Below are 55,237 nucleotides of genomic sequence, written 5' to 3'. Positions count from 1 at the left end.
GCTCGCCGAGCCCGACCTGCTCCACGGGCTGGTCGACGCGCTCGGCTCGCCGCTGAACGTGGTCCTCCCCGAGGTGGTGGCGTCGAACGTGGAGGCGTTCCGCGCGGTCTACCGGCGCCACCGGCTCCAGGGCCGGATCTGCTTCGCGCACAAGGCCAACGCCTCCAGCGCGCTGGTCCGCCGGCTCGCCGACACCGAGGCCGGCCTGGACGCCGCCTCCGTGGCGGAGCTGTCGCACGCGCTGGGTGCCGGCTTCGCCCCCGACCGCGTGGTGGCCACCGGCCCCAAGGACCCCGACTTCCTGTGGCTGGCCGCCCGCACGGGCGCGACCGTGCACGTGGACGCGCCCGCCGAGCTGGCCGACCTGGTGCGCCTGGTGCGGGAGCGGGGCCTGCCCCGGGCCCGGGTCCTGCTCCGGCTCTCCGGCTTCGCCTCCGAGGGGGTGCGGCTGCTGAGCCGCCGCACCCGCTTCGGCACCCCGGCCGGCGCCGTCGGCGAGCTGCTCGACCTCTGCGTGCGGGAACGCGACGCCGTGGAGCTGCTGGGCGTCGCCTACCACCTGGACACCACGAGCCTGGAGGAGAAGGCGCTGGCGCTGGAGAGCTGCGTGCTCGCGCTGGACGAGGCCAGGGCGCGCGGCCTGGACCCGCGCGTCGTCGACGTCGGCGGCGGCTTCGGCGCGAGCTACCTCGCCGACGGCCGCCAGTGGGAGCGCTACACCACCGCGCTGACCGACGCGGTGCTCGGCCGCCGTCCGCCGCTGACCTGGGGCGGCCACGGCTACGGGCTGCGGAACGAGGGCGGCACGGTGCGCGGCAGGCTCACCCTCTACCCCGCGCACCGGCCGGTCGCCGGGCCCGGCTATCTCGACGAGCTGCTGTCCACGCCGGCGCCCGGCCTCGGCCGGCCCCTCGCCGAGCTGCTGCTGGAGCACCTGTACGACCTGTGGGTGGAGCCGGGGCGCTCCCTGGTCGACCAGTGCGGGCTCTCGCTGGCCCGGGTCGTGGACGTGCGGACCACCGGCGACGGCAGATGGCTGGTGCGGCTGGCGATGACGGCCGGCGACGTCAGCCTGGAGGAGCACGGCGTGCTGACCGACCCGGTCCTCCTGCCGCGCGCCGGCGCCGCGGAGCCGTCGGGGGGCGACGACGGCGGGCCGGTCGGCGTCCATCTCGTCGGCGACCTCTGTCTGGAGTCCGACCTGGTGACCCGCCGGACGGTCTTCCTGCCGCGCCTGCCCGACCGGGGCGACCTGCTCGCCTTCGCCAACACCGCCGGCTACTGCATGGACTTCCGCGCCCACCACGCGCAGATGCGGCCCGGCGCCCGCAAGGTCGCCGCCGGCCGGCGACCGGACGGGGGCTGGTGGTGGTCCCTGGACGAGCGGTACTGGCCCACCACCACGCGCAGGAGCGGAGAGTCATGAGATACGACGACATCACCGAGGCCATCGGCAACACGCCGCTGGTGCGCATCGACCCCGCCGTGCACGGGCTGCGCACCATCGACCTCTACGCCAAGCTGGAGATGCTCAACCCGTTCGGCTCCGTCAAGGACCGCGCCGCCTGGAACATGCTGCGCCCCGAACTGGCGGGCGCGGTGGAGCGGGACGCGCAGGTGGTGGAGCTGTCCAGCGGCAACACGGCCAAGGCGCTCGCCGTCCTCGCCGGCCTCCACGGGCTGCGCTTCCGCAGCGTCACCAACCGGATGCGGGTGCCCGAGCTGCGCGAGCTGCTGCTGCTGCTCGGCGCGGAGATCGAGGAACTGCCGGGGCGCGGCGAGTGCCTGGACCCGACGGACACCGACGACCCGCTCACCCAGTTCCACCGGGCGCTGACCGAGGACGGCGCCAGCCATCTCCACACCGACCAGTACTTCAACCCCCGCAACACCGAGGCGCACGCCACCGGCACCGGGCCCGAGATCGTCAAGGACCTCGGGGGCCGGGCGCCCGACTGGTTCGTCGCGTGCGTCGGCACGGCAGGCTCCTCCTCGGGCGTCGCCCGGGTGCTGCGCGAACACGACCCGGACGTCGGCGTGTTGGGGCTGGTCGCCGCGAAGTCCGACTTCATACCCGGCATCCGCACCCTCGACGAGGTCGCCGAGGTCGGCCTCTTCGACCCGGAGACCTACGACGCCATCGAGGCCGTCACCGCCGACGAGGCCATCGACGGCATGGTCGACCTCAACCGCCGCTGCGGGCTGCTCGCCGGACCCACCAGCGGCGCCGCCTACCGGGGCGCGGTCCACCATCTGCGCCCCCTGGACGAGGAACGCGCCCGGCGCGCGGGCGGGGAGCCCGTCGAACGCGCGACCGCCGTCTTCATCGCCTGCGACCGGGTGGAGAGCTATCTCGGCTATGTCCGCCGCCGGCGCCCCGAACTCCTCGGCCGCGCCCCCCACCGCAACGCCCTGGCCACGGTCACCGAGGCCGAGCTGGCCGCCGTGCGGGACGAGGGGGTGGCCGAGGCGCGCCGCTGGATCGAGGAGGAACGGCCGCTGGTCGTCGACCTGCGCGGCTCCCACGCCTACGCCGCGCTCCACATCGAGGGGGCGATCAACATCGTCGACGAGCTGTTTGAGCAACAGGTGCACGGCGGGCTGCCGTTCGGCCGCGGACGGCCCGTGCTGCTGGTCTGCCCGGTCGGCGAGAAGTCCGCCAGGTTCGCCGCCCTGCTGACCCGGATGGGGCACACCAACGTGCGCAGCCTGGCCGGCGGCGTCGTCGCCTGGCGCGACGCCGGCGCGCCGCTGGTGCGGGAGTGAGCGGCGTGCGCGCCGCCGACCCGGCCGACCCCGCCGCCGAGCTGGCCCGACTCGCCGGCTGGCAGCGGGAGTTGCGCGAACAGTTCCCCATCGTCACCGCCCACCCCGAGCTGGCCTATCTGGACAGCGCCTCCACGGCGCAGAAGCCGCGGGCCGTGCTGGACGCGGTGCAGGAGTACCTGGTCACCCGGAACGCCAACGCCGGGCGCGGCACCTACCCCTGGGCCAACGCGACCACCGCCGCGCTGGAACGGGTCAGGGAGCGCGTCGGTGCGTTCCTCGGCGACCCCGCCCCCGAACGTTCCTCCGTGCACTTCGTCAGCGGCACCACCGAGGGGCTGCGCGCGGTCGCCCTCGACTGGCTGGCGCCGCAACTCGCCGACGGCGACGAGATCCTGGTGCCGTTCGCCGACCACGAGGCCAACCTGGTCCCCTGGCGGGAGGCGGCCGAGCGGCTGGCAGGGGCGGGCGTGGAGATCGCCGTGCGCCCGCTGCCCTACCAGCCGGGCTCGGGCGACTACGACCACCGGGCGCTGCCCGCACTGGTCGGCCCCCGGACCCGGTTCGTGGCAGCCACCCACGTGCACCACGTGCTCGGCGGCGACATGAACGTCCACCGGCTGCGCGAGGCCGTCGGCCCCGACGTGCCGATCTGTCTCGACGCCGCGCAGAGTGTGGGGCATCTGCCGGTGGACCTGGCCGCGCTCGACGTGGACTTCGTGGTCTTCTCTGGACACAAGGCCCTGGCGCTGCCCGGCACCGGTGCCGTCTGGGCCCGCCAGTCGCGCGGCCCGGCCTTCCGCCCGGGGGGCTGGAGCGGCACCCCCAACACGGTCGGCCTGGTCAGCCTGGGCGTCGCCCTCGACTGGCTGGCGGCGGCCGATGTGGGCCGGATCGAACGGTGGACGGTCGCCCTGGCCGCCCGCCTCACCGACCGGCTGCGCCGGCTGCCGCAGTACGAGGTGCTGGGCTGCCAACTCAGCCTGGCCGCCGACGCGACGGCCCCACTCCGGCGCGGCATCGTCTCGTTCCGCCACCGCGACCTCAGCTCCAACGACCTCGGCTTCGTCCTGCACAGCCACGGCTTCCTGGTCCGCGCCGACAGCCTCTGCCGGGCCGGCGCCCGCGCGGACGACGAACGGGACGGGGCCGTGCGGGTGAGCCTCCATGTCCACAACACCCCGGAGGAGATCGACGGACTGCTGGAGGTGCTCGACACCCTCGACTGAGACCGCCCCATGGAGACGCAACTGAAAACCATCACCAGGTAGGGTGTCGCCCACAGGCACCGACGACGGCTGGAGGTGGCGCGTTCCCATGGGCGTGAGCATGGCGACGGCCGAGTACTGGGTCGAGCGCTGGGAGCGCCAGCAGCGGCGGTACGCGATCCATCGCGAGGAGCGCTTCACCGTGCTCGCCGACGTGGCCGAGTACGCCACCCGCGACCGGGCCCGCCCGCTGCTCGTCGACCTCGGCTGCGGTCCCGGGTCGCTGGCCGCCCGGCTCGCCGGCCGGCTGCCGGCGGCCGAGATCGTCGCCGTCGACCGCGACCCGCTGCTGCTGGAGCTGGCGCGCACCCACCGCCCGGACGCCGCCCGCTACGTGGAGGCGGTCCTCGGCGCCGAGGGCTGGACGGACGCGCTGCGCCTGGGCCGCGCCCCCGACGCCGTGCTGACGGCCACCGCCCTGCACTGCCTCGGCGCACGCACCCTGGAGCTGACCTACCGGCAGCTGCGGCGACTGCTGCGCCCCGGCGGCATGGTGGTCAACGCCGACCACTTCCCCGCGGACGCCGCCGAGGTCTCCGGCCTCGCCGCCCACCTCGGCGACCGCCGGATGGCGGCGGCCATCGAGGGCGACACCCCCGACTGGGCCGCCTGGTGGCGCGAGGCCGCCCTGGACCCGGAGCTGGCCCACGCCTTCGAGGAGCGCGCCCGCCGGCAGCCGCCGACGGACGAGGGCGGCAACACGCTCACCTTCGCCGACCACGCCCGCCTGCTGCGCGCCGCCGGCTTCCGCTCGGTCTCCTGCGTCTGGCAGTACGGCGTCAGCCGCGTCCTGGTCGCCTTCGCCTGACGCCCGCCCCCTCGCGCGCGACCCCCGGCTCCGGGAGTGCGCGGAGCCGGGGGCGCGTGGAGCCGGCTGTGAGTGTCGGCCTCCCGCAAGGGGTCGGTAATCATTTTCATCTAGGATGCGTGCCGGCGGCTCCCGTTGACGGGGTCGGCCGCCGCGACGTGCCGCACGCCGACCCGGCGGCGCCGAAGGGAGTCCCCGCCCGTGTCCGTTGCCGAACCTCCCCCCGTCGACCCGCTCGGCGCCCACTGCGGAGTGCTCCCGACGCGTGTCCCGCTCGCCCGGGGCGCGGAGGCGGCCCGCGCGCTCGCCCGTGACGGCGCCGTGGTGCTGACCGGCGCCGAGGTGACGGCCGACGCCCTGGTGGTGGCCGCCGCCACGGTGCTCGGCGCGCGCCTGCGCGAGCTGTATCCGCCGCGCGAGCGCACCTCGCGGGACGGCGGGCCCGTCCATCTCCACGCGGACGGCATGGACTTCCTGGTGGACGTCGGGGGCGTGCCGACACGGAGGCGCCACCCGGACGAGGACCACGTGCTGGTGCAGAGCGTCCGGCCCGCGCCCTCGGGCGGCGCCTCCCTCGTGCTCGACGCCTACCGGCTGGTCGACCGGCTGGCCGAGGAGGACCCGGAGTTGCACGCCTTTCTGACCACGGCCGACGTCGATCTCTACGGCGCCTGGGCGGGGCTGCGGGGGCTGCCGGCGCTGCCGCGCGTCGCCCGCCATGTGGAGTTCACCCGCGCCGGGCGGCGCGTGGTGCGCCGCACCGACGGCGCTGTCCCCCTGCGCCGCGATCCGCGCGAGGGGTATGTGCGGGAGATGCTGACGCGCTTCGAGGTCAGGGTCCACGGTCTGGAGCCGGCCCTGCCCCGCCTCTCGCTCGCCCGGGGGGAGATCCTGCTGCTCGACAACTACCGCTGCTGGCACGGCCGGGACCCGCACGAGGGGGAGCGCTCGGTGCGCATTCTGACCCTGCGGGGCGAGGGAGCGTGCTGAGCGCGTGTTGAAAATGATTACCAATGTGCTTATCGTTCGTCGACATGGCCACACCTCCCGACCGTCTGCCCCGCGAGGGGGCGCCCTCCCCGGGGCGGCACGCTCCCGAGCCCGCTCCCGCTCCCGCCCCCGCCGTCGCGGCTGAGGCCGAGGCCGAGGCGGGGCCCCGGCGGCTCGCCGGGCGGGGGCTGGCGCTGACGGTGGCCGGGCTGCTCGTCCTGCTGGCGGTCTCGGTCCTGCTGGCGATCGGGTGGGGAACGGCCGTCATCTCCCCACCGGACGTGGCCCGTTACCTCTGGGCGGCGCTCAGCGGCGGCACGATCACCGCCGAGGAGGTGACCCGCTACCAGATCGTCTGGCAGGTGCGCACGCCCCGCGTGCTGCTGGCCGTGGTGGTCGGCGCCGGGCTCGGCGGGGTCGGGGTGGCCGTGCAGGCGCTGGTGCGCAACGCGCTGGCCGACCCGTTCGTCCTGGGCATCTCCTCGGGCGCCTCGGTCGGCGCCGTCGCCGTGCTGACCGTGGGGCTCTTCGGCTCCCTGGGCGTCTACGCGCTCTCGGCCGGGGCGTTCGCGGGCGCGCTGGCGGCCTCGGTGCTGGTCTATCTCGCCTCCTACAGCCGCACGGGGCTGACGCCGCTGCGGCTGGTGCTCACCGGGATCGCGCTGGCCTACGGGTTCCAGGCGCTGATGAGCGTGCTGGTCTATCTCGCGCCCGACGGCGAGGCCACCCACACCGTGCTGTTCTGGACGATGGGCGGCCTGGGCGCCGCCACCTGGGGCTCGCTGCCGGCGGTGGCCCTGGTGGTGCTCGTCGGCCTGGGTGTCCTGCACCGCCACAGCCGGTCGCTCGACGCGCTGGCGCTCGGCGACGAGACGGCCGCCAGCCTGGGCGTCGACGTCACCGCCCTGCGCCGGGGGCTGTTCGTGCTCACCTCGCTGATGACCGGCGCGATCGTCGCGGTGAGCGGGGCGATCGGCTTCGTCGGCCTGATCGTGCCGCATCTGGTGCGCATCGTGGTGGGCGCCCGCCATGTGCGGGTGCTGCTGGTCGCGCCGCTGGTCGGAGCGGTCTTCATGGTCTGGGCCGACCTGCTGGCCAGAACCCTCGCCGCCCCGCGCGAGCTGCCGCTCGGCGTGATCACCGCGCTGGTCGGGGTCCCGGTCTTCGTCGCGCTGATGCGCCGGCGTGGCTATCTCTTCGGAGGTCGTTGAATGACACGCGTAACGCTCGGACTTGAGGAGATCTCGGTCGAGGCGGGCGGCCGGGCCCTGGTGCGGGCCCTGTCCCTGACGGTCGGCGCGGGCGAGGTCGTCGGCCTGGTCGGCCCCAACGGCAGCGGCAAGTCCACGGCCCTGCGCTGCGTCTACCGCGCGCTGCGCCCCACCGGGGGCACCGTGTGGCTGGACGGGCGCGACCTCGCCGGCATGTCGCCGCGGGAGAGCGCGCGGGGCGTCGCGGCGCTGAGCCAGGAGAGCGGCACCGAGCTGGACTTCACCGTCGAGGAGCTCGTCGCCCTCGGCCGCACCCCCCATCTGTGGGGCAACCAGTCCCTGAACGAGCGGGAGCGGGCGCTGTGCGCGGAGGCGATGCGCCGTCTCGACGTGTCGCACCTGGCCGACCGCGGGGTGCTCACCCTCTCCGGCGGGGAGCGTCAACGGGTGCTGGCCGCGCGGGCGTTGGTGCAGGAGGCCGGGCTGCTGGTGCTCGACGAGCCCACCAACCACCTCGACATCCGCCACCAGGTCGCGCTGCTGGGGCTGCTGCGCGACCCCGGGCTGACCGTGCTGGTGGTCCTGCACGACCTGAACCTCGCGGCGGCCGTCTGCGACCGGATCGCCGTGCTGGAGGCCGGCGCGCTGGTCGCCGTCGGAACCCCGCGCGAGGTGCTCACCGAGGAGCTGGTCGCCGGGGTCTTCGGCGTCGAGGCCACGGTGGTGCCCCACCCGCTCACGGGCGACCCGCAGCTGCTCTACACCCTGAACTCCTCGGCCGCCCCGGCGGAAAGCACCGTCGAGGCGGCACGAGGCACACCGGAAAGCCGAGGAAGTCGCCCATGACCGCACCCCGTTCCCGAACCGTCCTGCTCCCGGCCGTGGCCGGCGCGCTGCTGCTGACCGGCTGCGGCGCCGACGTCGCCGACGACTCCGGTGGCGAGGCGGAGACCACCACGGTCGCCCGCTGCGGCGAGGAGGTGGAGTACCGCAGGCCGGAGCGGGCCGTGGTCTACGAGGCGGGCAGCGCCGACAAGCTCTTCGTGCTCGGTCTGACCGACGCCGTGCACGGCTATGTCATGCCCCCGGCCAACCCGCCGGTGGAGGAGTCCCCCTGGGCCGAGGAGTACGCCCGGGTGGAGATGCTCAGCGACGACCTGCTCAACCGCGAGCTGGTGGTGGACGCGCGCGCCGACCTCGTGGTGGCCGGCTGGCAATCCGGCTTCAGCGACGAGCGCGGCATCACCCCCGAGATCCTGGACGACCTGGGTATCCAGAGCTTCCCGCACAGCGAGACCTGCTACAACTATCCGGGCTATCCGCTGGAGTTGACCCCGTTCGAGGGGCTCTACACCGACCTGGAGCGGCTGGGGGAGATCTTCGACGTGCGGGAGCGCGCCGACGAGGTCGTCGCCGGGCTGCGGGAGCGGGTCGACGCGGTGCGGGAACGGGCGCCCGAGGGCAGGCCGCCCCGGGTCTTCCTCTACGACTCGGGCGTCGACGCGCCGTTCACCTCGGGCAACCAGGCGCCGCCCCACGAGATCATCGAGATCGCCGGCGGCGAGAACATCTTCGCCGACCTCACCGAGCGCTGGACCTCGGTGGGATGGGAGCCGGTCATCGAGGCCGACCCCGAGGTGATCATCATCCTGGACTACGGTGACCTGCCGGCCGAGGAGAAGATCGACTTCCTGACCTCCTCGCCCGCGCTGTCCGAGGTGACGGCGGTCCGCGAGCGGAACTTCCACATCCTCGACTACAACGAGGCGATCAGCGGGCCGCGCATCGTCGACGGCGCCGAGGGGTTCGGGGAGTACCTGAGGGAGCTGGAGCGCTGAGCCGGCGCCCGCCCGCCCGCGCGCACGCCGGCGCGGGAGGGCGGGCGCCGCGTTCACCAGCTGGACTTGGTCACGCCGGGCAGCTCACCGGCGTGTGCCATGGTGCGCAGGTTGATCCGGGAGAGCCCGAAGGCGCGCAGATGGCCGCGCGGGCGGCCGTCCACGCTGTCCCGGTTGCGCACCCGGGTGGCGCTGGCGTCGCGCGGCTGGCGGCGCAACTCGCGCTGCGCGGCCTCCCGTTCGGCCTGGGTGCTGTGCGGGGTGCGGATGGTCGCCTTCAGCTCGGCGCGCCGCGCCGCGTAGCGGGCGACGATCTCCTTGCGCCGCTCGTTCTTGGCGATCTTGCTGGCCTTGGCCATGGTGGTGCGTTCCTCCTCGAAGCCGGACGGGGGGCGTTCAGACCCGCTCGCCACGGGCGCGGACACGGGCCACGGCCCGTTCGATCCCGATGGCGTCGACGGTCTTGATGCCCTTGGCGCTCAGCCGCAGCCGGACGAACCGGTTCTCGCTGGGCAGCCAGTACCGCTTGGTCTGGATGTTGGGGTCGAACCGGCGCCGGGTGCGCCGGTGGGAGTGGGAGATCTGGTTGCCGAAGCCGGGCTTGCGGCCGGTGAGTTGGCAGTGGGCGGACACGGGCGCCTCACCTTTCGCTCGAAGGGGCTGGTCAGGGGGTCAACAGCCCGCGCTGGTAGGCGCGCACCAGGTTGCGCGGCACCAGGTGCCGCCGGCCGTCGACGGTGATCGGCACCAGGTCGGGCGGGCTCGCCTTCCACTGGGCCCTGCGGTGCCGGGTGTTGGCGCGCGACATCTTGCGTTTGGGAACGGCCACGGGGCCACCTCCTCGTTATTGAACATGATTGCCGTTTGCGTATAGTAGCGCCATGTCCCACGACGCGCCCCACCCGGCCACCCGCCCGTCCCTGGGCGCCGTGCAGGAGACCCTGCTGATCCCCCTCTACGGGCGGGCCGTCGAGCACCGCCGCCCCGACGCCGCGCTCACCGATCCGCGCGCCGCCGAACTGGTCGACGCGCTCGACTACGACTTCGCCCGCTTCGCGGAACTGCCCAGCCTCACCGGCTCGGTGCTGCGCACCCTGCTCTTCGACCACTGGACCCGCGACTTCCTCGACGCCCACCCCGACGGCACGGTGGTGGAGATCGGCACGGGGCTCAACACCCGCTTCGAGCGGACCGACAACGGTCGCGCCCGCTGGTTCGAGCTGGACCTGCCCGATGTCGCCGCCCTACGCGGCACGTTCTTCGCCGATACCCCGCGCCGCACGACGCTGGCCACCTCCGTCACCGAGCCCGGCTGGCCGGAGGAGGTGGCACAGGCGGCCGGCGGGGCACGACTGCTGACCGCCGAGGCCGTGCTGCCCTTCCTCGAAGAGGCGGACGTCCGCGCGCTGGTCGGACGGATCGCCCGCCGACTGCCCGGCGCCCTGCTGGCCCTGGACACCCACAGCCCGGCCCTGGTCGCCGCCCAGGACGGGCACGACGCCCTCAGCAGGACCGAGGCGCGGCTGCGCTGGGGCTGCCAGGACATCGCGGTCGTCGCCGACTGGGCACCCGGCGCCCGGGTGCTCGCCTCGCACACCCTGACCTCACTGCCGCGCGCCGTCCACGACGCCCTGCCCGCACGTCTCCGCGCGCTGCTGGAGGACCTCACCCGTCGCCGTCTGCCCCAGGTCGAGGAGTACCGGACGCACCTGATCCGGCTGCCCTGACGGCCGCGCGACCGGACCCGCCACGCCCCGGAGCGCGCCGTCCGGCAAACGGTCGTTGCCCGCCCCGCCGCTGGCGCGCCGGAGGCCGGGCGACGGCCGGCTCGGTCAGGATGGCCCGCGGGCCGGCTGCCCCACCCGGCCCGCCCGCCGTCGGCCACCGGTCAGGAGCCCGCCCATGCCGCCGTTCCCCGCGCCCCGCGCGACGCCCACGCCCGGACACGCGGAGCGGCCGTGAGCACCCCGCACTGGCTCTTCGGCGACCAGTTGGGGCCCCACTTCCTGCGCGCGGGCCCACGGGGCCCGGCCGGCGACGCGCCGGTGGTGATGATCGAGGCGCGCTCCGTGCTGCGCCGCCGCCGCTTCCACCGCGCCAAGGCCCACCTCGTGCTCTCCGCGATGCGCCACCGCGCCGCCGAACTCGGCGACCGCGTCACCTACGTGCGCGCCGACACCTACCGGCAGGGGCTCCGCGAGGCGGTCGGGGACGGGCCGGTGACCGTCTGCCACCCCACCTCGCGCGCCGCCCTCGGCCTGGTCTCCTCCCTCGACCAGGTCACCGTGCTGCCCCCGCGCGGCTATCTGGTGCCCCTCGACGACTTCCGCGCCTGGGCAGCGGACAAGGGCGACGCCGCGCTGCGCCAGGAGGACTTCTACCGCTGGGTGCGCCGCGAGCACGACCTGCTGATGGCAGGGGACCGGCCCGCCGGCGACCACTGGAACCTCGACCACGACAACCGCGAACCCCCGCCGGGCGACGCCGAGACGCTGAGGCTCCCCGCCCCCTACCGCCCGCGCGAGGACGCCATCGACCAGGAGGTCCGCGAGGACCTCGACCGCTGGGAACGCGAGGGCGAGGTCTCCTTCGTCGGCGCGGACGGCCCCCGCCGCTTCCCCGCCACCCGCCGGGAGGCCCTGTCGGCGCTGCGCCGCTTCGTCAGCCGCCGACTGGCGGAGTTCGGTCCGCACGAGGACGCCATGCTGGCGGACGACCCCGTGATGAGCCACAGCCTGCTCTCCTCCTCGCTCAACCTCGGCCTGCTCGACCCGGCCGAGTGCGTCTCACGCGCGGAGGACGCCTGGCGCGCCGGCGACGCGCCGCTCAACAGCGTGGAGGGCTACGTCCGCCAGGTCGCCGGCTGGCGGGAGTACGTCTGGCAGCTCTACTGGCACTTCGGCGAGGAGTACCGGGGGCGCAACGCGCTCGACCACCACGACCCGCTGCCGGACTGGTTCCTGGAACTCGACGCGGACGCCGTCACCGCCCGCTGCCTGCGCACCGTGCTGGCGCAGGTCAGGGACACCGGCTGGACCCACCACATCCCCCGGCTGATGATCCTGGGCAGTCACGCACTCCAGCGGGGCTGGGACCCCGCGGCGGTCACCGACTGGTTCCACCGCTGCTTCGTCGACGGCTACGACTGGGTGATGCTGCCCAACGTCGTCGGGATGTCCCAGTACGCCGACGGGGGGCTGATGACCACCAAGCCCTACACCTCGGGCGGCGCCTACGTGCACCGCATGAGCGACCTGTGCGGGCCCTGCGCCTACCGGCCGGGTGACCGGGTGGGGGAGCGGGCCTGCCCCTACACGGCCGGGTACTGGGCGTTCCTCGCCCGCCACCGCGAACGGCTGGCGGACAACGGGCGGATGGCCAGGGCACTCAACGGGCTCGACCGGCTGAAGGACCTGGACGCGCTCCTCGACCAGGAGGGGAACCGCCCCCGCACCGCGCCCCCGTGAGCGGCGCGGCGCGGGAGGCTCAGTGCGCCGGGCTCTGCTGGCCGGAGCGCTGCGGGTCCACGCCGGCCGCCGTCATGTAGGTGGAGAGGACCAGCTTGCCGATGGCCGGGTAGGCGCCCAGCGGCTCGGCGGCCGGGCAGCCCGCCTCCTTGGACGCCGACTCCAGCAGCCCCTCGGGAATCTCGGGGCCGATCAGGCAGGGCGCCAGCGCCAGCTGCCGGGAGCCGGCCTCCAGCAGCCGCTCGGCCGTGGCGGCCACCGCGCCGTCCTCGTCGAGCGCCGCCGCCAGCACCGGCACCGCCAGCCGCGCGGAGAGCAACATGCCGGTGATGCCCGCCGTCTGCACGGCCTCCTCGCCGCCGACCGTGGTCAGCACGATGCCGTCGGCGGCGGTCGCCACCGTGAACAGCCGGGCCCGGTCGGCGCGCGCGAGACCCGCCTCCGAGAGCCGCACGTGCACCGCCTCGGCCAGCAGCGGGTGCGGGCCGAGCACGTCGGTCAACTCGGCGCCCGAACCGCTGCTGAGCACCGTCTGCCGGATGCCGCGCAGCTGGGCGCTGTCCGGGCCCGCCAGCAGCGGCACCACGATCGCGCTGGGCGCGCCCGACTCCTCGGACGCCGCCGCGTCCGCGCCGGCGAGCACCGTCTCCAGCGCGGGCAGCTCCTCCTCGGCCTTCTCGGCGAAGCCGATCCGCGCGTCCAGGCCGGGAAGCTCGGAACGCGCGATACTCAACACCTCCTCGGCCACCGAGAGGCTCGCCGCCGAGGGCACGCCGGGAACGGCGAGCACCAGCGGGGGAGCGCCCTCGGGGGCGGAAACAGGCTCCGGCCTGCGGTGTCGGCCGGACTGGCGGGGGCGCGGCATACGTACGGGAAGGCCGGAGGCCGGTCCAGTGGAGGAGCTCATGTCGCCGCATGTTAATGCCTTGATGTGCTTGGCTGTTCGCCCGGGGGCTCGCCAAGCGCTTGTGTCCCGATATATCCCGCACGTCAGTGTGACGCGCCGCGCACTCCGCCTTTACTCTCGGTCCCCGACCAGGTGCAACAGCGCCGGGTCGGCCGGCAGCCGGCAGACCCCGAACGCCAGCCGCCCCGCGATCAGCAGCGCCCCCTCCAGCGGCCCGCCCGCCGCCTCGACCACCTCCGCCCCGGGCAGCCGCCGCGCCAACTCCCCGGCCAGCGGCTCGGTCAACGGCGCGCCCATCCGGAACAGCCCGCCCGTCAGCGCCACCCGGCCGCCCCCGCCCGGCGGGGAGACCGCGGCCACCGTCCCGGCGATCTGCGCCGCCGCCTCGGCGAGGATGCCCACCGCCACCGGGTCCGCCTCGGGGCCGCTCGCGCAACGCGCCACCTCCGGCGCGAACGACGCCAGCACCGCGGGACGGTCCGAGCGCGGGTAGAGCTGTCCCGGCAACCCGGTGACCGGCCCGAACGCGGCCTCCGCCCTGGCCAGCAGCGCCGTCGAACCGCCCAACCTGCCGTCGTGTGCCCGCAGCGCCGACTCCAGGCCGCGCTGCCCGATCCAGGCGCCGCCGCCGCAGTCGCCCAGCAGATGGCCCCAGCCGTCGGCCCGCCGCCAGGACCGCAGCTCGGTGCCGAGCGCGATCATCCCCGTGCCGGCGGCGGCCACCGCGCCCGGCGTCTCGCCCAACGCGCCCGCGTACCCCGTCACGGCGTCGGCGGCCAGCGCCAGCCGCCGCGCGCCGAGCCCGGCGGCCAGCGCCTGCGGCAGCTCGGCGCGCAGTCGGCCGCCGAGCGTCGCCATCCCGGCCGCGCCCACGCACACCGCGTCGATCCGCGCCGAAGGCGCCGACTCGTCGAGCAGCGCCCGTGCGGCGGGCAGCAGTTGGGCCAGCAGATGACCGGCGTCGATCCCGCCGGGCCCGGTGCGCACCGGCTCGTCGGTCCGCCGCTGCCCGGCCGGCGGCTCGACGCCGTCGGCGCCGGCCCGCGCCAGCGCGATCCGCAGCCCCGAGCCGCCGGAGTCGACGCCCAGCACCCACGCCGTCACGGCAGCCGCCAGTCGACGGGCGCGGCGCCCCGCTCGGCGAGGAGTGCGTTGGCGCGGCTGAACGGGCGGGAGCCGAAGAAGCCCCGGTCGGCCGACATCGGCGAGGGATGCGCCGACTCCACCGAGGGCACCGGGCCCAGCATCGGCCGCAGCCCCCGCGCGTCCCGGCCCCACAGGATCGCCACCAGCGGGCGCTCGCGCGCCACCAGCGCCCGGATCGCCTGCTCGGTGACCTCCTCCCAGCCCTTGCCCCGGTGTGCGGCGGGCCAGCGGGGCGCGGTGGTCAGCGCGCGGTTGAGCAGCAGCACGCCCTGCTCGGTCCAGGGCGTCAGGTCGCCGTTGGACGGTCTCGGCAGGCCGAGGTCGGTGCCCAGCTCGCGGTAGATGTTCTCCAGGCTGCCGGGGAGCGGGCGCACCTCGGGCGCCACGGAGAACGAGAGCCCGACGGCGTGCCCCGGCGTGGGGTAGGGGTCCTGGCCGACGATCAGCACCCGCACCTCGTCGAACGGCTGCTGGAACGCGCGCAGGACGTGCCCTCCTGCGGGCAGATAGGTGCGGCCGGCCGCGATCTCCGCTCTGAGGAAGTCCCCCATGGCCGCGATCCGTTCGGCCGCGGGCTCCAGCGCCTTCGCCCAGCCCGCCTCGACAATCTCATGCAATGCTCGTGCTGCCACGGTCGGTCACCCTACTGGCAAGCACTGACAGCCCGTTGACCGGTCGCGGCCCTCGCTCGTTCCCCGGCGCGCGGGGGAGCCCGCGCGCCGGGGCAACGGTATTCCGTTCTCCGTGCCCGCTCAGTGGGCCCGGAGGTACTGCGGCGGCAGCGGCGTCCCGGTCGTGCCCAGCTCCCTCGCGGCGCGCCGCGGCCAGTAGGGCTCGCGCAGCAGCGCCCGGCCCAGCAGGACGGCGTCCGCCTCGCCGGCCTCCAGGATCTTGGCGGCCTGCTCCGGTTCGGTGATCAACCCGACGGCGGCCACCGGGAGTTCGGTCTCCGCCTTGACGCGGGCGGCGAACGGCACCTGGTAGCCGGGCTCGGTCGGGATGCGCACCCCGGGGGCGTTGCCGCCGGAGGAGACGTCCAGCAGGTCCACCCCGTGCGCCAGCAGTTCGCCGGCCAGCCGCACGGTGTCGTCCGGGGTCCATCCGTGCTCCGGCAGCCAGTCGGTGGCCGAGATCCGGAAGAACACCGGGAGTTCCTCGGGCCACACCGCACGCACCGCGTCGACGACCTCCAGCGCCAGCCGGGCCCGGCCGTCGAAGTCGCCGCCGTAGCCGTCGGTGCGGTGGTTGCTGTGCGGGGAGAGGAACTCCCCGAGCAGATAGCCGTGCGCGCCGTGCACCTCGACCACCTGGAAGCCGGCGGCCAGCGCGCGGCGGGCGGAGGCCGCGAACTGCTCGACGACCTCGCCGATCTCCGCGACGCTCAGCTCGTGCGGCGCGGGATGCCGCTCGTCGAACGGCACCGGGCTCGGGCCCAGGGTCGTCCACGCCCCCTCGTCCTCGGCCAGCGGCCCGCCGCCCTCCCAGGGCGTGTGCGTCGACGCCTTGCGCCCGGCGTGCGCGAGCTGCACGCCGGCGACCGCGCCATGGGCGCGCAACTGCCCGGTCAGCCGGGTCAGCTCCTCCTGCTGCCGGTCGTTCCACAGCCCCAGGTCCCGGGGGCTGATCCGGCCCTCGGGGGAGACGGCGGTCGCCTCCAGCAGCACCAGCCCGGCGCCGCCGACCGCGCGGCTGACGTAGTGGGTGAAGTGCCAGTCGTTGACCGCTCCGACGTCCGGGCCCGAGGCGTCCGCCGAGTACTGACACATGGGGGCCATCCAGACCCGGTTGGGCACCGTCAGCGAACGCGACGACCAGGGCTCGAAGAGCGAACTCACGTGATCTCCTCCCAAGGGCCCGCCCGCGACCGGCCTCGGAGGGCGGCGGAAGCGGCGGGACGTTAAGTACGAGAGACATCGTACAAGGCTGGTCCGGCGGCGGGCGAGGGCGCCCCGGGGTGCCCGGGGGCAGGGGCGCGTTCCGTACGATGGGGCCATGACGTCAGGAGTCGGCACCGCGGCCCCGGGCCGTGCCCTGGCCCATCCCGACCGCGACCGCCTCGCGCTGGAGCGGGTGCTGCACGCCCTGGCCGACCCGGTGCGGCTCTCCGTGGTCGGCGTCCTCGCGGAGACGGGGGAGGAGCTGCCCTGCTCCGCGTTCGCGCTGCCGGTCTCCAAGTCGACCTGCACGCACCACTTCCGGGTGCTGCGCGAGGCGGGCGTCATCCGCCAGGTGTACCGGGGCACCGCCAAGCTCAACGCCCTGCGCCGCGCCGACCTCGACGCGCGCTTCCCCGGGCTCCTCGACGTGGTGCTGACCGCCCGCCGCCGGGCCGACGGGGCCTGAACCGGGCCGAGTTGGTCTGTACATGCCTCCCTCGGCGGGGAAGACTCTCGGGCGAGAGTTCCCCCACCACCGAGGAGCCCCCGTCCCCATGTCCCCCCGCGCCCCACGCCGCCGCCCCGTCGCCGCGACCGGCCTGCTCGCCGCCCTCGCCCTCGCCGCCGGGCTCGCCGCGGCGCCGCCCGTCGCGGCCAGTGCCACCCCCGCCGCCGACCCCGCGCCCACCGCCGACGCCTGGAACGAGGTCGGCTCCGACCGCGCCGACCCGCTGACCGAGAGCCAGGGGCTCGCCTCCGTCGAGGTCCCCGCGAACAGCGCCAACCGCTACACCGGCATCGGCACCATCCCGTTCGACGTGCTCACCCGCGGCTGGACCCACGTCGGCGACCCCGACGCCTCCTACGACGGCCACTACATCGAGCCCTACCAGCGCGACGACGGCGACACCAAGATGTACCGGGTCCAGAACCCGTCGGGCGACTGGGCCGAGTACGTCCACCGGCTCGGCCCGGACGAGGCGTCCAACAACTCCTGGGTCGCCCTCACCCCTGACGGCCAGTGGATGCTCTCCGGCGAGTGGGGCACCATGGACCGCTTCCTCGTCTTCCCGGCGCCGGGCATCCACCCCGACACCTCGCCCTCCGAGGACCTGCCGCAGGCCGCGACCGTCCACCTCGACCGCCCCGTCCGCGACGTGCAGGGCTGCGACTTCCAGGACGCCACCACGCTGCTGTGCTCGTCCGACGACCCCGAGGGCAGCCTCTTCGGCACGACCAAGCCGCTGCTCCAGGTCGACCTCGCCGAAGCCGTCGACGGCGCGGACGTCGACGGCGCGGTCACGGCCCTGCGCCAACTCCCGTTGCGCAGCGCCTGCTCCGGCGAGTACGAGGCGCAGGGCGTCGACTACGACCGCCGCACGGAAACGCTGCGGGTGATCGTCATGTCCCCCGGCGCCTGTGTCGTCGTGGACAGCATGACCTACCGCCTCACCCGCGACTGACCCCCGGCCGGGCGGCGCGCGGGACCGAGCGCGCCGCCCGGCCGGTCAGGCCAGTCGGCCCATCCGGTCGATCTCCGTGCTCTGCGTGGCGATCACGTCCGTGGCCAGCTGCTCGACGGACGGGTCCGTCGTGGTGCCCAGCACCTCGCCCGCCATCGCCACCGCGCCCTCGTGGTGGCGGACCATCAACTCCAGGAAGAGCGCGTCGAACTCCGCACCCCTGGCCTCCGACAGCTGGGCCAGCTCCTCGGGCGAGGCCATCCCCGGCGTCTCCCCGTCCCCGCCGTGCTCCCCGTGCTCCCCGTGTTCTCCGTGCTCCCCGTGGTGCCCGCCGTCGTCCTCGCCCCGCTCGGTCAACCAGGCGCGCATCACCTCGATCTCGGGCGCCTGCGAGACCCTGATGCGTTCGGCGATGCCCCGCACCCCGTTCTCCTCGGCGTGGGCGAGCGCCAGGTCGCTCATCTCCAGGGCCTGGCCGTGGTGCGTGATCATCATGTGCATGTAGGCGATGTCGGCCGCGTCCGGCTCCCCGGCCTCCGGCAGCCGCTCGGCCGCCTCCTCGGGACTCAGCGTCTCGGCGTCGTCCCCGGGCGCGCCCGGCGCGATGACCTGCGGACCCTCCTCGTTCGCCGAGGCGGAACCGCCCCCGCCGCACGCGGTCGCCCCCGCGCAGAGCGCGAGCGCCAGGGCGGCCGTCGGGGCGAGGGAACGGATGCGGCGGAGCGCGGTGCGCGGACGGTCCGTCAACGGGAGCCTCCTGTTACGGGAGATGACAGTTTTGTTGCCAATATTGATATGTACATGTAGCTATCCATACTGAAGGGTACGCACTCGGGCGCCAACACCGCGGTCACCCCTGCGGAAACCGGAGGAAAGACGTGACACCGTTCCATCGAGCACGCCGACGCCGGAGGAGGATCGGCCTGTCGGCCGCGCTCACCGGGCTGCTGGCCACCCTGGTCCTGGCGGGGCCCGCCGCCGCCACCCCCGACCCGGACCGGGACCCCACCACCGAGGTGGAGAGCACGGAGGGGGCCGGCGAGCGCTCCGGAGCCGCCGGCGACGACGGGATACCCGGCGTCGACGAGATCGTGCACAGCGACAACATCACGCAGCTCGCCAACATCCCGAGGGAGGAGGGACTCTCGGGCACCAACAGCGACATCGCCTTCCAGGGCGACTACGCCTTCGCCGGCAACTACGACGGCTTCGTCGTCTACGACATCAGCCGCCCCAGCTCACCCCGGCTGGTCACCCAGGTCCTGTGCCCCGGAGCGCAGAACGACATCTCCGTGACCGGCGACCTGCTCTTCCTGTCCGTGGACTCCTCGCGCAGCGACGACTCCTGCTCCAGCGAGAGCCAGCCGGCGACCGAGGCCGACTCCTGGGAGGGCATCCGCGTCTTCGACATCAGCGACGTCCGCGCGCCGCGCTACGTCTCCGCCGTCGAGACCGCCTGCGGCTCCCACACCCACACCCTGGTGCCGGAGCGGCGCGACGTCTACGTCTACGTCTCGTCCTACGCGCCGGACGCGTCGTTCCCCGACTGCCAGCCGCCGCACGACGGGATCTCCATCGTGAAGGTGCCCCGGCACGCCCCCGAGCGCGCCGCGCTCTCCCGCTTCGAGGTGCTCTTCCCCGACGGCGGGTTCCCCGGCGACGAGGACGGCTCGGCCACCACCGGCTGCCACGACATCACCGTCTACCAGGCCCTCGACCTGGCCGCCGGCGCCTGCATGGGCGACGGCATCCTGATGGACATCTCCCGGCCCGACCGGCCCCGCGTGCTGGACCGGGTGCAGGACGCCGAGCACTTCGCCTTCTGGCACTCGGCCACCTTCAGCCAGGACGGAAGCAAGATCGTCTTCACCGACGAGCTCGGCGGCGGCGGCGCGCCCACCTGCGACGCCACCGTGGGCGACGAGTTCGGCGCCAACGGCATCTACCACGTCACCGGCCGGGGCCACAACCGCGCCCTCTCCTTCCAGAGCTACTACAAGATCCCGCGCCACCAGTCCCAGACCGAGAACTGCGTCGCCCACAACGGTTCGCTGATCCCCGTGCCGGGACGGGACATCATGGTCCAGTCCTGGTACCAGGGCGGCGTCTCCGTCTGGGAGTTCACCGACTCGGACAACCCGCGCGAGATCGGCTACTTCGAGCGCGGCCCGGTCAACGGGGACGAACTCGCCTTCGGCGGCAGCTGGTCGGCCTACTACTACAACGGCCACGTCTACTCCAACGACCAGAAGGGCCTCGACGTGCTGCGGATCGACGACCGCCGCACCGACCCGGCCCGCCGCGTCCACCTCGACGAGCTGAACGCGCAGACCCAGCCCACCTACCGCTGAGCCGACCCCGGGCCCAGGGGGCCGCCGGGCGGCAGCTCGCCCGGCGGCACCCCCCGCTCCCACGCCAGCCCGTAGCGGGCGAACAGCTCCGCGCGCAGCCGCGCCGGGGGCATCGGTGCCCCCGGCAGCAGCTGTGCCACCACCGAGCCCATCAGCTGCGCGCGCAGCACCCGGTAGTCGGTGTCCGGGTCGGTCGAGCCGAACGCGACGACCGTCTCACGCAGCAGGAACGCCAGCCGCTGCTGCTCCGCGCACTGGATGAACCCCTCGTACTGCAACAGCCCCGCCATGTGCGCCCGCATCAGCACCGGCTGGTCGGCCGCCAGCCCGAGGATCGCGTCGATCGCCCGCGCCAGCCGCTCCGCGCCCGCCTCGGGCCCCGAGGGCGCCGGCTCCCGCTCCAGCGCGGCGTCCAGCGTCCTGTGCATCAGGCGGTGGACGGCCGACTGGAGAAGCTGACGTTTCCCCGGAAAGTAGTAGGAGATCAGCCCGCGGGCCGCGCCCGCCAGGTCGGCGATATCCCCCAAGGTCGTGGCCTCGTAGCCGCGCTCGGCGACCAGCTCGACGGTCGCCTGGAGGAGCCGCTCGCGGGAACGTCGACGCATCTCCTCATTGACCGATGAGCTTCGAGGCGACATGCTGGGCTCCCGTTGACTGGCTGGCAGCCAATATACTCAGCCGGACAGCCAGACCTTCGCCCGGCCATGGGCGAAGCCAGGCCGGTGGCGGTATCGGGCGGCGCGGGGGACCGTCCGATACCGCCAGCGAGCCGCCCCTCGGCGAGACCCGGCCGGAGCCCGGGCCCGGCTCAGCCCACCAGGTCGAGCACCGGCAGCAGATCCCCGGGACGTTGGTCCGCCGGCAGATGCCGCACCAGGTGCACGGCGCAGCCCAGCGCGGCGGCCCCGCCGTCGGCCGAGGCGTTGTCGCCCACCATCAGCGCCTGCTGCGGCGCCACGCCCAGTTCCCCGCAGGCCCGGGCGAACAGCGGCGGGTCCGGCTTCTTCACCCCGTGCTCGAAGCTCAGCGCGAAGGCGTCCACCCACTCCGACAGCCCGTGCGCCGCGAAGACCGGCCGCAGGTCCCAGCCGATGTTGCTCACCACCGCCACCGGCACCCCGCGCTCGCGCAACCGCGCCAGCACAGGACCGGTGTCCGGGTAGGGCCGCCAGGCGTCCGGCTCCATGTGCCGGTCGTACAGCACCTCGTGCAACTCCGGCGGCCCCGGCAACTCCACCCGCCGGGACAACGTCACATACAGCCGCCGGTGGCCCGCCGCGTCGATGTCCCGCGCGTCCCACAGCCCGTGCAGCTCCGGCGGGATCTCCTCCGGCTCCGAGCCTCCCGGCAGCGCCCCGGCCCGCTCCAGCTCCGCCGCGAGCCGCCGCAGCTCCGCCGGGGCGACCTCGACGCCGACGCGCTCCAGCCCGACACGCAGCCAGTTCGGCGCCGGCTCGATCCGCAGCAGGGTCCCTGAGAAGTCGAAGAGCACACCCCTGATCGTCATGCCCCGATTCTTTCCCCTCGGGGTGGCTCGCACCAGCGGCACGCGCCCCGCGGCACCGGCGTCAGGCCAGGGCGTTGAGGCCGGGGGCGAAGGCCACCAGCAGCGGTACGAGCGGCACCAGCGTGACCGCCGCCGTCAGCCGCAGCCGCCGCGCCGGGGTCAGGCGCCGCTCCGGCTCCAGCAGCCGGTTGACGCGGCGCGGGACGTCCCCGTGCTCGTGGCAGCCGAAGACGCCGCGCTCCTCGTTCAGCCCCACCAGCGCCAGCGCCGTCGTCAGCCTGCCGAAGCGACGGGAGGCCATGTCGTCGGCGCTCAGCTCCACCAGCCGGTGCACCTGTGCCCGGAACGCCTCGAAGACCGGAACGCCGGGGAAGCCGCTGGCCAACGCGCCGGCGCAGTGCTGGAGCCAGTGGTGACGCGCCCGCGCGTGGCCGCGCTCGTGCGCCAGCACGGCGTCCAGCTGCCGGCGGTTCAGCCTGCGGAGCGCCGCCGTGGTGATCACCAGCCGGGGCGGGGAGCCCGGCAGCAGCCAGGCGTCGGGGCGCTCGTCCTCCAGCACCACCAGCGGCTCGGCCGACCGCGCGGCCTCGCCGGGCAGCGACGGGGAACGGGTCAGCAACTCGGCGCGCCTGCGCCGCCGTTGGGTCCGGGCCCGGCGCACCTCGCGGGTCAGCGCCACCGCCGTCCACAGCCCGCCGCAGGCCAGCAGCAACGCCGTCGCCGCCGCCAGCCGGTCCCCGTCGGGGTGCAGCGCGTAGGCGTCCACCACCTGCGCCGGCGCGGGGGCGAAGAGCCCGCCGCGCACCGCGCCCCACCCGGCGGCGCCGGAGAGCGCCATGGCCAGCACGCAGCACAGCAGCACGGCGGCCACCACGCACTGCCACATCCACAGGGCCAACACCGGCTCCCGGTCGGCCCACGCGCCCCGCGCCAGCACCCGGGGGGCCACCGCGGCGGTCAGGCCGCCCAGCACCAGCAGCGTGATGGTGATCACCATGGCACCAGCCTAGAGCCCCGCCGGGCCGCCCTCGCACCGGTGGACACCGGCGTGAGCAACGCCTCACCCGACCCCGGCCGCTCACATGGCCAGCAGCATGGCCGCCATCCCCACCGTGAGGGCCAGCCGACAGGCCACCGCCACCTCGTCCTCGTCGCCGCGCCCACCGCCGCGCCCACCGCCGGGATCGCCACCCGGCGCGGCCGGCTCCGCGCCCGGGCCGGCCGGAACGAGTCGGGGCGCGGTGCGCAGCACGTGGAGCGCGCAGTACAGCAGAAGCGCCCCCGTGAGTGCGGGCACGCCGGCGCCCGCGCCGTGGGCCGCGTGCGCGCCGTGCGCCCCGCCGGCCATTGCCCACGCCATGTAGAGCATCCCCGCGCCCTCCACCGCGTGGTGCGCCCGGTGCCGCGCCCGCAGCCCCAGCGGCGGCAGCGCGCCCGCCACCGTCGCCGCGCTCACCGCGACCAGCACCCAGTCCGGCGCCGCGGGGCCGCCGGCCATCCCGGCCGCCATCAGCGCCATGGCCAGCCCCATCGCGGCCTCCAGCGCCGGCCCCTGACGGCCGCCGGGCGCCGCCCGGCGCAGCCGGGCCAGGCACCAGGCGCCGGCGCCCCCGCAGACCGCGACCAGGAGCCAGCACACCAGCTCGGGCCCGTCCATCCCGCCTCCCCGACGCGTCCGGTCCCCCCGGCGGATGCTGCCCGCGCACGCCGTGCCCCACGGCGGCGCACGGGGGCGCGGGGGGCGCGGCCCGGTCGTTAGGATGCGGGGCGTGACGACGACGGCGGAGCTGATGTTCGGTATCGCGGGCGAGGCGGACGTGCCCGAGGTGGTGGCGCTGGTGGAGTCCGCCTACCGGGGGGAGGCCAGCCGGGCCGGCTGGACCACCGAGGCCGACTACCTGGACGGCCAGCGCACCGATCCCGAGGCCGTGCGCGAGGTCGTCGCCGACCCCGACAGCGTGCTGCTGACCGTGCGCCACGAGGGCCGGCTGGTCTCCTGCTGCCACCTCAGGCGCAGCCCCGAGCCGGACGGCACCCTCGCCGCGTACTTCGGGATGTTCGCCGTCAGCCCCGGCCTCCAGGGCGCGGGCGTCGGGCGCCGGGTGCTGGCCGAGGCCGAGGCCAGGGCGGTGCGCCGGTGGGGCGCCGCGCGCATGGTCATGCAGGTGGTCTCGGTGCGTCCCGAGCTGATCGCCTGGTACGAGCGGCGCGGCTTCCGGCTCACCGGCGAGCGGCTGCCGTTCCCCTACGGCGACCAGCGGTTCGGCGTGCCGCGCCGCCCCGACCTGGAGTTCGTCGTCCTGGTCAAGCCGCTGCCCTGACCTCCCGCACGATCTCGGGCCGGTCGGTCACCACCCCGTCCAGGCCCAGCTGGCGCGCCCGCGCCAGCTCCCGGTCGGTGTTGACCGTCCAGCCGAGCACCTCAAGACCCGCCGCCCGGCAGCGTTCCACCACCTCGGGCGTGAGCCACGCCAGCTCGCAGGAGACCAGGCCGCAGCCGAGCGCCGCCGCCCGCTCCGGGGCCGTGGCCGTCGAGGTCCCGGTGACCAGACCGCGCGGCACCCCGGGCAGCTCCTCGGCGAACGCGGCCAGCGCGGTGTCGTGGAACGAGATGACGGTGACGCGTCCGCCCAGGTCGCACGCGGCGACCAGCGCGGCCAACTCCCTGGCGGCGGCCACGTCCTTGATCTCCAGCTGAAGGTGCCCCCCGATCTCGGTCACCACCTCCCGCACGGTGGGCACCCGCTCGCCCAGGCCCGCGTCCAGCCGGCGCAGCTCGCCCAGCGAGAGCTCGGCGATCGCGCCGCGCCCGTCGGTGGTGCGGTCCACCCGCGCGTCGTGCATCACCACCAGCGTGCCGTCCCGGCTCAGGTGGAGGTCCAGCTCCACCGCGTCCAGTCCCTCACGCCGCGCGCGGCGGAAGGAACGCAGGGTGTTCTCCGGCTCGACACCCATCAGCCCACGGTGTCCCACGGTCAGCAGCGGCCCCATGGCCGTCACCCTACCCAGGGTTCCTCCCGACCGGTTGATCGGCCAATCTTCAGCGGATACCGTTATCTCAACGGATAATCTTCTGTGGAGGGTGGGACATGACGGAAAGTCTTGCGTCGATCGCGGCGGAGGGCGAGGGATCGACGGCGGACCGCGTGATCGCACATCCCGCGTGGCCCGTGCTGCGTGACGCGGTCGCCGCGATCCGGCCGGCCCAGGCGAAGGACGGCTCCATCGACCTGGACGCCGAAGACGCCCCGGAACGCGCCGAGTTGACCCGGAGGATCGAGTCGATCGCCGACGCGGTGGAGCGACTGACCCCGCTGCTGCCGCACGACGCGGACTACCACCGCGCGCTCGTCTCCGACCTGCGCCGCTGGGCCGAGACGGGCTTCGGCGTGCCGGACTTCCTGGACTCCCTGCTCGCCTTCCGCCCCACGGCCGAGCGCGTCGACGGCCGTCAGCACCTGGTCGTCTTCCCCATGTACACGCAGAACGGCAACCCCGACCGCAACCTGGAGGCGGTCGTCCTGCGCGTCGTCTGGCCGGACTGGCTCGCCGAGCTGGAGCGCACCCGCTACGACAACCCGCTCTTCCTCGGCATCACCTTCGAGGACTTCACCGACGGCTACGACACCAACTCGGCCGTCCTCTTCCCCGAGACCATCGCCGTGCGCGAGGCCCCCGCGCGCTTCTCCTGGGGCGGCATCTTCTGCGACCGCGAGGCCGCCCGCTTCCGCCGCGTGGTCGGCGCCGCCTGCGAGGTCACCAGCCTCGCCCTGCCCGAGGACGCCGAGGGGCTGGTCGCCGACCAGCAGCGCTGCCAGCAGACGTTCGTGCTCTGGGACATGGTCCACGACCGCACCCACAGCCACGGCGACCTGCCGTTCGACCCGTTCATGATCAAGCAGCGGCAGCCGTTCTGGATGTACGGCCTGGAGGAGCTGCGCTGCGACCTCACCGCCTTCCACGAGGCCGGCAAACTCGCCGACGACGGCTACCCGCAGGGCCGCGACGTGCAGTACGCGGTGCTGCTCGACCGCCTCTTCCGCTTCCCCGTCACCGGCGCCCGGGTGCGCAACTACGACGGTCTCGGCGGCCAGTTGCTCTTCGCCTACCTGCACCAGCACGACGCGCTGCGCTGGCGGGACAACCGGCTCACCGTCGACTGGGACCGCGCCCGCGAGGTTACCGCCGCGCTGCGCGAGGAGATCGAGACGCTCTACCGGCGCGGCATCGACCGCCCCAAGATCGTCCACTGGCTCAAGGCATACGACCTGGTCGCCGCCTACCTCTCCCCGCACCCCGGCTCCGTCTGGGCCAAGGGCCCCGACGCCCTCGACCTCACCCAGCCGCCCCGCAGGCTCGTCGACGAGGTGCTGCCCGACGAGTTCCCGCTGAGCCTCTTCTACGAGGCGCTGAGCCGCAAGCTCCGTAAGGTGATCGAGTCCACCCGGGGCATCACCGCCGAACGGGCCGGCGAACAGGCCGCCTGACCGGCGCGGAACGCCGCCGGGCACGAGGGAATCGACGAGGAGACGAGGATGAACACCCCCATCACCGGTGAGACCCCCAGGGCCGGTGGCGCGCTGGAGGGCGCCGTGGTCGCCGTCGCCGGCGCCGGCGGCCCCGCCGGGCACGCCACCCTGCTGCGGCTCGCCCAGGCCGGCGCGACCGTCGTCGCCGCCGACGCCGACCCGGCGCGGCTGGCGCAGGGCGTCGACGCCGCCCGCTTCGCGCACGGCGGCGCCACCGTCGTCGGCGACACCGTCGACCTGCTGAGCCCGGAGTCCGCCCGCGCCTGGGCGGAGAAGACCGAGCGCGAGTTCGGCCGCGTCGACGGCCTGGTCCACCTGGTCGGCGGCTGGCGCGGCTCGGCCGGCTTCGCCGAGACCGACCTGGCCGACTGGGACGCGCTGCACGACCTGCTGGTGCGCACCGTCCAGCACACCTCGCTCGCCTTCCACGGCCCGCTGGAACGCTCGGGCAACGGTCGCTTCGCCCTGGTCAGCGCCGCCGGAGCCAGCAAGCCGACCGCGGGCAACGCCGCCTACGCCGCCGCCAAGGCCGCCGCCGAGGCGTGGACCCTGGCCCTGGCCGACGCCTTCCGCAAGGCCGCGGACGGCGACGCCCCGCCACCGGCCGCCGCCACCGTGCTGGTGGTCAAGGCCCTGGTCACCGAGGCGATGCGCGCCGAGAAGCCGAAGGCGAGGTTCGCCGGCTTCACCGACGTCACCGAGCTCGCCGACGCCGTCAGCCGGCTGTGGACCACCCCGACCCAGGAAGTGAACGGAACCCGCCTGTGGCTCACCCCGAAGCCGTGACCGCCCCGCACACCGACGCCACCCGCCACCACGACCCCGCGCTGCGGGGCTTCGCGTCGGACAACTACTCCGGCGCCCACCCCGAGGTGCTCGCCGCGCTCGCCCTGGCCAACGGCGGCCACCAGTCCGCCTACGGCGCCGACGCCTACACCGCCCACCTCGGCGAGATCATGCGCGGCCACTTCGGCCCCCGCGCCGAGGTCTACCCCGTCTTCAACGGCACCGGCGCCAACGTCGTCGGCCTCCAGGCCCTCACCGACCGCTGGGGCGCGGTCGTCTGCACCGCCCACGCCCACATCCACACCGACGAGTGCGGCGCCCCCGAACGCGTCGGCGGCCTCAAGCTGCTGCCCGTCGAGGCGCCGGGCGCCAAACTCACCCCGGAGCTGGTGGCGCGCGAGGCGTTCGGCTTCGACGACGAGCACCGCGCCACCCCGCAGGTCGTCTCGCTGACCCAGAGCACGGAGCTGGGCACCGTCTACACCCCCGAGGAGATCGCGGCCGTCGCCGAGTTCGCCCACGCGCGCGGCATGGCCGTCCACCTCGACGGGGCCCGGCTCGCCAACGCCGCCGCCGCCCTGGACCTGCCGCTGTCCGCGTTCACCACCGATGTCGGCGTGGACGTGCTGTCGTTCGGCGGCACCAAGAACGGGCTGCTCTTCGGCGAGGCCGTGGTCGTGCTCGCCCCCGAGCGGGTCCGCGCGATGCTCCACGTCCGCAAGCTGTCCATGCAGCTGCCGTCGAAGACCCGCTTCGTCGCCGCCCAGCTGGAGGCGCTGCTCGCCGGCGACCTGTGGCTGCGCGGCGCCCGGCACGCCAACGCCATGGCCCGCCGGCTCGCCGACGGCGCCGCGGGCGTCGACGGCGTGGAGATCAGCCACCCCGTCCAGGCCAACGCCGTCTTCGCCCGGCTGCCGCGGGAGGTCAGCCTCCGGCTGATGAAGCGCTACCCGTTCTACTTCTGGAACGAGGCGGACGGCGAGGTCCGCTGGATGTGCTCCTTCGACACCACGGAGGAGGACGTGGACGGCTTCCTCGCCACGCTCCGCGCCGAGACCGGCGGCTGACCCCCGCACACGCGGGAAGCGGGACGCGAGAGGGGGAGGGCGCCCGCGCGGGCGCCCTCCCCCTCGTCGCTCAGGCCAGCCCGGCGGCCGGCGGCGGCGCCGTCCCGCCGAGGTGCGCCGGCAGCCACCAGGCGTCCTCGGGCTTCTCCGGCTTGTCCGGGTAGGCGGTCTGCGCGGCGTCCAACAGGTGCTGCACCCGCTCCCGCAGCCGCTCCGTGACGCCCGCCGCCGACTCGTCGGGGCCGGCCTCCATCGGCGCGCCGATCCTGATGGTGATCGGGATGTGGTTGCGCCGCAGATCGCGCTTGCGCCCCTTGGTCCACAGCCGCTGCGTCCCCCACAGCGCGACCGGCAGCAGCGGCACCCCCGCCTGCTGCGCCATGCGCGCCGCACCCGACTTGAACTTCTTCAACGTGAACGAGGGCGAGATGGTCGCCTCGGGGAACACCCCGACGATCTCCCCCGACCGCAACGCGTCGAGCGCCGGTGCGAACGCCTGGTCGCCGCGCGCCCGGTCCACCGGGATGTGCTTCATCGCCCGCATCAGGGGACCCGACACCCGGTGCCGGAAGATCGAGTCCTTGGCCATGAACCGGACGAGTCTCTTCGCCGGCCGGGCGGCGAAGCCGGCGAAGATGAAGTCCAGATAGCCGATGTGGTTGCTGACCAGCACCGCGCCACCCCGACGCGGCACATGCTCCTCGCCGGTGATGTCAAAGCGCAGGTCGAGCACCTTGAACATGGTCCGCGCGGTAGCGACGACCGGCGGGTACACGAACTCTGCCATACGAGGAACCTCTTTCGAAGTGGCAACCTACGCCACCGTAACTTCCAGGGACGCCCGATCGTGCCCGAAAGCGGAGGGGAACGCCACCCCGCGCCACCCCTGCCTTCCGCGCCCGGCCGGCGATCGGCCCCGGGCGCGGGGGAGTTGGGGAACGGCACGCCGCGGGGTGCGCCGGCTCTGGCAGGCTGTCCACGCCGGGACCTCGGAGAACGGCGCGCCGGTCGACCGGGACCGACGGCGCCCGGGGCGCGGCGGAGGGGAGCGCGATGAGCGACGCACGCGGGCCGGCGCCCGACCGTCTCGACGCGGCGACACTCGGGGTCGCGGCGCTGGGGGAGCGGGCCACGTTGGTGCAGTTCTCCACGGCCTTCTGCCAACCCTGCCGCGCCACCCGCGCCGTGCTGGCCGACGTCGCCGCCCTGGTGCCGGGCGTCCTCCACGTGGAGGTCGACGCCGAGTCCCGTCTCGCCCTGGTGCGGGCCCTGGACGTGCGGGCCACCCCCACCACGCTGGTGCTGGACGCCTCGGGGGGCGTCGTCGTCCGGGCGGCGGGGGCGCCCCGGCGCCCGGAGGTGATCGCCGCCCTGGGCGCGGCGATCGGCGGCTGACCTCGAAGGGAGGGCCCGCCCGCCCTCCGGCGGCACGAGGGGGGTGCCGGCGTATCCCATGTCACAGTGAGACATGCTTGCCCGAGGGGGATACCTTTAGTGTACTGGCGAGTAACTACCGGGTTGATCTTGCCAGTGCCCGTTGCGGACCGACTAGCTGTAGGAGAGCCGTCGTGAGCTTGAAGATCGTTGTCTGTGTGAAGTACGTACCCGACGCGACGGGCGACCGCGGCTTCACCGAGGACCTGACCACCGACCGCGAGTCCGAGGGGCTGCTGTCGGAGCTGGACGAGTACGCGGTCGAGCAGGCCCTGCGGATCGCCGAGGACGCCGACGACGCCGAGGTCACCGTCGTGACCGCCGGCCCCGAGGACGCCAACGACGCGCTGCGCAAGGCGCTGTCCATGGGCGCCGACAAGGCCGTCCACATCGAGGACGAGGACATCGTCGGCAGCGACGTCTTCGCCACCTCCCTGGTGCTGGCCAAGGCCGTCGAGCACGTCGGCTACGACCTGGTCGTCTGCGGCATGGCCTCCACCGACGGCGCCATGGGCGTGCTGCCCGCGCTGCTCGCCGAGCGCCTCCAGGTGCCCCAGGTGACCCTCCTGTCGGAGGTCTCCGTGGCCGAGGGCAAGGTCACCGGGCGCCGCGACGGGGACGCCGCCACCGAGCGGCTCCAGGCCGCGCTGCCCGCGGTCGTCTCGGTCACCGACCAGTCGGGCGAGGCCCGCTACCCCTCGTTCAAGGGGATCATGGCGGCCAAGAAGAAGCCGGTGGAGAGCCTGGACCTGGAGGACCTGGACATCGAGACCGAGCAGGTCGGCCCCGAGGGCTCCCGGACGAAGGTCGAGTCGGCCACCCCGCGCCCCGCGCGCACCGCCGGCGAGGTCGTCACCGACGAGGGCGACGGCGCCGAGAAGCTGGCCGCCTTCCTCGCCGAGCGCAAGTTCGTCTGACACCGCGCCGCGCGACACCCGGGGCCGCCGCCGGCCCCGAGAGTCCCCGACCCGCCTCATCCCACCCGCTGGAGAACGCACCCATGGCTGAAGTCCTCGTCCTCGTCGACCACCTGGAAGGCGCCGTCCGCAAGCCCACCCTGGAGCTGCTGACCCTCGCCCGCCGCCTCGGCGACCCCGTCGCCGTCCACCTCGGCCCCGGCGCCGAGTCCGCCGCCGCCACCCTGGGCGAGCACGGCGCGACCCGCGTACTGGCCGCCGACGCCCCCGAGTTCGCCGACTACCTGGTGGCGCCGAAGGTCGACGCCCTCCAGGCCGCCGTCGAAGCCGTCTCGCCGGCCGTCGTGCTGGTCTCCTCCTCGCCCGAGGGCAAGGAGATCGCCGCCCGCCTCGCGCTGCGCACCGAATCCGGTCTGCTGACCGACGCCGTCGACATCGCCGCCGGCGACGAGGGCCCGGTGGTCAGCCAGTCGGTCTTCGCCGCCGCCTACACGACCACCTCGCGCGTCACCCAGGGCACCCCGGTGATCACCGTCAAGCCCAACGCGGTGACCCCCGAGCCCGCCCAGGCCGCCGGCACCGTCGAGGAGCTGTCCGTCTCCTTCGGCCCGCTGGCCACCGGCACCCAGGTCGTCTCCCGCACCCCGCGCGAGTCGACCGGGCGCCCCGAGCTGACCGAGGCCGCGATCGTGGTCTCCGGCGGACGCGGCGTCAACGGCGCGGAGAACTTCGCGCTGATCGAGGCCCTCGCCGACTCCCTCGGCGGCGCGGTCGGCGCCTCGCGCGCGGCGGTGGACGCGGGCTGGTACCCGCACTCCCACCAGGTGGGGCAGACCGGCAAGACGGTCTCCCCTCAGCTGTACGTGGCCGCCGGCATCTCCGGCGCGATCCAGCACCGGGCCGGTATGCAGACCTCGAAGACCATCGTGGCGATCAACAAGGACTCCGACGCCCCGATCTTCGAGCTGGTCGACTACGGCATCGTCGGCGACCTCTTCGACGTGGTGCCCGCCCTCACCGAGCAGGTCAACACCCGCAAGGGCTGAGGCCCTCGACCGCGGCGGCGTCCGTGCCCGTGGGGCGCGGCGCCGCCGCGGCCGTCAGGTGGCGGGGGCCGGCGTCGCGGCGACGACCGGCCGCCTTCGTCGCAGCCGCGACCGCAGCCGCCCGGTCCGGGCGCCCGCGCGGACCGGCTCGGGCGCCGGCCCGCCGCCGCGGCCGGCGCGCATGTCCGCCTCCAGGTCCGAGACGACGGGCGGCGGGCCGCTGCCCGTGTCCTCGTTCCACTGCTCCATCGCCAACGCGGCCAGCAGGTGGTGGTACTCCATGGTCGGTCTCCTCCGCTCGGGTACCGGCGGAACCCCTCCGCCGTGACTCCAGCCTCCGCGACCGCGTTTACGGCGCCTTTGCCCGGTGATCAACCCTCCGTGACGACACGTCGTCGTCGGATGAACACGGCATGACACGGCGTGCCGCCACGTGACCCCGGTCACCGCACGGCCGCCCGGCACGACGGCACGTTCGACCACAGCGCGGCGCTCGACGAGCCGGCGACCGCGCGAGCCCCGGCAGGCTTCCCGCTCCGCGGGCCGCGCCGCGGGGCGTTCACCGAGGCCGAGTCGTACGGGCGCACCGGGCTCACCGCGGGGCGCCCGGCGGAGTGCGCCGCGCCCCGGCCTGCCCCCGGCAGGCGACAAGCGGACTGGACAACCGTGCTCCCACAGACCAGGCTTTCCGCTCATGACCACTGATCTTGTCGCCGCCGTGGACATCGGCGGCACCAAAATCGCCGGGGCCCTGGTGACCGGCGAGGGGGAACTGCTCCACCGCGCGCAACGCCCCACCCCGGCCCGGGAGTCGGCCGCCGCCGTACTGCGCGCGGTGACCGACGTGGTCACCAGCCTCACCGGGAGCGGGGACTGGGCCCGGGTGCGGGCGCTGGGCATCGGCAGCGCGGGGCCGCTGGACGCCAGGCTCGGCTCGGTCAGCCCGGTCAACATCCCGGTCTGGCGCGACTTCCCCCTCGTCGAGGGCGTGCGCGGGGTGGTCGGAGAGCTGCCCGTCACCCTGGTCGGGGACGGCGCGGCCATCGCCGCGGGCGAGCACTGGCGCGGCGCGGCCAGGGGGCGGCGGAACGCGCTGTGCATGGTGGTCTCCACCGGTGTCGGCGGCGGCCTGATCGTGGACGACCGGCTCTACGCGGGCCCCACGGGCAACGCCGGCCACATCGGTCACATCAGCGTGGACTTCAACGGCGACCTCTGCCCCTGCGGCGGGCGCGGCTGCGTGGAGCGGATCGCGAGCGGCACCAACATCGCCCGCTACGCCCTGGCCGCCGGCTGGCGCCCGGCCGACCAGGGCGGGGACACGACCACGGCGGGGGTGGCCGCTGCCGCGGCGGCCGGCGACCCGGTGGCGCGGGAGGCGTTCGACCGTTCGGCCCGCGCGCTGGCCGCCGGGATCGCGGCCACCGCCACCCTGGTCGAGCTGGAGACGGTGGTGATCGGCGGCGGCGTGAGCCAGGCGGGGGAGGTGCTGTTCGCGCCGGTGCGGCGGGCGTTGGCCGAGTACGCCACGCTGCCGTACGTCCAGGGCATCGACGTGGTGCCGGCCCAACTGGGCACGGACGCCGGGCTGGTGGGCGCGGCGGCGGTGAGCTGGCGGGAGAGCGGGACGTTTTTGTCCCGGGGTGAAGCGGGCAACTGACACCTGGACAAAGAAGGAGGGGGTTCGTGATCATCTGGCTGAACGGCGCGTTCGGTGCCGGCAAGACCACGGCCGCGCACGAACTGCTCCATCTGCTGCCCGGCAGCACCCTGTTCGAGCCGGAGCGGATCGGCGACCAGCTGCGCGGGATGCTCCCCAAGGAGCGGCTCGCCGAGGTCGACGACTACCAGGACCTGCCCTCCTGGCGAAGCCTCGTGGTGGACACGGCCTCGGCGCTGCTCGCGGAGCTGCCGGGGCCGTTGATCACCCCGATGAGCCTGCTGAGCCAGGCGTACCGGGACGAGATCTTCGGCGGTCTCGCCGCCCGCCGCATCCCGGTGCGCCACTTCCTGCTCCAGACAGAGGAAACGTTCCTCCGGGCGCGGATAGAGCAGCGGGCGGCCGTCGACGGCGACGCCGTCCGCGCCCGCTGCCTCGACCGGCTCGCGCAGTACGACGCGGCCCTCTCCTGGCTGACCGGCGACGCCCACCCGGTCGCCGCCTCCGAGCTGACCCCGCGCCAGACCGCCGAGGCGCTCGCCGACGGCGTGCGCAGCGGCGCCGGCGCCTGCCCCATCGTGCAGACCGCTCCGCCCCGCGCCGAGACCCTGGCCGCCGGGGTGCTCTTCTTCGACGAACGCGACCGGGTGCTGCTCGTCGACCCCACCTACAAGCCCGGCTGGGAGTTTCCCGGCGGCGTCGTCGAGTCGGGGGAGGCCCCCACCCTGGCCGCTGCCCGCGAGATCGTCGAGGAGCTGGGACTGACCCTGGGCAAGGAGCCCACGCCGCTGGTCATCGACTGGGAGCCGCCCCGGGCGCGCGGCTTCGGCGGCATCCGGCTGCTCTTCGACGGCGGCGTGCTGCCCGCCGAACGGCTGGAGGAACTGCGACTGCCCGCCGACGAGCTCCGCGCCTGGCGCCTGGTCACCGAGGCCGAGGCCGAACAGCTGCTGGACGCCCGCCGGTTCAACCGGCTCCGCGCCGCGCTGCGGGCCCGCGCCGAGGGCGCCCCCCGCTACCTGGAACGCGGCCACCCGATCGGCGCCTGACCCGATCGGCGTCCGGGGGAGCCGCCGGAATCGCGCGCCCGCCCCGCCCGTCCTAGCGTGGGGACGACGGCCCCGGACCAACGGGGAGGACTCCCACGGGCGGTGACCATGCGTCTCGGTGAGCACCGGCCCGCCGCGCGCCGGCCGGAAGAACCCTGCCCCGACGAGCCCCTGAACTGGGGCACCCGCGCCGCCTTCGGCCTGATGGCCGGCACCGTCGCGCTCGGGCTGACCATGATGGCCGGCGCCGTGGCCGCCCCCGACGAGGGCCCGCCCCGGCCCGGCCCGGGCGCGGCCGGCGCCCCGCCCACCGGCGCCGCCCACGCGCCGCTGGCGCGGGCCGAACCGACCTGGGTCACCATCCCCGCCATCGGCGTCGACGCGCCCCTGACCTCCGTCGGCCTCGACCCCGAGGGCTGGGTCGACGCCCCGCCGCAGGAGGTCGACAACCTCGCCGGCTGGTTCCGCGACGCCGCCGCCCCCGGCGCCGCCGGCACCGCCGTGCTCGTCGGCCACGTCGACAACGCCGCCGGCCCGGCCGTCTTCTACGGGCTGGGCGAGCTGGTTCCGGGCGACACCGTGCACGTGGTCCGCGAGGACGGCGTCGAGGTGACCTTCACCGTCTACGAGACCGCCGTCTACGCCAAGGACCAACTCCCCGAACGCGTCTACCGCGACACCGACCGGCCGGAGCTGCGCATCCTCACCTGCGGCGGCAGCTTCGAGGCCGCCACCGGCGGCTACCGCGACAACGTCGTGGTCTACGCGACGCTCACCGGCGCCGAGTGACGCGAACGGAGTCGGACGCTCACCCGTTCGCTCCCGCTGGGGTGTTGACACCCGGTCACCGTGGTTAGGTCGGGCCATGGGGGAACACCCCATATCCGGCGTATTCGTGACAGAACCCGCTGCCGCCCCCGTGACGGAACCCGAGGCAAACCCGCGACACACGCGACAAAGGAGTCCCCCGATGAGCACAGTACGGACCGCGCTGGCCGCCGCCGGGCTCGGCGTCACCCTCACCCTGGCCGCCGCCCCGGCCGCCCACGCGGTCGACGACGCGGCGCCCGCCCAGAGCGTCGACTTCGGCTACAGCGTCTCGCCCGGCACGGTCCGCCCGGGCGGCGCCGTCGACCTCACCGTCACCGGCTGCACCGAGGACGAGGCCACCGCCGAGTCACCCGTCTTCGACCGCGTCGTCCTCGGGATCCCAGGGGAACTCCAGAGTGCCCGCACCACCGTCGACACCGACGCCCGCCGCGGCGCCCAGTACGACGTGGTCTTCTCCTGCGGCAACAGGACCGCCACCGCCCGGCTGACCATCGCCGAGGCCACGGCGACGCCCACGCCCAGTGCCGCCCCCACCGCCACCTCGACGGCCAAGCCCAGCCTCGGCGCCCAGGCCGGCGTCGGCGGCACCCAGTCCGGGCTCGCGCCGATGCTGCTGGCCGGCGCCGGACTCACCGTCGCCTCCGTCGCCGGCGGCGCGATGCTCGTGCGCCGCCGCGCCTCCCGCCACTGAGCCCGGTGCGGCACGCACGTGCGGATCGCGGGTCCGGTGCGTGCCGTCGCCGGCGTGCGCGCGCCGGCCGCGAGTGGATCGTCTGCCGGGGTGGGTGGTGATGTCCCGCCGCCGTCGCCGGTTGGCCGCCTTCTGTCTCAACCACCTGTGGCCCGGCCGGACTGGCGAGCGGACTCCGCCTCCAGGAGTGCGAGCAGTCCGGGGAACCTCTTCTCGACGTCGGCGCGACGCAGCCGGATGCCCTTGCGGTTGCCGTAGTCGATCTCGTCGATGAGGCCGGCCTCGCGCAGGACCCGGAAGTGGTGGGTCTGAGTCTGCTTCGAGACCGGAAGGTCGAAGGAGTTGCAGCCCCGCTCGCTGTCGCCGCGGTCGGCGGCCAACTCCACCATCACCGCACGGCGGTGCGCGTCGGCGAGGGCGCGCAGGACCGCTCCGAGTTCGAGCGCGTCGGCCTCCGGGTCCGTCCGGTGCGTACCGGTCACGCGGCACCTCCTCTCAGGTATGACTTGCATCGTACCTGAGGGGTGTGCTCGACTGAGGTACGAAAAATTTCGTACCTGCCCGGTCGTGCTGCCCCGGGCCGCCTCTCTCCGAGACCCGGCCCGGCACGCGCCGGGCACTGGTCATCGACACACTGAGAGGTCACCGCCATGAAGAAGCCCGAGGTGCTCGTCGTCGGTGCCGGAATCGCGGGACCCGCACTCGCGTACTGGCTCTCCCACATCGGATACCGGCCGACAGTCGTCGAACACGCCCGGCAGCTCCGCTCCGGCGGGAGCGCGATCGTCGTGAAGGGGCCCGCGATCCCGGTCGCCCAGCACATGGGCGTTCTCCCGCGGATCCGCGAACTCGCCACCCGCAATCGGTCGCTGACCCTGCTCGACCCCGCCGGCAGGCGCGTCCTGCGGCTCCCGCTCACCTCGGACAAGGCGCCGACGGTCGAGGTGACGCGAGCCGACCTGTCCGAGGTGCTCCACGGGGCGGCACGGACCGAGGCCGAGTTCGTGTTCGACGACACGGTCACCGCCCTCGGCCAGGACGAGGACGGGGTCGACGTCACCTTCCGGCGGTCCGCGCCCCGGCGCTTCGACCTGGTGGTCGGTGCCGACGGGACGCACTCCACCGTGCGGCGACTGGTGTTCGGCCCCGAGCAGCGGTTCACGAGCCACCTCGGCCTGTACGGCGCGACCGTCCCGCTGGAACCCGACGCCATCGAGGACCCGAGCGAGATGACGATGCTGACCGCGCCGAACCGGACGCTCGTCCTCCACCCCTCCCGGGAGACCCCCCTCGCGAACTTCACCTTCCGGGCCGCACCGCTGGCGCCCCACGACCGCAAGAACCTCGCGCTCCACAAGCGGACCGTGGCCGACGCCTACGCCGGCATCGCCTGGCGCGCACCGGAACTCGTGGCGACGTTCCTCGACCACCCGGCGCCGTTCTTCGACCCCCTGACCACCGTCCGGGTGCCCTCGTGGTCCAAGGGGCGGGTCGTGCTGCTCGGGGACGCGGCGGCGGCGACAGCCCTGCTGGGCGACGGGTCCAGCATGGCGATGGCGGGCGCGTACGCCCTCGCGGAAGAGCTCGCCGCCCACCCCGGTGATCACGCCGGCGCCTTCGCCGCTTACGAGTCCCGGCTCCGCCGTGAGATACGTCCGCGGCAGCGGCGCGTCCGCCCGCTCTCCAGGCTCATGGTGCCCCGTACCCGGCCGGGCCTCGCGGCGCGCAACGCGCTGGGCCGCGCGGTCGGCCACCTGAACCGGACCGCCTCGCGCGAAGCCGCGAACCGGTAGACCGCGTCCCTACCGACCGGTGACCGCACTGACCGGTCACCGGTCGGTGCGGAGCCCCGCGACAGCTTCCCGCCGGGGCGGCGACGCCCACGCGCACCGGACCCGGCACCCGCGACGGCGCGCCGCGCGCCCGTCACCCGGGCCGCCGGCCGCCGGCCGGAAGCGGCCGGCCGGCGCCTACGCCACGGACGCCGCGTACCGCGCGAGGAACAGCGCCTCGGCCACCGACATCCGCTCCAACTCCTCGGGCGAGACGCTCTCGTCCACCGCGTGGATGCGGGCCGCCGCGTCGCTCAGCCCGATCATCACCACCTCGGCCTCCGGGTACAGCCCGCCGAGCGTCGCCGTCAGCGGGATCGAACCGCCCTGGCCGACCACCGCCATCTCCGTGCCGTCGTAGGCGTCCCGCATCGCCGACGCCATCGCCTCGTACGCGGGGCTCTCCACGTCCGCCCGGAACGCCGCCCCCTCGCCCTGCCGTTCCACCGTCACCCGCGCACCCCACGGAGCCCTGGCCCGCAGATGCGCCTCCACCAGGTCGGCCGCCTCCCGCGCCCCCGTCCCCGGAGGCACCCGCAGCCCCAGCATCGCCCGCGCCCCGGCCTGCACCGAGGGCGTCGCGCCCACCACCGGCGGGCAGTCGATGCCCATGACCGTCAACGAGGGCCTGGCCCACAGCCGATCGGCCACCGAACCCGAGCCGACCAGCTCCACCCCCTCCAACACCCCCGCGTCGGCACGGAAGTCCTCCTCCGGGTACTCCGCGCCCGACCAGGCGCCGCCCGCCTCCAGCCCGTCGACCGCCAGCGAACCCCCCGCGTCGTACAGCGAGTCGAGCATCCGCACCAGCGCCGCCAACGCGTCGGGCGCCACCCCGCCGAACGCGCCCGAGTGCAGGTTCCCCTCCAACGTCTCCACGGCGACCGTCAGCACGGCCATCCCCCGCAGACTGGCCGTCACCGTCGGCTGACCCGCCCGCACGTTGCCCGTGTCGCCGATCACCAGCACGTCGGCGGCCATCACCTCCGGATGCGCCCGCGCGTACTCCTCAAGACCGCTGGTGCCCTGCTCCTCGGAGCCCTCGGCCACCACCTTGACGCCCACCGGGACGCCGCCGTTGGCCCGCAGCGCGCGCAGCGCCAGCAGGTGCATCATCAGCCCGCCCTTGCAGTCCGCAGCGCCCCGCCCGTACCAGCGGCCGGCGCGCTCGGTCAGCTCCCACGGCGGCGAGGTCCACGCCGCCTCGTCCAACGGGGGCTGCACGTCGTAGTGCGCGTACAGCAGCACCGTCGGCGCGCCCTCGGGGCCCGGCAGATGGCCGATCACCGACTCCGTGCCGTCCGGCGTCTCCACCACCTCGACCTCGGGAAAGCCCTCGGCCTCCAACGCCCGCGCCACCCAGCGGGCCGCCGCCCGGCACTCCTCGACCGGGAACTGCTCCGGGTCGGCGACCGAGCGGAACGCCACCAGCTCCGCCAACTCCCCCCTGGCCCCCGGCAGGGCGGCGGCGACCGTCGCGGCGATGTCGGCGTGCTGCGGAATGTGCGGCATGGAACTCTCCTCGGACGGGCGGCGGTCGGCGCACGCGGGACCTGGCGTGGCGTCGGCGCACGGCATTCGGTACACCGTGTCCGAACATCGGTGCGGCCGATGATGCCACAGGGCACCGACAACGCCCCGGCCCGGCGGTCGGCCCGGGAAACGCCGGCGATCACCCCGCACTAGGATGCACAGCGGCGAGGCAAGCACGACCGTATCGGGGAGCACGGGCACATCGTGAGCAGCGACAACGAAGCCGAGGACCGGACCGTCTGGGATGTCGTCGTGGTGGGGGCCGGGCCCGGCGGCTCGTCGGCCGCCCGCGCCGCCGCGGAGGCCGGCCGGCGCGTACTGCTGCTGGAGAAGGCCGAGTTGCCCCGCTACAAGACGTGCGGCGGCGGCATCATCGGCCCCACCCGCGACGCGCTGCCGCCGGGCTTCGAACTGCCGCTGCGCGACCGGGTGCACGCCGTCACGTTCTCGCTCAACGGCCGGCTGACCCGCACCCGCCGCTCCAAGCGGATGCTCTTCGGCCTGGTCAACAGACCCGAGTTCGACGAGCGCCTGACCCAGGCCGCCGTCAAGGCCGGCGCCCGGCTGCGCACCGGCGTCACCGTCTCCCGCGTCGAGCAGCACGGGCCCGCCGTGCCCGACCGGCGGACCGTCGCGGTCGTCCTGGCCGGCGGCGAGACCGTGCTGACCAGGGCGGTCGTCGGCGCCGACGGCAGCGCCAGCCGGATAGGCGCGCACGTCGGGGTCCGTCTTGACCAGGTGGACCTCGGCCTGGAGGCGGAGATCCCGGTGCCGCCCGAGGTCGCCGACGACTGGCGCGGCCGGGTCCTGATCGACTGGGGCCCGCTGCCCGGCTCCTACGGCTGGGTCTTCCCCAAGGGCGACACCCTGACCGTCGGCGTCATCTCCGCCCGGGGCGAGGGCGCGGCGACCAAGCGCTATCTGGAGGACCTCATCGGCCGGCTCGGCCTCGCCGGGTTCGAACCCAGCGTCTCCTCGGGGCACCTCACCCGCTGCCGCACCGAGGACTCCCCGCTCTCCCGGGGGCGGGTCCTGGTCTGCGGGGACGCGGCCGGGCTGCTGGAGCCCTGGACCAGGGAGGGCATCTCCTTCGCGCTGCGCTCCGGACGGCTCGCCGGCCAGTGGGCGGTGCGCATCGCCGAGGCGCCGGACGCGGTGGACGCCCGCCGCCAGGCGCTCAACTACACCTTCGCCATCAAGTCGGGCCTCGGCGTGGAGATGGGCGTCGGCCGCCGGCTGCTGACCGCGTTCTCCCACCGGCCGAAGCTGTTCCACACCGCGCTCGTCGGCTTCCGGCCGGCGTGGGCCGCGTTCACCCAGATCACCCGCGGCTCGACCACCCTCGCCGGCCTGGTCCGCACCCACCCCATGGCCCGCCGGGCGCTCAGCGCCCTGGACCGGAGGCACGAGGCCAACGCTCAGGAGACCAGCGTCGAACCGGGGGAGAGGGCCGGATCCTGACGCAGGACGCGCTGGTGCAGGGCGCGTAGCTCGGGCCCCGGGTCGCAGCCCAGCTCCCGCGCCATCCGCACCCGCGTCTCCTCGTACGTCAGCAGCGCGTCCGCCGACCGGCCGCCCCGGTACAGCGCCAGCATCAGCAGCCACACCAGCCGCTCCCGCAGCGGGTGCGCCGCCACCTGCCGCATCAGCTCGTGCACGCACTCCTGGTACCGGCCGCGCTCCACCAGCCCCTCCATCCTGGCCTCCAGGATCAGCAGGCGCTTCTCGGCCCAGCGCCTGCGCTCGGCCGCCAGCAGCGGCCCGGCCAGCCCCTCGGCGAACTCCCCGCGCCACAGCGCCTCGGCGCGCGCCGCCCACTCCTCGGCGTGGGCCAGCTCCCCCGCGCCCCTGGCGTGCGCCGCGCGCGCCAACAGCTCCCGGCGCTCCGCCAGATCGTCCATCGCCACCCCGGTCAGCACATAGCCGCTGCCGGTCCACCTCGGCCCCGCCTCAGCGCCCAGGGCGCGCCGGATGCCCGAGACGTACTTCTGCACCAGGTTGCGCACCTGCGCCGGCGGGGAGTCCCCCCACACCGCGTCGACCAGCGACCCGAAGGTGATCGGCCGCCCCTCCTGGACCAACAGCACCGCCAGCACGGCCCGTTGCCTGGGTGGGCCCAGGGGCAGCTCCCGTCCCTCCCGCAACACCCTGAGGGGCCCGAGCAGTTCACCACGCACAGCCTCCGCCATGTCTACGAGCCTACGCGCCCGGGGCGGCGTTCCAGCGGTTCTTCCAGCGGGCGTTCCAGCGTCCGGTCAGCGGCGTCCGGCACGGTGGCGACCCGCACTCCAGGAAGGCACCACGCTCTGATGGCACCACGACCCCGCCCCGCCGGCACCGGCCCCCTGGCGCGCCTCGGCCACTTCGCCGTGCGCAGATCCGGCGCGATCCTGCTGGCCGCCGCCGTGCTGCTGCCGCTGCTCGCGCTGTTCGGCGCGGGGGCGCCGGCGGCCCTGCAACTGGCGCGCTGGGACGCTCCCGGCACCGAGTCCGTGCGCGTCCAGGACGTGCTGCGCGAGCACTACGGCACCGGCAACCCCAACCTGGCGCTGCTCGTCACCGCCAAGGCGGGCGACGTCGACGACCCCGGGGTCGCCGCGGCCGGCAGCCGCCTGGCCGCCGACCTCGCGGAGCACCCGATGGTCACCGACGTCTCCGCCTACTGGGACGAGGGCGACGCCGCGCTGCGCGCCGAGGACGGCGCCCGCGCCCTGGTCCTCGCCCGGCTGGAGGGCGACGCCACCGAGACGCGCGCCGAACTCGCCGACCTCTCACCCCGGTTGACCCAGGAGAACGACCTCGTCGACGTGGCGGTCGGCGGCCAGGAGGAGGTCTCCCGGCAGGTCGGGGAGCAGGCCACCGCCGACTTCCTCACCGCCGAACTGATCGTGCTGCCCACCGTCACCCTGCTGCTGGCCCTGGTCTACCGGCGCACCGTCGCGGCCCTGGTCACCGTCGGTGTCGGGCTGCTGAGCGTGGTGGCCACCCTCGCGGGGCTGCGGCTGCTCGCCCAGTTCACCCCGGTCTCCACCTTCGCCGCCAACCTCGCCCTGGTCCTCGGGCTCGGCCTCGGCATCGACTACTGCCTGTTCGTCATCAACCGCTACCGCGAGGAACGCGCCGCCGGGCTGCCCACCGAGGCGGCGGTCACCCGCGCCGTCGCCGTCGCCGGCCGCACCGTGCTCTTCAGCGGCGTCACCGTCGCCATCTCGCTGGCCGCCCTGCTCGTCTTCCCGTTCTTCTTCCTCAGCTCCTTCGCCTACGCGGGGGTGCTGGTGGTGCTCGCCTCCGTCGCGGGCGCGACCGTGGTGCTGCCCGCCGCCCTGGTCCGCTACGGTCACCGCTTCGAGACGCCCAGCCGGGGGGAGCGCGCCGCCCGCTGGTGGGAACGCGCGGCCCGGACGGTGCTGCGTCGGCCGCTGCTCATCGGGGCGGCGGCGCTGACCGTGCTGCTGGTGGCGGCCTCGCCGGTGCTGGGGCTGCGCTTCGGGCTGCCCGACCAACGCACCCTGCCGGAGGGCACCTCCAGCCGGGTCGTCGCCGAGGAGACCGCCGCGCACTTCACCGCCGAACCCACCGACACCCTCTTCGTGGTCACCGAGCCCGGGAGCCGCGTCGGCGAGCGGCACGCCGCCGACTACGCCGCCGCGCTCTCCCGGCACCCCGGCGTCTTCCAGGTGGTCTCACCCGCCGGCACCCACCGCGACGGGACGCTGGCGGCGCCGCCGGGCGCCGCCTCCGCCGGGATGACCGGCGAGGACGGCTCCACGCTGCTGACCGTGGTCCCCACCCAGCGGGCGATGGCCGGGGACGTCCCCGGGCTCGTCGCCGACCTGCGGCAGGTGCCGGCCCCCGTGGCGACCGAGATCGGCGGCTACCCGGCCGAGACCAGCGACTTCCGCTCCGAACTGCTCTCCCGCGTACCGCTGCTGGCCCTTCTCGTCCTCACCGCCACGGCGCTGGTGCTCTTCCTGCTGACCGGCAGCGTCCTGCTGCCGTTGAAGGCCACCGTCCTCAACCTGCTCAGCCTGGGCGTGATGTTCGGCGCCCTGGTGTGGGTCTTCCAGGACGGCAACTTCTCCGGCGTCCTCGGCTTCACCCCGACCGGCTCCATCGAGCCCAGCATTCCGCTGCTGATGTTCTGCGTCACCTACGGGCTGTCGATGGACTACGAGGTCTTCCTGCTGTCCCGCATCACCGAGGAACACCGCCGCACCGGCGACACCCACGCCGCCGTCGTCGCCGGCGTCCGCCGCACCGCGCCGCTGATCACCGCTGCGGCCGGCATCCTGGTCGTCACCTTCGCCACGTACGCCACCAGCGGCATCGTCTTCCTCAAGGAGTTGGGCGTCGGCACCGCCCTGGTGATCCTCGTCGACGCGACGCTGATCAGGACCGTGCTGCTGCCGGCGTTCATGCGGCTGGCCGGCGGCGCCAACTGGTGGGCGCCGCGCCCGCTGCGCCGGCTCCACGAGAGGATCGGGCTGAGCGAGGAACCGCCGCCCGCCCCGGCCCCGCTCCCGGCGGCGCCCACGGCGCGGGGGGTAGCGGCGGTGCCGCCGGCGGGCTGACACTCCGTCGGGGCCCGGCGGCAACGGCGACCGCCACGACCCCGCCGCTGACCGCGCTCCGCCGGCCGCCGTGGGCCCCCACGGCGGCCGTGCCGCGGGTGCGGCCGGTCGGCGGCACTTGGCCGCCCAGGACCAGCCGGAGCCGCGCGTTCGCGACCCGGGTGGCCCCGCGCCGCCCGCCGCCGGGCCGCCGCTCCTCCCGGACAGGCGGCACCCTCCGGCTGACCGCCAGAACCCACGTCAGCCGCGCCACGGACAAGCCCGGCGCCCGCGACCGGGCCCAACTCCTCGCCGCCGCCTACGCGTCAGGCCCGACCCGCCCCGGCCGGCTGGGCTGAACCGCCGTCGGGCGCTTACGCCGCACATAGATCTGCTTGCGGACCAGGGCCACCACCGAACCGTCCTCGGCCCGCACCACGCAGTCGAACCAGGGGAGCGCCTTCGCGCCGTCGGCGGTGGCCTCCCGTATCTCCTCCAGCCGCGCGTCGTCGAGGACGAAGTCCACCGTCACATCCCCCCGCCCCGGCGCCACGTACTCGATCTCCGCGGCCTTGTCCCAGACCACGTACTCCCCGGGACCCAGCCGGTGCAGCACCAGCATCGCCCAGAACGGGTCGCACATCGAGTACAGCGAGCCGCCGAACTGGGTGCCGAAGTAGTTGCGGTTCAACCGGCGCAGCCGCATCCGCACCCGGGCCGAGGTCCAGTCGTCCGCGATGTGGTCCACCCTGATCCCGGCGGCGCGGAACGGCGGCCACCAGCGCATCAGGCGGCACAACCAGCGGGGAGTGACGGAACGTAGGGCCATGACCCGAAAGTTACCAGAACCGGTTACCCGCCGGTAATGACATCCGTCACGCGCTCGAATGACCCAACGCACCCCGTGCCGCGTAACTCATCACGGCCGCCACCCCCGCCAGCGCGGCCACCGTCACCAACGCCGTCGCCAGGCTGAACCAGTCCGCCAGGAAACCGATCGCCACCGGCCCCGCGAGCATCCCCCCGTACCCGATCGTCGACGCCGTGGCGACCCCGCGCGGCCCCGCCAACTGCCCCGCCGTGCCAATGGTGATCGGGAAGACGTTGGCCAACCCCAGGCCCGTCAACGCGAACCCGACCAGCGCCAGCCACAGCGTCGGCGCCAACGCCCCCAGCAGCATCCCGAACGCCCCCAGCGTTCCCCCCGCGACCAGCGCCCGGGTCGTCCCCAGCCGCGCCAGCACCGCCGACCCCGTCAACCGGCCCACCGTCATCGCCAGCGCGAAGAGCGAGTAACCCGCCGCCGCCACACCCGCGCTCGCCCCCAGCGTGTCCTTCAGGTGCAGCGCGCTCCAGTCCGCCATCGCGCCCTCCCCGTACGTCGTGCACAGCGCGATCGCCCCCAGCACCGCCACCAGCAACCCCACCGAGCCCCGCACCCCCGCGCCCCCGGAGACCGCCGCCCCGGACGCGCCGTCGGCCTCCCTCCCGACGCCCACCGCCGGCCCCCGCAACAGCGTCCGCCCCGCCCACACCACGACCACCATCCCCAGCGCCGCCAGCAGCGCCAGATGCCGCGCCGCGCTCAGCCGGTCAGCCACCAGCCCGCCCAGCCCCGCGCCCACCATCCCGCCCAGGCTGAACGCCGCGTGAAAGGACGGCATCACCGGCCGCCGCAACGCCGCGACCAGGTCCACCGCCGCGCTGTTCGCCGCCACGTTCACCCCGCCGAACCCCGCCCCGAACACCAGCAGCAGCGCCCCGAGCCCCACGGCCGACCCCGCGTGCGCCGGCAGCGCCACGCTCCCCACCAGCAGCGCGCCCGCCACCACGGTCACCCGGTGGTTCCCGAAACGCTGACACAATCGCCCCGCCAGCGTCATCGTCACCACGGCGCCCACCGACACCCCCAGCAACGCCAGCCCCAACGCGCTGGGAGAGGCGCCGGTCTGCTCCTTCACGTCCGGAATCCGCACCACCCAGCCCGCGAAGACGAACCCGTCCACCGCGAAGAACGCCGTCAACGCCGCCCGCGCCCGCACCAGTTCACGCGGCTTCGCCCCACGGCCGGCACCGTTGCCACCTGCGGCGGGCGACATCAGCGCCCGCAGTTTGTTTATGGGAGACACAAAGCCAGAATAGGGGCGTGACCCACACCCGTACCAGACTGGAACGTGGCCGAAACGCGCTGGGCCCCGCGCTCGAACTCGTCCACACCGGCCGCGCCCCCACCCGCGCCGTCCTCACCACCGCTCTCGGCGTCACCCGCGCCACCGCCGGCGCCGTCGCCAGCGAACTCCAGACCCTCGGCCTCATCACCGTCGACTCCCGCCCCGGCGGCGCCACCGGCAGCCACGGCCGCCCCTCCCACCGGCTGGCCATCGACCCCGGCGGGCCCGTCGCCCTGGCCGCCCAGGTGCACGCCGACGGCTTCCGCGCCGCCCTCGTCGGACTCGGCGGCCAACTCCACGCCACCACCCCCGCCTGCACCACCGTCGCCGCCGACCCCAGGGAGATCCTCGGCCAGGTCGTCGCCGCCGGCGCCGACCTGCTGCGCGCGACCGGCCGCCCCTGCGTCGGCGCCGGCCTCGCCGTCCCCTCCGCCGTCGCCGAGCCCGAGGGCACCGCCCTCAACCCCCTCCACCTCGCCTGGCCGGCCGGCGCCCCCGTGCGCGACCTCTTCAACGACTGCCTCGCCGAGGCCGGCGTCGACGCCCCCGGCTACTGCGGCAACGACGTCAACCTCGCCGCCCTCGCCGAACACCGCCACGGCGCCGGCCAGGGCGCCGCCCACCTGCTGTGCGTCGCCACCGGCCACCGGGGAGTCGGCGGCGCCCTCGTCCTCGACGGCCGCCTGCACTCGGGCAGCGCCGGCCTCGCCCTGGAGGTCGGCCATCTCACCGTCGACCCGGCCGGCCGCCCCTGCCACTGCGGAAGCCGGGGCTGCCTCGACGTCGAGACCGACCCGCTCGCCCTGCTGGAGGCCGCCGGCCGCACCCCCGGCCCCGAGGGCTCGCTGCTGGACCAGGCCCGCGAACTGCTGCGCACCGAGTACGCCACCGACCCCGCCGTACGCCGCGCCGCCCACGCGGTCACCGACCGCCTCGGCCTCGGCCTCGCCGGACTGGTCAACATCCTCAACCCCGACCGCATCATCCTCGGCGGCCTGCACCGCTGGCTCCTGGAGGCCGACCCGGAGCGCCTGCGCGGCCTCATCGAGACCAGCAGCCTGTGGGGGAGGAGCGGCACCGTCCCCCTCGCCTCCTGCACCCTCGACTACAACAGCCTCGTCGGCGCCGCCGAACTCGCCTGGCAACCCGTCCTCGACGATCCCCTGGCCGCGCTCCCCACCTGAGGCGAACCCTCAGACCTGCTCCACGCCCGTCCCCGACGGAGCCGGCAACAGCCGCCACACCGCGCGCCGATGCTCCGGCTCCGCCGCGTCATCCCACGGGTCCGGCGTCGCCGGCACCCGCAGCCGGCACACCGGCCCCGCACCCAACCGCGCGTACCCCGCCCCCACCGCCCCGGCGGCCCCCGGCGGCGTCCGCCCCAGCACCGCCGACACCTGCGCGCCGTCCAGCGCCCCCAACGCCACCCGCGCCCGCAGACACCCCAGCACCCCGTCGCCCAACCTCTCCCACACGCCCACCTGTTCGGCCAGCGCCACCGTCACCCCCGCCTCCCGCCCGTACCGCAGCGGCACGTCCAGCCAGCCGCTCGGGTCACCCGCCCCCGCCGCCCACGCCCGGTGCGCCAGCAGCACCGGCCGGTCCACCAGCAGCCACAACGGCGGCAGCTCCGCCCGTTCCCCCACGTCCAACAACAGCCGCCGCTCCGTCTCCCGCGCCACCCACGCCAACCCCGTCACCGCGCCCTCGGGCGTCGACTCCACCCCCCACACCCCCGCCCGCCCGGCGAAGCAGCCGAAACCGCCCGACCCGCCGCCGTCCACCAGCACCGCCTCACCCCACCCCAACGCCTGCAACGCCACCGCCCGCAGCAGCCCCGTCCCCCCGGCGCCCGGCGCGCCCACCGCCAGCAGATGCGGCTCCCCGGAACGCGGCCCCGTCCGCCACAGCAGCGGCGCCACCTCCGTCACGCCCCCCGCGCCCACGGCCGGCACCGTGCGGTCCGCGGCCGAGCGGTCCGTGCACCCCAGCACCACCTCGCCGACCCCCGCGACGAACCGCTGCGCCACCACCTCCGCCGGCCACCCCCCGGCCGCCCCGCCCTCCGGCTCCACCGCCCCGTCCGCACACGACTCCGGCGCGCACCAGTCGGGCGTCGCCTCCCGCCACCCCAGCGCCGCCGCCCCCGCCACCAACGCCGCCACCAGCCACGCCCCCACCGCCGGCAGCCACAGCGCGACCCCGCACAGCGCCACCGCCCCCGCGGCGGCCGGCAACCGCCGCCGCCCCCGCGCACCCCACCACCACGCCGCCACCGCCATCCGCGTCAGCCCCCGCAGCACCACCCACGGCAGCCACGCCAGCCACCCCAACGCCCCCCGCCGCTCCCTCTCGTCCGCCGTCGCCCGCACCGCGCGCTCCTCGTCCGCACCGCGCGCCGGCTACAGCGCGATCCCGCCGAGCATCTGCGCGATCCGCGCCCCGCCCTCGTGGATGCCGGGCGCCACCGAGGTGCCCGCCAGATAGAAACCGAAGAGGGCGCAGACCACCGCGTGCGACGGCTTCAGCCCGTCCTTGCGGAAGAAGAGGAGCACCACGATCCCCAGCAGCACGACTCCCGAGATGGACAGGACCATGAGAACTCACTCCCCAAGCGGCCGACGGCGTTCTGAGAAGCACTCTAAGCGCCTCGAAAGTCAAATATCAGTTGAAAAGGTCATATGGGGGAAAGCCCCCCTCGTCGTGACGAACTCACACCCCGTCAGCGCCCCCGACCGCGCCACGGTGCGGCACCCGCCCCAGAGGTCGATAGGCTGGCCTCTGTTCGAGGGCGAGGAGGAAGAAAACCGATGGCAGACAGCACCCAGCCGTTGTCCGCGCGCGCCAAGTTCGCCGTGACGGCGGGCAAGGCCGCGGCGGCCGTTTCCCGGGCAGCCGGCCGAGGCAGCGGGTCGGTGATCGGGGGGAAGGTCGCCCTGCGCGTCGACCCCGAGCTGCTCGCCCGCCTCGCCGGCCACCTGGACGTCGTCCTGGTCTCGGCCACCAACGGCAAGACGACCACCACCCGGCTCATCGCCGAGGCCCTGCGCGCCGGCGGCCCCGTCGTCTCCAACGCGCTCGGCGCCAACATGCCCGCCGGCATCACCTCCGCCCTCTCCGGCGGAGCCGAGGCCCGCTACGGCGTCATCGAGGTCGACGAGAAGTACCTCACCAGCGTCGCCGAGGACGTCCACCCCAAGATCGTCGCGCTGCTCAACCTCTCCCGCGACCAGCTCGACCGCGCCGCGGAGACCCGGATGCTCGCCGAACGCTGGCGCGAGGGCCTCCAGGACTCCAAGGCCACCGTCGTCGCCAACGCCGACGACCCCCTCGTCGTCTGGGCCGCCTCCTCCTCCGCCAACGTCGTGTGGGTCGCCGCCGGCCAGGAGTGGAAGGACGACGCCTGGTCCTGCCCCGCCTGCGGCGGCGTCATGCACCGCCCCGACGACACCAACTGGGCCTGCGGCGAGTGCGGCTTCGGCCGCCCCGCCCCCACCTGGGTCCTCTCCCACGGGCAGGTCATCGACCCGCACGGCTCCGCCTGGCCCATCCGCCTCCAGCTCCCCGGCCGCGCCAACCAGGCCAACGCCACCACCGCCGCGGCCGTCGCCGCCGCGTTCGGCATCCACCCCCAGGTCGCCCTCCAGCGCATGGAGTCCGTCGCCGCCGTCGCCGGCCGCTACGACGTCGTCAGCTACCAGGGCCGCGACATCCGCCTCCTCCTCGCCAAGAACCCGGCCGGCTGGCTGGAGACGTTCTCCCTCATCGACCCCGCCCCCGCCCCCGTGCTGCTGTCCGTCAACGCCCGCGGCGCCGACGGCACCGACACCTCCTGGCTGTGGGACGTCGACTACACCCGCCTCGCCGGCCGCCCCGTCGCCGTCATCGGCGACCGCCGCCTCGACCTCGCGGTCCGGCTGGAGGTCGCCAACGTCGACTTCGGCGTCTACGACACCCTCGACCAGGCCATCGCCCAGCTGCCCGCCGGCCGCATCGAGGCCATCGCCAACTACACCGCGTTCCAGGACCTGCGCCGCACCGTCGGCAACTGACGCCGCCACGGCCACCGACGAACGCCCCCGGACGACCGAGAGGAACGACAGCGACCATGAGCAACTCAGGGCTCCGCCTGGTCTGGGTCTACCCCGACCTCCTGAGCACCTACGGCGACCAGGGCAACGTCCTCGTCGTCGAACGCCGCGCCCAGCAGCGCGGCCTGCGCGTCGAACGCGTCGACGTCCGCTCCGACCAGCAGCTGCCCACCTCCGGCGACATCTACCTGATCGGCGGCGGCGAGGACCGCCCCCAGCGGCTGGCCGCCGAGCGCCTGCTGCGCGACGGCGGCCTCACCCGCGCCGTCGAGAACGGCGCCATCATCTTCTCCGTCTGCGCCGGCTACCAGATCATCGGCCACGAGTTCATCAACGACCTCGGCGAGCGCCAGCAGGGCCTCGGCCTCCTCGACGTCATCAGCGAACGCGGCACCGGCGAACGCTGCGTCGGCGACGTCCTCGGCGACATCGACCCCCAGCTCGGCCTGCCGCAGCTCACCGGCTTCGAGAACCACCAGGGCATCACCCGCATCGGCCCGGCCGCCCGCCCCCTCGCCCAGGTCCGCCTCGGCAACGGCAACGGCACCGGGGACGGCACCGAGGGCGCCTGGAACGGCACCGTCTTCGGCACCTACATGCACGGCCCGGTCCTCGCCCGCAACCCGCAGGTCGCCGACCTCCTCGTCAAGCTCACCCTCGACGTCAACGCCCTGCCCCCCGTCGACGACCGCTGGTACGAGGCCCTGCGCACCGAGCGCATCGCCGCCGCCACCGCCCCCGCCTGACACCCCCGCCGGGGCCCCGACGAGGGACCCCGGCCACCGCCCCCACCGGCGCGTTCCCTAAGGTTGCGGTGTACCGCGCACAGCACAGGGAGTGACACGATGGGGCACGAACACGGCGGCCACGGTGACCTGCCACCCCTCACACCGGGACGCGCGCTCGAACTCGGCGGCGACTCCGTCTTCCTCCTCGGCTGCCTCCTCGTCCTCGCCCTCTACGGCATCGGCGTCGTCCGCCTGAGGCGCCGCGGCGACAGCTGGGGCGCCGGCCGCGTCGTCGCCTTCACCCTCGGCGTCCTGTCCGTCGCCGCCGTCACCGCCACCCGGCTCAACGACTACGGCATGGTGCTCTTCAGCGCCCACATGATCCAGCACATGGTGATCAGCATGGTCTCCCCGATCCTGCTGCTCCTCGGCGCCCCCGTCACCCTCCTGCTGCGCGCCCTGCCCACCGCCGGCCGGGGACGCAGGGGACCACGCGAATGGCTCGTCACCCTGCTGCACAGCCACTACGTCCGCGCCGTCAGCAGCCCGCTGTTCACCATCCCGCTCTTCATCGCCAGCCTCTACGCCCTGTACTTCACGCCGCTCTTCGACTTCCTCATGGGCAGCGCACTCGGCCACCGCGCGATGATGCTCCACTTCCTCGCCGTCGGCCTGGTCTTCTTCTGGCCCATCATGGGCGTCGACCCCGGCCCCCGCCGCGCCGGCCACCTCATGCGGATGCTGGAACTCTTCGCCACCATGCCGTTCCACGCCTTCTTCGGCATCGCCCTGATGATGGCCAGCGAACCCCTCATCGACACCTACGCCGAGATCCCCGCCTCGCTCGGCACCGACGCCCTCGCCGACCAGTCGGCCGCCGGCGGCATCGCCTGGGCGTTCAGCGAGATCCCCACCGTCATCGTTCTCCTCGCCCTCGTCTTCCAGTGGTACGTCTCCGAGCAGCGCGCCTCCCGCCGCCTCGACCGCGCCGCCGAGCGCGACGGGGACGCCGAGCTGGCCGCGTACAACAAGTACCTCGCCGAGCTCGGCAGCCGCCGCTGACCGCGCACCCGCCACCACCAGCGGGAAGGAACGCACGCCCAACTCCCCGACGCCTCACGTACATTGATACGCGGGCCCGACGCACAGCCCGGCGTCGCGCCGCCACACCACACCGAGACAGGGGGACGCGGTGGCCACCACCAGCGCATGGGTCCAACGATTCCACCCGCAGCCCGAGGCACCCGTCCGCCTCGTCTGCCTGCCCCACGCCGGCGGGGCCGCCAGCTACTACCACCCCGTGTCGGCGGCGCTCAGCCCCGACATCGAGGTGCTGGCCATCCAGTACCCGGGCCGGCAGAACCGCCGCACCGAGCCGCCGCTGCACACCATCGACGGCCTCGCCGACGGCGTCGCCGAAGCCGTCGAGCCCTACACCGACCGGCCGCTCGCCTTCTTCGGCCACAGCCTGGGCGCCACCGTCGCCTACGAGACCGCCAGGCGCCTCACCAAGGCCGGCACCCCGCCGCTGACCCTGATCGCCTCCGGCCGCCGCGCGCCCAGCCGCCACCGTGACGAGGACGTCCACCAGCGCACCGACGCCGGCGTCCTCGCCGAGATCCGCCGCCTCGGCGGCACCGACACCCAGCTCCTGGACGACCCCGAGATCCAGGCCATGGTGCTGCCCGCCGTCCGCGCCGACTACCAGGCGGTCGAGACCTACCGCCACACCGAGGGCCCCGTCCTCGGCTGCCCGATCCTCACCCTCGTCGGCGACGACGACCCCCTCGCCACCCTCGACGAGGCGCGCGACTGGAAGCTCCACACCACCGGGGACTTCCGCCTCACCACCTTCACCGGTGGCCACTTCTACCTCAACGACCAGGCGCCCGCCGTCATCACCGCCATCCGCGAGCACCTCGCCACACTCACTCCCTGACCGCACGCACCGCGTACATCAACGGCACCGAGGGCCGGCCCGCCGGGAACGCGAACTCCCCGGCGGCGCCGCGCTCCAACGCCGTGAACCGCTGGAACATCGTCGTCGGCCGCTCCCGCAGAAAGTCGATCCGCAGCCCCGCACCCGCCAGCGCCGAGACCACCTCGCCCAACGGGTGCCGCCACTGCACCGACACCGTCCGCTCCAACTCCGGCCCGTCCGTGTAGGTGTAGGGGTGGTCCTCGCGCCCCGGCGACGTGTCGAAGTAGTCGCCCACCACCCGCTCACCCGCCTCGTCCAACATGTCCGTCACCGGATGGAACTCCGCCAGGTACACGAAGCCGCCGGGCCGCAGCGAGTCCGCGACCACCGCCGCCCACCGCGTCAGGTCCGGCAGCCACACCAGCGACCCGCCGCCCGTGTACACCGCGTCGAAACGCTCCCCCTCCAGCGCCTCCCGCGCCGCGTACACGTCCGACACCACGAACCGCGCCCGCTCCGCCAGCCCCTCCTCCTCGGCCAGCCCGCGCGCGACCTCCACCGCCGCCGCCGAGAAGTCGACGCCCGTCACCTCCGCGCCCCGCCGCGCCCACGCCAGGGTGTCCTGACCCATGTGGCACTGCAGATGCAGCAGCCGCAGCCCCGCCACATCCCCCATCTCCGCCACCTCGACCGCACGCAACGGGTCGGCGCCGGCCCGGAACCCCGGCAGGTCGTAGAAGGCGCTCTCCGCGTGCACCCGCACCCGGTCGTCCCAGTTCTCCCGATTCAGCCGCAGCCACTCACGCTCGTCCATGGGCGGAAGCTAGCCGCCCGACGGCCCGCCCCGCACCTCGTTAACACCGCCCCCGGCGCCCTCCGCGCCGTCCAGCACCCGCAGAAACCCCACCCCCGGCCGGCCGCCCGCCAGCGCGGGGCCCGTCTCCACGAAGCCGGTGCGCGCCAACACCCGCCGCGACGCCACGTTGTCCCACGCGGCGACCGCCCGCAACTCCCGCAACCCGTACTCGGCGCCCGCCCGCCGGCACACCTCGCGCACCGCCCCCGTCGCCACCCCGCGCCCCGTCGCCGCCTCGGCCACCCGATAGCCCAGCTCGGCCGAACCGCCCCCCACCTCCGTCACGTTGACCCGCGCCCACACGGCCCCCGCCCGGTCGAGCACCACGTGGAAGTGGTCCGTCCCCGCGTCCTGGAACGCCAGCAGCGTGCGATGTCGCTCCTCGAACGACGCGAAGTACGCGTCGCCCCTGTCCCCCACGGAAGCGGCGAAGAACGCCCGGTTCTCCCGCTCGAACGCCAGCACCGCCGCCGCGTGCCGCGCCGTCAGTCTCCGCACCACGAACATCCGCGCAGCACACCACGGTTGCCCCGAGCCGCGCCAGCGACTTCCACGCCGCGCCCTCTCCCGACCAGCAGGCCGTCGACGGGGGCCGGCAGCGCCCGGCAGCGGGACGCGCGCACGCTACTTTCCGGTAGCCGAACGGACCACATTCCGCCGCCGTCATTCCGCCGACCGCGTTTCTTTCGGCCGCTAATACCCGTGGTAGGGTCAACTCTTCGGTTCTGTCGGTGTCTTCTCGGTTTGGGTGACTGTGGTTCCTGATATCAGGCTCGATGTTGCGGTGACGGATTCCGTTCATCTGGAGGGGGTTTCCGGAGTGGCCGAGCGGCTCCTCCAGGAGTGCCACGACATCGGAAAGCCCACCCTTCCCTCGATCTCCCTCACCTACCCCGACTCCGTCGTCGCCAGCCTGGAAGGCCCCCTGCGCCCCCTGGCCCAACTCCGCCTCTACTCCGCGTTCTCCGTCGTCCTCGGCCCCTGGGAGGGCGGCGCCCCGGACCACGCGGACGCGGTCGAGGCCCTGCGCGCCTCCGCGAGGCACGGCGTCATCGGGCTGCTGGCCGAGGAGGACCAGCCGATCCGATTCCGCGTCGACGCGCTGCCCGACAGGGACACGCTCCGCAGCGCCATCGAATCCGGACTGAATTGGCGGAACGCACCCCGCGACTGGCAGGTGAATATCGTCCGCCGCGGAAAACTGCTGCTCGCCCAGATCGGCGCGCTCTATTTCTCCCGACGTTTCCCCGAAATGCGCCGCATTCCCGCCTCCACCAACCCGGTGGTCGCCGCCCTCCTCGTGCGGCTGCTCAAACCCCGCGACGGCGACGTCGTCTGGGACCCGTTCTGCGGCGCCGGCACCCTGCTCGTCGAGGCCGCCCACACCGGACACGAACTGACCCTCGTCGGCTCCGACGTCTCCACCGACGCCCTCCAAGCCGCCCGGGGCAACGCCCCGCTCTTCCCCACCGGCACGCTGCTGCGCGCCGACGCCGCCGCGCTGCCCGCCCGCGACCGCACGGTCGACCGCGTCCTGGCCAACCTCCCCTTCGGCAAGCGGGTCGGCTCACACGCCACCAACCAACACCTCTACCCCCGCTTCCTCGGCGAGTTGGAGCGCGTGCTCGCCACCGAGGGCCGCGCCGTGCTGCTCACCGAGGACAAGCGACTGCTGCGCGCCTCCGTCGAGGCCACCCGCAACGTGCGCCTGCTGCGCGAGGTCACCGTCTCCACCGGCGGCCTGCACCCCGGCGTCTTCGTCGTCGAACGCACCCGCGCCGCCCGCCGCCGGAACAAGCCCCGCGCCCAGGCCGCCCCGTAGGGCGTTTCGTTTGGATCATCTGATCGTTGGATTGGGTGTGCCATTAACGGATGCGCAGTGGGCGCGGGTTGAGCCGTTGTTGCCGGACCGGACGCCGAAGCGGGGTGGCCGCTGGCGGGATCAC

Annotated in this window: 57 protein-coding genes (1 of these 57 cut by a window edge); 33 read left to right on the top strand and 24 right to left on the bottom strand. The window is 74.6% G+C overall.

What is annotated here, in order from left to right; genetic code table 11:
• The 8 genes from FH715_RS20060 to FH715_RS20025 form a co-directional block, all read left to right on the top strand.
• On the top strand, nt 1-1,426 hold the 3' portion of the coding sequence (locus tag FH715_RS20060; protein WP_246108855.1) for a Y4yA family PLP-dependent enzyme. The gene continues 104 nt to the left of window position 1, outside the view; only the last 1,426 of its 1,530 coding nucleotides appear in the window; its start codon lies off the left edge, out of view; its stop codon occupies nt 1,424-1,426.
• Entirely contained in the window at nt 1,423-2,766 is a 1,344-nt protein-coding gene (locus tag FH715_RS20055) for a pyridoxal-phosphate dependent enzyme (protein WP_139647305.1), read from the top strand. The genes FH715_RS20060 and FH715_RS20055 overlap by 4 nt, the downstream gene beginning before the upstream one ends.
• A 5-nt stretch (nt 2,767-2,771) precedes the next feature.
• Nucleotides 2,772-3,995, top strand: coding sequence for an aminotransferase class V-fold PLP-dependent enzyme (locus FH715_RS20050; RefSeq protein ID WP_246108864.1), 1,224 nt, complete (start codon nt 2,772-2,774; stop codon nt 3,993-3,995).
• A gap of 88 nt (nt 3,996-4,083) precedes the next feature.
• Nucleotides 4,084-4,842, top strand: a complete 759-nt coding sequence (locus FH715_RS20045; protein WP_139647301.1) for a class I SAM-dependent methyltransferase — start codon at nt 4,084-4,086, stop codon at nt 4,840-4,842.
• Nucleotides 4,843-5,043: 201 nt separating this feature from the next.
• On the top strand, nt 5,044-5,832 hold the full coding sequence (locus FH715_RS20040; RefSeq protein WP_139647298.1) for a TauD/TfdA family dioxygenase: 789 nt from the start codon (nt 5,044-5,046) through the stop codon (nt 5,830-5,832).
• Between the two features lie 44 nt (nt 5,833-5,876).
• Nucleotides 5,877-7,043, top strand: a complete 1,167-nt coding sequence (locus tag FH715_RS20035) for a FecCD family ABC transporter permease (protein WP_139647296.1) — start codon at nt 5,877-5,879, stop codon at nt 7,041-7,043.
• Entirely contained in the window at nt 7,044-7,889 is an 846-nt protein-coding gene (locus FH715_RS20030) for an ABC transporter ATP-binding protein (RefSeq protein WP_139647294.1), read from the top strand.
• Nucleotides 7,886-8,881, top strand: a complete 996-nt coding sequence (locus FH715_RS20025) for an ABC transporter substrate-binding protein (RefSeq protein ID WP_139647292.1) — start codon at nt 7,886-7,888, stop codon at nt 8,879-8,881. The genes FH715_RS20030 and FH715_RS20025 overlap by 4 nt, the downstream gene beginning before the upstream one ends.
• A gap of 53 nt (nt 8,882-8,934) precedes the next feature.
• On the opposite strand, the gene rpsN is transcribed toward FH715_RS20025, so the two are convergent.
• Genes rpsN through rpmF form a run of 3 tightly spaced genes read right to left on the bottom strand, consistent with a single transcriptional unit; the run spans nt 8,935 to nt 9,710 of the window.
• Nucleotides 8,935-9,240 (bottom strand): 30S ribosomal protein S14, encoded by a 306-nt coding sequence (rpsN, locus tag FH715_RS20020; RefSeq protein ID WP_139647290.1) that lies wholly within the window; start codon nt 9,238-9,240, stop codon nt 8,935-8,937.
• A 37-nt stretch (nt 9,241-9,277) separates the two neighbouring features.
• Complete coding sequence (rpmB, locus tag FH715_RS20015) at nt 9,278-9,514, bottom strand: 50S ribosomal protein L28 (protein ID WP_139647288.1); 237 nt, start codon at nt 9,512-9,514, stop codon at nt 9,278-9,280.
• Between the two features lie 31 nt (nt 9,515-9,545).
• Nucleotides 9,546-9,710: a 50S ribosomal protein L32 gene (gene rpmF, locus FH715_RS20010; protein WP_139647286.1), complete on the bottom strand. Its 165-nt coding sequence runs from the start codon at nt 9,708-9,710 to the stop codon at nt 9,546-9,548.
• Between the two features lie 52 nt (nt 9,711-9,762).
• Between rpmF and FH715_RS20005 the strand changes: the two genes are divergently transcribed.
• Nucleotides 9,763-10,608: a class I SAM-dependent methyltransferase gene (locus tag FH715_RS20005; protein ID WP_139647284.1), complete on the top strand. Its 846-nt coding sequence runs from the start codon at nt 9,763-9,765 to the stop codon at nt 10,606-10,608.
• Nucleotides 10,609-10,839: 231 nt separating this feature from the next.
• Nucleotides 10,840-12,348 carry a cryptochrome/photolyase family protein gene (locus tag FH715_RS20000; RefSeq protein WP_139647282.1) on the top strand — a complete coding sequence of 503 codons (1,509 nt, stop codon included), beginning with the start codon at nt 10,840-10,842 and terminating at the stop codon, nt 12,346-12,348.
• A gap of 19 nt (nt 12,349-12,367) precedes the next feature.
• Here the strand turns inward: FH715_RS20000 and FH715_RS19995 are convergent, their stop codons facing one another.
• The 4 genes from FH715_RS19995 to FH715_RS19980 all read right to left on the bottom strand — a co-directional run bounded on the left by FH715_RS19995 (nt 12,368) and on the right by FH715_RS19980 (nt 16,236).
• Complete coding sequence (locus FH715_RS19995) at nt 12,368-13,255, bottom strand: sirohydrochlorin chelatase (RefSeq protein WP_139647280.1); 888 nt, start codon at nt 13,253-13,255, stop codon at nt 12,368-12,370.
• A 111-nt stretch (nt 13,256-13,366) separates the two neighbouring features.
• Nucleotides 13,367-14,359: an N-acetylglucosamine kinase gene (locus tag FH715_RS19990; RefSeq protein WP_342782182.1), complete on the bottom strand. Its 993-nt coding sequence runs from the start codon at nt 14,357-14,359 to the stop codon at nt 13,367-13,369.
• Nucleotides 14,356-15,033, bottom strand: a complete 678-nt coding sequence (locus FH715_RS19985) for a uracil-DNA glycosylase (RefSeq protein WP_139647278.1) — start codon at nt 15,031-15,033, stop codon at nt 14,356-14,358. Before FH715_RS19985 ends, FH715_RS19990 begins: the two co-directional genes overlap by 4 nt.
• 120 nt (nt 15,034-15,153) lie before the next feature.
• On the bottom strand, nt 15,154-16,236 hold the full coding sequence (locus FH715_RS19980) for an NADH:flavin oxidoreductase/NADH oxidase (protein ID WP_139647276.1): 1,083 nt from the start codon (nt 16,234-16,236) through the stop codon (nt 15,154-15,156).
• 157 nt (nt 16,237-16,393) lie between these two features.
• Here FH715_RS19980 and FH715_RS19975 point away from each other — a divergent pair, with 157 nt between their 5' ends.
• Together FH715_RS19975 and FH715_RS19970 are read left to right on the top strand one after the other, a co-directional pair.
• Nucleotides 16,394-16,744 (top strand): ArsR/SmtB family transcription factor, encoded by a 351-nt coding sequence (locus tag FH715_RS19975; RefSeq protein WP_139647274.1) that lies wholly within the window; start codon nt 16,394-16,396, stop codon nt 16,742-16,744.
• Nucleotides 16,745-16,832: 88 nt separating this feature from the next.
• On the top strand, nt 16,833-17,741 hold the full coding sequence (locus FH715_RS19970) for a hypothetical protein (protein ID WP_139647272.1): 909 nt from the start codon (nt 16,833-16,835) through the stop codon (nt 17,739-17,741).
• Nucleotides 17,742-17,786: 45 nt separating this feature from the next.
• On the opposite strand, the gene FH715_RS19965 is transcribed toward FH715_RS19970, so the two are convergent.
• Nucleotides 17,787-18,488: a DUF305 domain-containing protein gene (locus tag FH715_RS19965; protein ID WP_139647270.1), complete on the bottom strand. Its 702-nt coding sequence runs from the start codon at nt 18,486-18,488 to the stop codon at nt 17,787-17,789.
• Between the two features lie 131 nt (nt 18,489-18,619).
• Between FH715_RS19965 and FH715_RS19960 the strand changes: the two genes are divergently transcribed.
• Nucleotides 18,620-20,092, top strand: coding sequence for an LVIVD repeat-containing protein (locus FH715_RS19960; protein ID WP_139647268.1), 1,473 nt, complete (start codon nt 18,620-18,622; stop codon nt 20,090-20,092).
• Here the strand turns inward: FH715_RS19960 and FH715_RS19955 are convergent.
• From FH715_RS19955 to FH715_RS19940, 4 genes are all read right to left on the bottom strand, one after another.
• Nucleotides 20,083-20,730, bottom strand: a complete 648-nt coding sequence (locus FH715_RS19955; RefSeq protein WP_139647266.1) for a TetR/AcrR family transcriptional regulator — start codon at nt 20,728-20,730, stop codon at nt 20,083-20,085. The genes FH715_RS19960 and FH715_RS19955 overlap by 10 nt on opposite strands.
• A 170-nt stretch (nt 20,731-20,900) precedes the next feature.
• Complete coding sequence (locus tag FH715_RS19950; RefSeq protein ID WP_139647263.1) at nt 20,901-21,599, bottom strand: HAD family hydrolase; 699 nt, start codon at nt 21,597-21,599, stop codon at nt 20,901-20,903.
• Nucleotides 21,600-21,660: 61 nt separating this feature from the next.
• On the bottom strand, nt 21,661-22,596 hold the full coding sequence (locus FH715_RS19945; protein WP_139647262.1) for a M56 family metallopeptidase: 936 nt from the start codon (nt 22,594-22,596) through the stop codon (nt 21,661-21,663).
• 81 nt (nt 22,597-22,677) lie between these two features.
• A complete protein-coding gene (locus tag FH715_RS19940; RefSeq protein ID WP_139647260.1) occupies nt 22,678-23,256 on the bottom strand; it encodes a DUF5134 domain-containing protein in 579 nt (192 codons plus the stop codon).
• A gap of 103 nt (nt 23,257-23,359) precedes the next feature.
• Here FH715_RS19940 and FH715_RS19935 point away from each other — a divergent pair, with 103 nt between their 5' ends.
• The gene (locus FH715_RS19935) at nt 23,360-23,920 is read left to right on the top strand and encodes a GNAT family N-acetyltransferase (protein ID WP_139647258.1); all 561 of its coding nucleotides are present in this window, start codon (nt 23,360-23,362) and stop codon (nt 23,918-23,920) included.
• Here the strand turns inward: FH715_RS19935 and FH715_RS19930 are convergent.
• Entirely contained in the window at nt 23,904-24,590 is a 687-nt protein-coding gene (locus tag FH715_RS19930; protein ID WP_246108854.1) for a glycerophosphodiester phosphodiesterase, read from the bottom strand. The genes FH715_RS19935 and FH715_RS19930 overlap by 17 nt on opposite strands.
• Before the next feature lie 98 nt (nt 24,591-24,688).
• Here FH715_RS19930 and FH715_RS19925 point away from each other — a divergent pair, with 98 nt between their 5' ends.
• Genes FH715_RS19925 through FH715_RS19915 form a run of 3 tightly spaced genes read left to right on the top strand, consistent with a single transcriptional unit; the run spans nt 24,689 to nt 27,981 of the window.
• Nucleotides 24,689-26,086: a DUF6421 family protein gene (locus FH715_RS19925; protein WP_139647256.1), complete on the top strand. Its 1,398-nt coding sequence runs from the start codon at nt 24,689-24,691 to the stop codon at nt 26,084-26,086.
• Nucleotides 26,087-26,134: 48 nt separating this feature from the next.
• Nucleotides 26,135-26,914, top strand: coding sequence for an SDR family NAD(P)-dependent oxidoreductase (locus FH715_RS19920; RefSeq protein ID WP_139647254.1), 780 nt, complete (start codon nt 26,135-26,137; stop codon nt 26,912-26,914).
• Nucleotides 26,911-27,981, top strand: a complete 1,071-nt coding sequence (locus tag FH715_RS19915) for a threonine aldolase family protein (protein ID WP_139647457.1) — start codon at nt 26,911-26,913, stop codon at nt 27,979-27,981. Before FH715_RS19920 ends, FH715_RS19915 begins: the two co-directional genes overlap by 4 nt.
• Before the next feature lie 70 nt (nt 27,982-28,051).
• Here the strand turns inward: FH715_RS19915 and FH715_RS19910 are convergent, their stop codons facing one another.
• Nucleotides 28,052-28,768 carry a lysophospholipid acyltransferase family protein gene (locus FH715_RS19910; protein WP_139647252.1) on the bottom strand — a complete coding sequence of 239 codons (717 nt, stop codon included), beginning with the start codon at nt 28,766-28,768 and terminating at the stop codon, nt 28,052-28,054.
• Between the two features lie 266 nt (nt 28,769-29,034).
• On the opposite strand from FH715_RS19910, the gene FH715_RS19905 reads away from it, so the two are divergent.
• From FH715_RS19905 to FH715_RS19895, 3 genes are all read left to right on the top strand, one after another.
• The gene (locus FH715_RS19905; RefSeq protein WP_139647250.1) at nt 29,035-29,376 is read left to right on the top strand and encodes a TlpA family protein disulfide reductase; all 342 of its coding nucleotides are present in this window, start codon (nt 29,035-29,037) and stop codon (nt 29,374-29,376) included.
• A 173-nt stretch (nt 29,377-29,549) separates the two neighbouring features.
• Nucleotides 29,550-30,332, top strand: a complete 783-nt coding sequence (locus FH715_RS19900; RefSeq protein ID WP_139647248.1) for an electron transfer flavoprotein subunit beta/FixA family protein — start codon at nt 29,550-29,552, stop codon at nt 30,330-30,332.
• Between the two features lie 83 nt (nt 30,333-30,415).
• Entirely contained in the window at nt 30,416-31,378 is a 963-nt protein-coding gene (locus FH715_RS19895; protein WP_139647246.1) for an electron transfer flavoprotein subunit alpha/FixB family protein, read from the top strand.
• Between the two features lie 54 nt (nt 31,379-31,432).
• Here FH715_RS19895 and FH715_RS19890 read toward each other — a convergent pair whose 3' ends face one another.
• Nucleotides 31,433-31,660, bottom strand: a complete 228-nt coding sequence (locus FH715_RS19890; RefSeq protein ID WP_139647244.1) for a hypothetical protein — start codon at nt 31,658-31,660, stop codon at nt 31,433-31,435.
• Between the two features lie 412 nt (nt 31,661-32,072).
• On the opposite strand from FH715_RS19890, the gene FH715_RS19880 reads away from it, so the two are divergent.
• From FH715_RS19880 to FH715_RS19865, 4 genes are all read left to right on the top strand, one after another.
• Nucleotides 32,073-33,038: an ROK family protein gene (locus FH715_RS19880; RefSeq protein WP_139647241.1), complete on the top strand. Its 966-nt coding sequence runs from the start codon at nt 32,073-32,075 to the stop codon at nt 33,036-33,038.
• 26 nt (nt 33,039-33,064) lie between these two features.
• Nucleotides 33,065-34,087 (top strand): NUDIX hydrolase, encoded by a 1,023-nt coding sequence (locus FH715_RS19875; RefSeq protein WP_139647240.1) that lies wholly within the window; start codon nt 33,065-33,067, stop codon nt 34,085-34,087.
• Nucleotides 34,088-34,195: 108 nt separating this feature from the next.
• A complete protein-coding gene (locus FH715_RS19870) occupies nt 34,196-34,876 on the top strand; it encodes a class F sortase (RefSeq protein WP_246108863.1) in 681 nt (226 codons plus the stop codon).
• Nucleotides 34,877-35,057: 181 nt separating this feature from the next.
• The gene (locus FH715_RS19865) at nt 35,058-35,609 is read left to right on the top strand and encodes a hypothetical protein (RefSeq protein ID WP_139647238.1); all 552 of its coding nucleotides are present in this window, start codon (nt 35,058-35,060) and stop codon (nt 35,607-35,609) included.
• Nucleotides 35,610-35,746: 137 nt separating this feature from the next.
• On the opposite strand, the gene FH715_RS19860 is transcribed toward FH715_RS19865, so the two are convergent.
• On the bottom strand, nt 35,747-36,121 hold the full coding sequence (locus FH715_RS19860; protein ID WP_139647236.1) for an ArsR/SmtB family transcription factor: 375 nt from the start codon (nt 36,119-36,121) through the stop codon (nt 35,747-35,749).
• A 138-nt stretch (nt 36,122-36,259) separates the two neighbouring features.
• Here FH715_RS19860 and FH715_RS19855 point away from each other — a divergent pair, with 138 nt between their 5' ends.
• On the top strand, nt 36,260-37,402 hold the full coding sequence (locus tag FH715_RS19855) for an FAD-dependent monooxygenase (RefSeq protein ID WP_139647234.1): 1,143 nt from the start codon (nt 36,260-36,262) through the stop codon (nt 37,400-37,402).
• Nucleotides 37,403-37,579: 177 nt separating this feature from the next.
• On the opposite strand, the gene FH715_RS19850 is transcribed toward FH715_RS19855, so the two are convergent.
• On the bottom strand, nt 37,580-38,953 hold the full coding sequence (locus FH715_RS19850; RefSeq protein WP_139647232.1) for a dipeptidase: 1,374 nt from the start codon (nt 38,951-38,953) through the stop codon (nt 37,580-37,582).
• 225 nt (nt 38,954-39,178) lie between these two features.
• Here FH715_RS19850 and FH715_RS19845 point away from each other — a divergent pair, with 225 nt between their 5' ends.
• A complete protein-coding gene (locus tag FH715_RS19845; RefSeq protein ID WP_139647230.1) occupies nt 39,179-40,435 on the top strand; it encodes a geranylgeranyl reductase family protein in 1,257 nt (418 codons plus the stop codon).
• On the opposite strand, the gene FH715_RS19840 is transcribed toward FH715_RS19845, so the two are convergent.
• Complete coding sequence (locus FH715_RS19840; RefSeq protein ID WP_139647227.1) at nt 40,393-41,163, bottom strand: AfsR/SARP family transcriptional regulator; 771 nt, start codon at nt 41,161-41,163, stop codon at nt 40,393-40,395. The genes FH715_RS19845 and FH715_RS19840 overlap by 43 nt on opposite strands.
• Before the next feature lie 120 nt (nt 41,164-41,283).
• Between FH715_RS19840 and FH715_RS19835 the strand changes: the two genes are divergently transcribed.
• The gene (locus tag FH715_RS19835) at nt 41,284-43,545 is read left to right on the top strand and encodes an MMPL family transporter (protein WP_139647225.1); all 2,262 of its coding nucleotides are present in this window, start codon (nt 41,284-41,286) and stop codon (nt 43,543-43,545) included.
• A 298-nt stretch (nt 43,546-43,843) separates the two neighbouring features.
• On the opposite strand, the gene FH715_RS19830 is transcribed toward FH715_RS19835, so the two are convergent.
• Together FH715_RS19830 and FH715_RS19825 are read right to left on the bottom strand one after the other, a co-directional pair.
• Nucleotides 43,844-44,353, bottom strand: coding sequence for a DUF4442 domain-containing protein (locus tag FH715_RS19830; RefSeq protein ID WP_170184775.1), 510 nt, complete (start codon nt 44,351-44,353; stop codon nt 43,844-43,846).
• A gap of 46 nt (nt 44,354-44,399) precedes the next feature.
• Nucleotides 44,400-45,623 carry an MFS transporter gene (locus FH715_RS19825; protein ID WP_139647441.1) on the bottom strand — a complete coding sequence of 408 codons (1,224 nt, stop codon included), beginning with the start codon at nt 45,621-45,623 and terminating at the stop codon, nt 44,400-44,402.
• 47 nt (nt 45,624-45,670) lie between these two features.
• Between FH715_RS19825 and FH715_RS19820 the strand changes: the two genes are divergently transcribed.
• On the top strand, nt 45,671-46,879 hold the full coding sequence (locus FH715_RS19820) for an ROK family protein (protein WP_139647223.1): 1,209 nt from the start codon (nt 45,671-45,673) through the stop codon (nt 46,877-46,879).
• 9 nt (nt 46,880-46,888) lie between these two features.
• Here the strand turns inward: FH715_RS19820 and FH715_RS19815 are convergent, their stop codons facing one another.
• Nucleotides 46,889-48,067, bottom strand: coding sequence for a hypothetical protein (locus FH715_RS19815; protein ID WP_139647221.1), 1,179 nt, complete (start codon nt 48,065-48,067; stop codon nt 46,889-46,891).
• A 30-nt stretch (nt 48,068-48,097) separates the two neighbouring features.
• The gene (locus tag FH715_RS19810) at nt 48,098-48,292 is read right to left on the bottom strand and encodes a hypothetical protein (RefSeq protein WP_139647219.1); all 195 of its coding nucleotides are present in this window, start codon (nt 48,290-48,292) and stop codon (nt 48,098-48,100) included.
• A gap of 213 nt (nt 48,293-48,505) precedes the next feature.
• Between FH715_RS19810 and FH715_RS19805 the strand changes: the two genes are divergently transcribed.
• The 4 genes from FH715_RS19805 (at nt 48,506) to FH715_RS19790 (ending at nt 52,453) form a co-directional block, all read left to right on the top strand.
• Entirely contained in the window at nt 48,506-49,747 is a 1,242-nt protein-coding gene (locus tag FH715_RS19805; RefSeq protein WP_139647217.1) for a MurT ligase domain-containing protein, read from the top strand.
• Between the two features lie 56 nt (nt 49,748-49,803).
• Nucleotides 49,804-50,532, top strand: coding sequence for a type 1 glutamine amidotransferase (locus tag FH715_RS19800; RefSeq protein ID WP_139647215.1), 729 nt, complete (start codon nt 49,804-49,806; stop codon nt 50,530-50,532).
• Between the two features lie 99 nt (nt 50,533-50,631).
• Nucleotides 50,632-51,576, top strand: a complete 945-nt coding sequence (locus FH715_RS19795; protein ID WP_139647213.1) for a cytochrome c oxidase assembly protein — start codon at nt 50,632-50,634, stop codon at nt 51,574-51,576.
• Nucleotides 51,577-51,706: 130 nt separating this feature from the next.
• The gene (locus FH715_RS19790; protein WP_139647211.1) at nt 51,707-52,453 is read left to right on the top strand and encodes a thioesterase II family protein; all 747 of its coding nucleotides are present in this window, start codon (nt 51,707-51,709) and stop codon (nt 52,451-52,453) included.
• Here FH715_RS19790 and FH715_RS19785 read toward each other — a convergent pair.
• Both FH715_RS19785 and FH715_RS19780 read right to left on the bottom strand, forming a co-directional pair.
• Complete coding sequence (locus tag FH715_RS19785) at nt 52,443-53,249, bottom strand: class I SAM-dependent methyltransferase (RefSeq protein ID WP_139647209.1); 807 nt, start codon at nt 53,247-53,249, stop codon at nt 52,443-52,445. The two genes, FH715_RS19790 and FH715_RS19785, sit on opposite strands and share 11 nt — an antisense overlap.
• Nucleotides 53,250-53,258: 9 nt before the next feature.
• On the bottom strand, nt 53,259-53,798 hold the full coding sequence (locus FH715_RS19780; RefSeq protein ID WP_139647207.1) for a GNAT family N-acetyltransferase: 540 nt from the start codon (nt 53,796-53,798) through the stop codon (nt 53,259-53,261).
• 277 nt (nt 53,799-54,075) lie between these two features.
• Between FH715_RS19780 and FH715_RS19775 the strand changes: the two genes are divergently transcribed.
• A complete protein-coding gene (locus FH715_RS19775) occupies nt 54,076-55,113 on the top strand; it encodes a methyltransferase domain-containing protein (protein WP_139647205.1) in 1,038 nt (345 codons plus the stop codon).
• Nucleotides 55,114-55,237 lie beyond the last annotated feature (124 nt).

It is taken from the genome of Streptomyces sedi, from assembly GCF_006335015.1.
Classification (GTDB): domain Bacteria; phylum Actinomycetota; class Actinomycetes; order Streptomycetales; family Streptomycetaceae; genus Streptomyces; species Streptomyces sedi.
The sequence above is the reverse complement of the archived record's forward strand: the minus strand, read 5'-3'. Positions and strand labels throughout refer to the sequence as shown.

Coding starts and splice junctions, on each gene's coding strand:
- FH715_RS19895 (WP_139647246.1), top strand. CDS start 30,416: ATGGCTGAAGTCCTCGTCCTCGTCGACCACCTGGAAGGCGCCGTCCGC.
- FH715_RS19860 (WP_139647236.1), bottom strand. CDS start 36,121: ATGCAAGTCATACCTGAGAGGAGGTGCCGCGTGACCGGTACGCACCGG.
- FH715_RS19840 (WP_139647227.1), bottom strand. CDS start 41,163: ATGGCGGAGGCTGTGCGTGGTGAACTGCTCGGGCCCCTCAGGGTGTTG.
- FH715_RS20025 (WP_139647292.1), top strand. CDS start 7,886: ATGACCGCACCCCGTTCCCGAACCGTCCTGCTCCCGGCCGTGGCCGGC.
- FH715_RS19800 (WP_139647215.1), top strand. CDS start 49,804: ATGAGCAACTCAGGGCTCCGCCTGGTCTGGGTCTACCCCGACCTCCTG.
- FH715_RS19935 (WP_139647258.1), top strand. CDS start 23,360: ATGCGGGGCGTGACGACGACGGCGGAGCTGATGTTCGGTATCGCGGGC.
- FH715_RS19850 (WP_139647232.1), bottom strand. CDS start 38,953: ATGCCGCACATTCCGCAGCACGCCGACATCGCCGCGACGGTCGCCGCC.
- FH715_RS19825 (WP_139647441.1), bottom strand. CDS start 45,623: ATGTCGCCCGCCGCAGGTGGCAACGGTGCCGGCCGTGGGGCGAAGCCG.
- FH715_RS19870 (WP_246108863.1), top strand. CDS start 34,196: ATGCGTCTCGGTGAGCACCGGCCCGCCGCGCGCCGGCCGGAAGAACCC.
- rpsN (WP_139647290.1), bottom strand. CDS start 9,240: ATGGCCAAGGCCAGCAAGATCGCCAAGAACGAGCGGCGCAAGGAGATC.
- FH715_RS19865 (WP_139647238.1), top strand. CDS start 35,058: ATGAGCACAGTACGGACCGCGCTGGCCGCCGCCGGGCTCGGCGTCACC.
- FH715_RS20005 (WP_139647284.1), top strand. CDS start 9,763: ATGTCCCACGACGCGCCCCACCCGGCCACCCGCCCGTCCCTGGGCGCC.
- FH715_RS19910 (WP_139647252.1), bottom strand. CDS start 28,768: ATGGCAGAGTTCGTGTACCCGCCGGTCGTCGCTACCGCGCGGACCATG.
- FH715_RS20055 (WP_139647305.1), top strand. CDS start 1,423: ATGAGATACGACGACATCACCGAGGCCATCGGCAACACGCCGCTGGTG.
- FH715_RS19945 (WP_139647262.1), bottom strand. CDS start 22,596: ATGGTGATCACCATCACGCTGCTGGTGCTGGGCGGCCTGACCGCCGCG.
- FH715_RS19975 (WP_139647274.1), top strand. CDS start 16,394: ATGACGTCAGGAGTCGGCACCGCGGCCCCGGGCCGTGCCCTGGCCCAT.
- FH715_RS19855 (WP_139647234.1), top strand. CDS start 36,260: ATGAAGAAGCCCGAGGTGCTCGTCGTCGGTGCCGGAATCGCGGGACCC.
- FH715_RS20030 (WP_139647294.1), top strand. CDS start 7,044: ATGACACGCGTAACGCTCGGACTTGAGGAGATCTCGGTCGAGGCGGGC.
- FH715_RS19805 (WP_139647217.1), top strand. CDS start 48,506: ATGGCAGACAGCACCCAGCCGTTGTCCGCGCGCGCCAAGTTCGCCGTG.
- FH715_RS19795 (WP_139647213.1), top strand. CDS start 50,632: ATGGGGCACGAACACGGCGGCCACGGTGACCTGCCACCCCTCACACCG.
- FH715_RS19970 (WP_139647272.1), top strand. CDS start 16,833: ATGTCCCCCCGCGCCCCACGCCGCCGCCCCGTCGCCGCGACCGGCCTG.
- FH715_RS19905 (WP_139647250.1), top strand. CDS start 29,035: ATGAGCGACGCACGCGGGCCGGCGCCCGACCGTCTCGACGCGGCGACA.
- FH715_RS19810 (WP_139647219.1), bottom strand. CDS start 48,292: ATGGTCCTGTCCATCTCGGGAGTCGTGCTGCTGGGGATCGTGGTGCTC.
- FH715_RS19940 (WP_139647260.1), bottom strand. CDS start 23,256: ATGGACGGGCCCGAGCTGGTGTGCTGGCTCCTGGTCGCGGTCTGCGGG.
- FH715_RS19995 (WP_139647280.1), bottom strand. CDS start 13,255: ATGAGCTCCTCCACTGGACCGGCCTCCGGCCTTCCCGTACGTATGCCG.
- FH715_RS19785 (WP_139647209.1), bottom strand. CDS start 53,249: ATGGACGAGCGTGAGTGGCTGCGGCTGAATCGGGAGAACTGGGACGAC.
- FH715_RS19835 (WP_139647225.1), top strand. CDS start 41,284: ATGGCACCACGACCCCGCCCCGCCGGCACCGGCCCCCTGGCGCGCCTC.
- FH715_RS19925 (WP_139647256.1), top strand. CDS start 24,689: ATGACGGAAAGTCTTGCGTCGATCGCGGCGGAGGGCGAGGGATCGACG.
- FH715_RS20045 (WP_139647301.1), top strand. CDS start 4,084: ATGGGCGTGAGCATGGCGACGGCCGAGTACTGGGTCGAGCGCTGGGAG.
- FH715_RS19930 (WP_246108854.1), bottom strand. CDS start 24,590: ATGGGGCCGCTGCTGACCGTGGGACACCGTGGGCTGATGGGTGTCGAG.
- FH715_RS19780 (WP_139647207.1), bottom strand. CDS start 53,798: ATGTTCGTGGTGCGGAGACTGACGGCGCGGCACGCGGCGGCGGTGCTG.
- FH715_RS19830 (WP_170184775.1), bottom strand. CDS start 44,353: ATGGCCCTACGTTCCGTCACTCCCCGCTGGTTGTGCCGCCTGATGCGC.
- FH715_RS19920 (WP_139647254.1), top strand. CDS start 26,135: ATGAACACCCCCATCACCGGTGAGACCCCCAGGGCCGGTGGCGCGCTG.
- FH715_RS19955 (WP_139647266.1), bottom strand. CDS start 20,730: ATGTCGCCTCGAAGCTCATCGGTCAATGAGGAGATGCGTCGACGTTCC.
- FH715_RS19950 (WP_139647263.1), bottom strand. CDS start 21,599: ATGACGATCAGGGGTGTGCTCTTCGACTTCTCAGGGACCCTGCTGCGG.
- FH715_RS20035 (WP_139647296.1), top strand. CDS start 5,877: ATGGCCACACCTCCCGACCGTCTGCCCCGCGAGGGGGCGCCCTCCCCG.
- FH715_RS19880 (WP_139647241.1), top strand. CDS start 32,073: ATGACCACTGATCTTGTCGCCGCCGTGGACATCGGCGGCACCAAAATC.
- FH715_RS19890 (WP_139647244.1), bottom strand. CDS start 31,660: ATGGAGTACCACCACCTGCTGGCCGCGTTGGCGATGGAGCAGTGGAAC.